The organism is Halorubrum sp. SD626R (genome assembly GCF_001261915.1).
In the GTDB taxonomy this organism is placed as follows: Archaea; Halobacteriota; Halobacteria; order Halobacteriales; family Haloferacaceae; genus Halorubrum.
In genome coordinates, this window is record NZ_CVRT01000157.1 from 1 (window position 1) to 57,671 (window position 57,671).

The window sequence follows — 57,671 nt, forward strand, 5'->3', positions numbered from 1 at the left end:
CGAGGGACGCGGCGACCGGAGGGAGCCGCGAGGCTGGGGAGGTGTGAGGTGCGGTTGCCGTGCGGTCGGGTGGGACTCAAATGGGCAGCCGCGAGGACGAAGACGCGCGACGAAAGGACCGCAAGGAGCGAGTGAAACGAGCGACTGAGGACCGCGGCGAGCGCATCGAGTCCTCGCGGCTGGGGCTTTGGGAGTGTTCACCCCCAATCATCATTCAAATACGCATAGCCGAGCGGCTGGGGCTTTGGGAGTGTTCACCCCCCGATCCGCAGTCGGCCCCGAAATCGCTCGCCGCTCACACGTCGAACAGCCGATCAGCGTCCTCTGCCTGTCGGCGGTAGATACCTCGTCCCTTCAGCCGCGGCACCTCGTGTCGGTGGAGCGTCTCCGCCTCGGCGTCGTACACGATGGGGAAGACGTTGGTCCGGCGGCGGGCGACCGTATAGGAGCGCGCCGCGTCGACGAGCGCCGGGTCGGGGTCGCTGACGGCGAAGACGACGTAGCCGAGCGGCGTCGTGGACTCGTGGCGGTCGTCGACGCGGTCGACGAGCACGTCGCGGAACGAGTCGGCGGTCGCGACGAGGTCCTCCGGAGTGGGGTCCGACTCGTCGTCGACGAGCGTCGCGAGGACGGCGACCGCCCCGATCGAGTCGTCGTCGTCGCGGCGCTCCCATATCGGGTCGAACCCGTTCGTGTGCTCGTCGACCGGCTCGAAGCCGTGTTTCCGGCGGTTCTCGACGACGGCGTCGCGGTACTGCGTGCGGTCCATACGCTACTGCAGGAACCGGGTGATAAAAAATGACACACATGTCGGCGACCGGCGCGGGTCTCGAACCACCTCCCTCGGCCGACCCGGTCAGCGCGGTCAGTCGACGCTTTCGCCGCGGCTTGTGACTTTGCCGAACTACCCGTTCGAAAGTAGTCCCGGGCGGATTCGAACCGCCGTCAATGGCTAGCTTCGGGCGTCCGACAAGCGTCTCCGAGGAGACGGCCCGAGATTGCGGCTCGGTCGCAGACGCGGACGAACTCCCTCCAAAGGCCATTATGATTGGCCACTACACCACGGGACTCCAAACAATGGTTATCCACCCGCACTCAAGTAGGTTACTTTCCCTGACCGACCGCCGGACCCGCCCGCGCCGTTCGCGGAGCCCTCCGGCACGGAGACGACTCCGAGTGCGGCTACCACGGAACGGCGGCGCCCATCTGGAGCCCGGAGACAAGGACGCCCGCGTTGTGGATCGAAACGATCGCGAAACACACCGAGGGGACACCGTAGCCGACGAGCCGAACGACGGGGGCCAGGTGACCGTCTCGCCGCCGCACAGAGACGAGCACCGAACTGATCTCCACGACGAGGGTGACGCCCGCGATGATCGCGGCCGAGGCCACCGCGAGCCCGATAGTGACTCCCACCTCGCGGAAGAGTGACGCGACGACCGGGTTCGCCTCGTAGACGCCCGGGAGGTGTACCAGACCGATCCCGGTCGTCAGCGCGTCCGACAGTTTCGTGACCGTCAGGAGCGCCAATCCGGACACGGAAAGGGTACTCCGACCGTATCGGGCGGACGACGCGGCCGACCCGGACGACGCCGTCGGCGTCGATTGACGCCGTCGCTCGGACTGTCGCCCCGCCGCGGATCCGGTTTCGCCGAGGACGTATCGGTCTCGGCGTCGACAGTCGACCGGCTCCGCGTCGCCGTCCGAGTCGGCCCGCTGCGTCGACATCCTTTGTCGTGAGGAATAGTTTCAACCTACATAAATTTGTGTGCCAGTATCTGACAGTCAAGCGCTCAGAGCCGACAGCGATAAAGGACTTCGAAGGACCGGTGGTCTCACTCGGGAGGCGAAAACTCGGAGTCCGTCGGCGGGACGGGATCCGCCGACCGAGATCGGGTACGAAGGGTCGGATCGGAGAACGGATTCCAGGAACTGCCCGCCGCCACGCCGGTGAAGGTCTCTTCGCAGGAGGGACAGGCGGGTTCGGTGAGCATCGACAGGTCGACGCGAACGTCGCAGCTCTCGCACCGTCCGCTGTCGACGTTCGACCGCTGGGCCTCCCGGCGGAGGTCGGCGAGGTCGGCGCGCGTCCGCTCGGCCTGTGCGACGGTCTCGACCGTCTCTTCGACCTCGCCGAGCTGCGCGTCGAGCCGTTGCGTCGTCTCGATGAGCCGGTCGAAGAGCCCCTCGATCTCGTCGAATTCGTCGTCGATCCACGCCTCGAACTCGTCGTGCGTCGACTCGATTTCGGCGACGCTCCGCCGGAGGTCGGTGACGGTGTCGCGGAGTTCGCCGTCGGCCTCGTCCGTCCCGGCGTCGATGTTCTCGATCCGCCGGTGAAGCCGAGTGATGTCGTCGGAGAGCCGGTCGGTAAACTCCTCCTGACGGGAGCGCTGCTGCTCGACGTCGAGCGACAGGTCCGCGACCTGTCGACGGAGCTCCGTCACCGTCCGAAGGGGGTCCATTTCGGTCCGTAGCGACTGTCGCAGCTCGTCGATCTCCTCCCCGATGTCCGTCTCACTGGCGGAGTCAGCGTCGGAGAACGGTTCGGCCGCGGCGGCCTTGGGGTCCGACCGGTCGTCGGGGTTCGGGTCGGCGTCGGAGTTCGGGTTGGTATTGAGATTCCGGTCCGAGCGGGCGTCAGACGGCGTCTGGTCTCCCCGATCGGCGGTGCGTGACCGGTCGGCCCACGCGTCGTCGATGTTCGGAGACACGCCCTCGTCGGCGTTCGCGGCGACGTCGCTCATCTCGTCGAGGACCCAGAAGGCGGATACCAGCTGGTTCAACAGCTCGTGTTCGTCGACGCCGCGGGAGTTGGCGGTGTGCGAGACCCACTGCTGGAAGGTCTCGGCGTCGACGGACAGGTCGCTGTCTGGGTCAAACGGGTCCGACACGGGTAGAATGTTAGTGGGTAGCTCAGTTAACTTTTGTGTGCACGTCCGTCTGACACTCCGTGCGACAGTTTTATACTCTGAAATGACGAGATGTGAGGAAAGTACAGCCGCGAAAACGCTTCAAGAGTGGATTATCGTAACACCAACCTCGGCGCGTCCGAAATAAACGGCGGTCGACGAGTCGCGCCCGTACGAACCGGCGTGGACGACCGAGATCGACGAGCGAAGCCGGCGATACCGCGCGACCGATCGGGCGTCGCCGCGCCCCGAGCAACGCATGAGTGACAGAGAGGTAGACGAGACGAACGCGGACGAGCGATCGGACGCTCGACGACCGTCGAGGTTCCGAGAGCTGGCGTCCCGGCTCGACGACGAAGCGAGAAAACGAGAGAGCGCCGCCGAGAGCGGCGCTGAAACGGGCGTCGACGACCGCATCGGCGCAGCGGGGGACGCGAGCGACGAACGAGTCGGCGCAACGGGAGATGCGAGCGACGGCCGCGATCCGACGCTAGCGGACGTCGAGCCCGAACTCTCGCGACGGACCGATGGGGACAGGGCCGACGCCGAGGACGAGACGCAGCCGAGCGACTCGTGGGAGTGGGTCGACACCGGAGACGGCGAGGCGGCGGGAGAGACGAAGGGAAGCACGGAACCGGACGCGACGGAGTCCGAGCCGACCGCGACCAATGGAACAGGGACGACGAGAGACGAGGCGAGAAGGGAGTCTCCGGAGGCGTCCGCGGTCGGCTCGACGGCTGCCGCCGAAACGGACGACACGGAGTCCGCGTCCGACCGGTCCGAACAGGAGGCGAGCGGCCGACGCGAACGGAAGGAACGGATCTGGGACTCGGGGGCGTCCCCGACCGAAACGCCGGCCGACTCGTCGTCCGACGGCGGACCGGCAGGCGGTGTCGACGCCGCTTCGTCGACCGGGCGAGGGATCGCCGACGCGTCGACGGAGCCCGTCGCGGACGAACCGGATCACGGCGTCGATCCGTCGCCCGGAACGGCGATACTCGTCGAGTCGGGGTCGCGCGACGACCGGACGAGAACGACCTGTCAGCGCCTCCTGTGCGACGACCTCGACCGCTCGGAGCCGTCCGTGCTCCTCGTGCGATACCAGCGGATGGACCCGGAGGAGCTCCGTCGGATCGCGACAGAGGCCGCGCGGACGAAGCTGGTCACCGTCGGGTACGCACAGGACGTGCCGGCGTCGCTGGACGGGGTCGAGACCGTCAAAATCAACAATCCGAACGACATCACGCGACTCGGTATCGTCGTGTCCGGGACGATCAACGAGTGGTCCGACGCCGACGGGGCGATCAGCTTCTGTTACGACTCGATCAACGTGCTGTTGAATTACAGAGACGTGAAGCGCACGTTCCGGTTCCTGCACGTGCTGCTCAGAACGCTTCGTCGCGGCGACGCGGTGGCGCACTTCCACGTCGACCCGCTGGCCGGCGACCAGCAGGAGATCAACACGCTCAAACCCCTCTTCGACGAGGTCGTCTCGATCGACTCCACGGGGATGACCGTCGAGTGATTCCGGAGCGCGAACCGTGAGCGAACTCGACCGATCGATCCGGATTCGCGCGCTGCTCGACGAGTGGTTCGCGGTGTTCGTGCTCGCCGTCGTTATCCTGGCGGCGGTCGGCGGGTGGTGGAGCTACCAAGTGCACGCCTCCCCGGACGTCGAGCGGAACGAGGTCGTCGTCGAGCAGTGGTCCGAGTCGACGGCGTACGACCACAGCGCGCTGATCACGAACGAGTCGCTCGTGTTCGACGAGGGCGAGCGGGTCCGGAACCGACCGGTGTACTACGTGAGCCTCTCGCGGGAGTTGGACGTCTCGTACAGGTACGAGCACACCGCAGAGGAGGGGCGCGTGAACGTGACGACGGACATGCGGCTCCAGTACCGCGGGACCGAGGGCGACACGGTGCTGTGGGAGTACTCCGAGCCGCTCGCCAGCGAGAGCGAGCGCGGAGTCACCGCCGAGGATCCGCACACGGTCAACGCGACGATCGAGATCGACTCGGTGTTCGAGACGATCAACACCGTCGAACAGGAGCTGGGGACCGCGGGCAGCATCGAGATCCGAATTATCTCGACCTCGAACGTCGAGGGAACGTTAGGCGGGCAACCCGTGGAGAACACCTACGAGAGCACGATGCCGATCACGGTGAACCCGCAGACGTTCCGCGTGCTCGAGATACAGACCGTCGACGAACCGGGCGAGCGGACGGAGACGGTCGAGCGGACGGCGGAGCCGAGCGCGGTCGAGGCGGTCGGCTCCCTCGCGGTCCTGCTGCTCGGCGTCGGCGGGGTGGGGGGACTCCTCGCCGCTCGGCGGACCGGATACATCCGGCTGTCACGGCGGGACCGCGAGCTCCTAGAGACCTACCAACAGGAACAGGAGTTCTCCGAGTGGATCACGCGCGGGACGTTCCCCTCCGAGCGCGACTACGAGGCGACGATCCTCGTCGACGACCTGGAGGGGCTCGTCGACGTCGCCATCGACACGAACAAGCGCGTGATCAAAGACGAGCAGCTCGGCGTGAGCACGGTCCTCGACGGCGACTACGTCTACGTGTACGTGCGGCCGGACTCGCCCGCCGAGGACTGGCTCATCAGTTCCGCGGACATGACGATGGACGAGTTCGGTCAGTTCGACGCCTGACCGGTTTCGGGCCGAAAGTCACGGGAGGCCAGGCCAGCGAGCCGCGACGAGCGGCCTGAGTGCGACAGCACGTATTCGCTAATCAGTCGTCATCGCCATCATCGCCGTCATCATCGTCGTCGCCGCCATCGCCATCATCACCGTCATCGCCGTTTTGAGCCCCTGAGCCGTTCCCGATGTCGTCGTCATCGTGGCCGGGAACCTCGACGGTACCCTCGATCGCATTCCCTTCGAGTTCGATATCGATGTCAGCGCCCCCCTCCCCGCGGACATCGACGATGAGGTCACCGCGAATGGTGGTATTCTCGATATCGATTTCGATCTCTGAGTTCCCGGCACCGCGGACCTCGACCCGTACGCTGCCCGTGACGGTTACGTTCGACAGATCGATCGACACATTCGTCTTGCGGCCCCGAACGCCGATATCGATACAGGGGATCGTTTCGTCTTCTCGCTCGATGTCGGTCCCGGTGAGGCATGCCCCACCGCTCGTCTCACAGGTGGCGGTCGTCGACCGGGTTAGCTCGATGGATTCACTTGGACTCGACGCGCTGATTTCGACCGTGACCCCGTCGGTGACCGCCGACCCACAGGACAGCGTCGCCTCGATATCGGCCTGTTCGCCCGGGTCGAGGGTCTGTTCACCCGAGTCGAAGGCCTGGCTCGACACGGTGATGTCGCCGCGGCCGATCCCCAGTCCCCCTGACGAGACGACCGACACGCGATCGAGCGTGAGCGGTCCGTCGAAGCGATTCGTCAGAGTGAACAGGGACACCGACTCGCCGTCGTCACCCGTGGCCTCGCGCGGCTGTACGCCGAGCAGCGCGTCGGCGTCCTCGGCCGTCTGGACGCTGAACTGTCGGTCTCCGGTCACCGACGAGAAGGCGCCGGTCTCTTGAATTCCGGCGGCGCCAGCGCCGCCGGCAAGGAGGATGCCGAGGAGGGCGCGGCGGCTCACGCCGCCGCTTGACCGACCGCGGTCTCGGCTTCGTTTCCGTCCCATGAGCAGTGTGTTGCGGTTCGTCCGCGTCTGTCAGAAGTTGACGCTCCGGCGGTTTAGTATTTCTCCGCCTGACCGCGGGATGGGGATGCTTGAACGTCCGTTTGAATGGAGGAAGCGCTCCCTGCGGCCACGTTTCGCCTGCGCGTTCGACGTTCGGTCTATGTCGATGTTCGGTCGTCTCACGGCGGCTCGTCGATGTCGCCGAGCCGGTACCGGCGGTTCTGGATCACCTGCGCGACCGAGGAGACGAGGAACGCCGCGAGGACGATCGCCGCCCAGCCGAGTTCCGGGATCGGTTCCGTGGGAACGAACCCGATCCAGACGCCGCCGAGGACGACGACGGACAACAGCGAGAGCCCCAGGTAGTAGACCCCCCACGGGATCGACCCCTCCGGGACGACGTCGAGGTAAACGTCGAGCGTCGCGGCCTCCTCGGTGAGCTCGACCTCGTCGCCGTCGTACTCGATCATCCCGGCGTCGGCCAGCCGGTCGAGGTGGGTCTGCTGGAGCGAGGTGTACACGCGCTTGCGCTCGGCGGAGGTGAGTTCGGGGACGGACTTGTCCTGCTCGCGGGCGGCCACCCGCTCGGCGAGGTCGGAGAGCGTGAGCGGTTCGTCGGCCTGCTTGCAGAAGTGGATCACGTACCGCCGACGGTGGTTGCTCAACAGGTCGTAGAGTTCGTCTTTCTCCGGAGACGTGTACTCGCGCTGGTCGGTGAGCGACATCGTCACGCCACCCCCGAAAATCGTCGCCGTCGCCCCGAGTCGAGCGTCGCGGTCGCGCCGGTCGTCAGTCGAGAGATCCCCGTCGGCGTCGTCCGAACCGTCGCTGCCCGAGCCGCCGCCATCACCCCCCTCATGGCGCATCGAGCGGCAGAGAGCCGCCCGGAGACGCGTCGTCTCCGCGTCCCGGGGGTCGCTGTCTGCTCCCACACATACGACAACATGAATTAATTTGCGTCAGTATAATTATTCGGGTCTCCGGTCGGACTCAGTCGAGTCCGAGCGCGCTCGCGACCGCGTCGGCGTCCGCGACGGTAATTGCTTCGGCGTCCTCGCGAAACGACCGAAACGTCTCGATGTGCCCGTTGATCGTTTCGGCGTCGGCGTCGTTCCTGGCGGCCCGCGCGGCCGAGAGCGCGGCGCTCGTCGCGTCGGCCTGGATCGCGGTCTCGTCGACGGCGGTCTCGCAGATGTCGGCCGCCGATTCCTCGTCGATTTCGGCCGCGAGGCCGGCGGCCTCCGCAAATCCGTCTTCGGCGTCTTCGTAACCGGAGAGGGCAGTTTCGAGGGGATCGATCGCCTCGGTGTAGTTCCGGTCGTTGAACGCGGTGACCCCTTCGTCTCGGGTCGTCGTCGCGTCGTTGCGAGCCACGAGTGCTTCGTCATACGTCGTGACGACTTCTCGTCGCCGGGCCGTCTCACTCGATCCGCTCTTGCCGGAGCCTACCGGAATATCGGAGAGACAGCCAGCGAGGGTTATCGGGACAACAGATCCGGTGGACACGACGATCGATCGCCGATTCGGCAGCGGTCCCGGATCCGTCATTGGCGAGCAGAGTTATTCGTTGCCGGACGAACTGCCCGCGTCATCGGTCAGCGTCCCGACCGTGATCCCGTCTAAGAGATCGACAGTGTCGCGCGTCGTTCCGAATCCGTCGAACTCGATGTCCGCCTGCTCTCGAATGGCGTCTCGGACAGCGGTGTCGTAGTCGAGATCAACGTTAAGATCGATCGTCACGCTCGCTCCCGGAGAGAGGGTGATCGCGTCGGCCGGTCGGTCCTGCGGTGCCGAGATAGTAGTGTCATCACCGACGAAGATTGCGTTGCTATTACTGGATTCGCTACCAGGGCTACCATCAGCCGGGAGAGTGCCATTTTCCGCTGGTGAGATAACGTTGCTGAGTTGGTTATCAGCATAGAAGTCTTCGTCGTCTATCCCGCTGTTGTCTTCGAAGCTGTTCACGCTGAACTGATACGAACCGCGGGGGATGGCCGGGGTGAGGCCGGAGTTCTCGTTCACGCCGATATCGTCCCCGTACTGTCCCGCCGCGGCGCTGTCCGTGTCGAAGTTGCTGTCCCCGCGGTCGTACGCGATGCCGACGTTAACGGTCTCCGTCGAGTTGTTTTCGAGGATAAACAGCTCTTCGAAGGTTGCGACATCACCGAGCCCGGCGACGGCGGACAGTTCGAGGTCCTCGTTCGCCTCGCCGTTCGTCGCGGCGAGCGGCGGGTCGTTGTCGGCGAACGCCCCCTCCTCGCTGTCGTCGAGGTCGTTTCCGTCGAAGAACCCACCGTCGTCACCCAAGTCGTCGGGTCCGAGTACGTTATCGTTGTTTTCCGCTGCGTCTGGATTCGGTCGGAAGTTGAGCGATTCTTCGACGACCACCCGCAGGTCCGCACTCGATGCCGCGGAGTTCGCGAATGCCGCCGAAGAGAACATCGCACCGCTCCCCGTTGCCAACGCCCCGAGACCAATTACCATACTGCGTCGTTTGACCATCTGAATTCCTCCTATTCGCTCCTTGTAGAGATATCCACTTAGTATTGTGTTACCTGAAACGTTCGAAGGGGCAGCCTGAACCGTAGGGGCACTCCGAAATTCGTTTCAGGCTGAGCTTGACCGTGCGAGAGGAAGTCTCGAAATTAGCAGACCGAGGCCAGAAACTCTCTTGAGCCGATCGGTTACGGTACGTGTTCTCACAGTTCAGTCGACAGGTTCGTCGGCAACTCTTCGGCCGCCGATCACTCCTCGTGGGTTTCGGCGGCGATGTCCAACCTGACGCTCGGCGGGTCGGAGAGTTCTTCGAGGTCGTCAGACGAATCGTCGGCGATCAGGTCGATCACGATGCCGAACGTGACCGCGTCGCCGGCGTCGAACGTCTCGTCGTCTGCGAGGAGCGTCGTCCGTCCCTGATCCGTCTCCGTCGACACGTCGTCGCCGGAGACCACGCGGAGCGTCTCCGCGACCGCGGCGCTTGCGGGGTCAGGGTCGTCGCCGGTCGCCGAGAACGAGAATTCGAGCCTGTCGTACGGCACGTCGCCGTTGTTCGTCACCCTGACAAGTTCATCGAATCGCGAGATCGACCGCTGGTTCAGTTCTTTTATTACGATCTCGAGTTTACCGTTGTCGCCGGTCTGCACGTACTTCTCGCCCGCGGGACCGGGCGTGAGCGTCAGTTCCGAGGTGACCACGATCCGAAGATCCGCGGCCGCGGCCGTGTCGGAGAGGAACGAGGCCGAGCTAACGACGGCGCTGCCGAGCGCCATCGAACCGAGAGCGAACGCGGTCTGTCGTCGTGTGGGCATCGTCGTTCGAGGCGCGGATCGCGCTTCGTACCACCCCTTCGTCGCTCGACGGCTTTGTATTGACGGGCTTTCGCGGTACGACGGGCGTCCCTGGCCGGCCGCCAGTCCGAGTGAAGGGTTTCAAGCTCGCCGATACTCTCGTTCAGGCGGTGCGTGTAGCCGTTCAAGCGACTCAATACAAAGTGGGTGGGAACGTATGTGGGGTATATGGCAAACAGACGCAACGTCCTGATCGGACTGGGCAGCTTGGTTGCAGGCGGCGGCGCGCTCCTCGGTACGGGCGCGTTCACTTCGGTGGAGGCAAATCGGACAGTGTCCGTCCAGACCGCTGGCGACGCAGATGCGTTGTTAGCGTTCGAAGCGGCTAACGACAACCCGTACGTTAGCATTCCCACCGACGGTCAAATCGAGATTAATCTCGACAATACAAGCGGCAATAGTAATGCGACCGGGCTCAATCAGAATGCGATTACGACCTTCGACGAGCTAGTGCAGATAACCAATAACGGGACACAGCCTGTGGGAACGTTGGAGTTCGAGATTGTGGATAACAACGGTGATGATCAAGACGTGCTCAGTGTTGTGTATAAGGGGAATGTCCAAACGGATACTACTAGTGGTAATAGCGAATACAGCAGCGGCGACGTGCTGAGCTCCAATATCGGCATCGGAGACACTGCGACGTTCGGTTTACAAGTCGATCTTCTCAATAGTGGTACAACCGAACTCGATTCAGGGGACGATTTCACGCTAACGATCAGAGCTGAAGCGGCAAGCAGCTAGACTGACAAGCCGCAAATAAATCTGCTACCGACCGTTACCAAACTGCTTCAATGCCAACCAGGCGCGCAACCGTCATTACGCTCGGCACGCTTCTCGCCGGCAGCGGCGCGGTTCTTGGAACGGGCGCGTTCGACACGGTCGAGGCCGAGCGGTCGATCTCGTTGAAGACCGCTCCGGACTCCGACGCCCTCCTCGGATTCGAAATTCTTGACGAAGACCACGTCAGACAGACCGACGGAACGATCGATTTCGACCTCGTTGCTAGGTCCAAGACGACGTTTGCGGAGCTTGTCAACGTCCGGAACAACGGGACGCAGACCGTCACCAGGCTTCGCTTCGAATTTGATGTCACGGTCGACGACCAATCGAGCGAAGATATCGAAGACGCCCTGCATATCGTCTCCGGTGATGCGACGATTGATGCGAACCGCGATACGAACCTCCTTGGGGAGAGCAGCGCGGGCGGGGCAGACAACAATGAGCTCTCCCCCGGCGAGGCGATCCCGTTCGGGATCAAAGTCGACCTGACCGACAACATACACGAAATTACCGGTGACCCGGAGATTACGCTGACGATCATCGCCGATACGGGCGGGGTCGGCGACGGTGACGGTGGTGACGGCGGCGACGGTGGTGACGGCGGAGCCGGATCGCCGCCTTTCGACTATGCTGAGGGGCCGAACCGAAAACCACCGAGCACGCCACCCAAGAGCTTGACCTTCACGATTGAAAACACGGGCAGTAAGAAGACAGTCAGTGGCTTCAACATTGACATTGATACCCTCGACTCGGTGACGTTCGAGGGGTTCGAGATCAATCCGTCCGGCGAACCGACCGTGAGTGGAAACGACACTGGTAATCTAAAAGTCCGTTCGGATGTCACGCACGAGAACTATGAGCTCACGTCCGGCTCGACCGCAGCGTACACGATCGAGACATTCAAAAACGATCCGTCGCAGGACGGTGAACTCGATCTCACGATCCTCACGACGGACGGAGAGTTTTCCCTCCCACAGACCGGCTTCGAGTCGCCAGGAAACGGAAACGGGTAGCGGCGTCGGCTGTCAGTGGGCCAACCGCTCGTTGACCGGTTCCCTCGTCCTTTTCACCTCGACGACAGAAGAGCGGGACACGGCTTTCGATGCCCCGCGACACCGACGCGACGATTCTGATAGTCGAAGACGACGGCGAGCAGGCCGCGGAGTACGCCGACTGGCTGGAGGGGTACGCGGTTCGAACCGCTGCCGACGGCGAGCGCGCGCTCGACGCGCTCGACGGTGAGGTCGACGTGGTGCTCCTCGATGGCGACCTCGCCGACCCGTCGGCCGAGGAGCTGCTCGGGCGAATCCGCGCCCGTCGACCGGACTGTCAGATCGGGCTTCTCTCTGGCGTGAGCGTCAGCGACGGTGTCCATCGGCTCGATATCGACGAGTACGTCCCGCGGCCGCTCACCCGCGACGAGCTCCGCGAGAGCGTCACGCGGCTCGTCGACCACGGCGCGGTGGAGCGCACTGTCGAGACGTACCTCTCTCTGGTGGCTCGACGCCGACGGATCGAGGAGCGACGGGACGAGGCCGACTTGGCGGACGACGAGCGCTACCGGGAACTGACCGGCGAGATCGCCGCCCGACGCCGACAGATCGACACGCTGCTCGCGGAGATCGACGACCCGGTCGCGGGGGCCGAAGGCGACGCGGTCGACGCGGACGCGGCGTCCGGCGTCGACGACGCCTCGACAGCGGGCGTCCCCGCGGGGCCGCCGCTGTACCGGACCCGCTCGACGGAGTTCTACGCGCTCTGGCTCGCGGCCGCGCTGACGTACGGCGTCGGCGACGTGCTCTCGACGCTGTACGCCACGGTTGCGGTCCCCGGACTCATCGAGGCGAACCCGGTCGTCGGGACGCTGCTCTCGTCCGCGGGTCTCCCGGGCTTCCTGCTGTTGAAGCTGATCGTGTTACTCGTGTTGGTCTCGGTCAGCGTGCAGGGGGCCCGGCAGCGAGAGCCGTTCTCGTACTACTGGCCGCCGGTCGTCGCGACCGGAATCGGACTGCTGCTCACCGGGTGGAACGTCCGACTCATCGTGGGGGCGTGAACGACCGGATACCCTCTAAGTCCCGACTCACCACCATTTGCGGATCGTCCGCCGGACCCGCTGGGACAGCGACAGCTCCCGACCGCGGTCGCGGAACCGGAACGGTTCGAGCCCGACCGCGAGCACGTACACCGCCGTGACGAAGACGATTATCACGGCGTTTATCGCCGCGACGGCGACGAACGGGTGAATCGCGTGCAGCGAGAGGATGACCGGCGCCGGGAGGAACTGCACGTACTGCCACTCCGAGACGGACCTGACGTACGCGCCGGTCTCCTCGGGAGCGTGAAGCGTGACGGTCGTCGACGCCGTCTCGCCGCGGGGCGCGGCGAGCGAGCTCTGAGCGACGTCGACGCCCGTGCTGGCCGCGTCGACGGTCGCGATCCGGGGGATGAACCCGTCGTTGGTGAAGTTGTACGTGTACTCCACCGACCCGCCGCGCTCGATGACGGTCGGGTTCGAGCTCGCCGTCTGCGAACTCACGATCGTGATGTCGTTCGTCCCCGAGGGGATCACCATGCTCGCCGTCGCCGGGACGGTGATGAGAAGCAGGATTGCGAGGAGCACGAGGACCGCGCTCGTCTTGCCGCCGCGGTCCCTGGAGCGGTCGTCTCGCCCCGAGCGGCGGTTCGACCCGCCGACGGCCTCGGCGACGAGGCTGTAGCCCAAGAGCAACAGCCCGACGAGGACCATCGACGAGCCGACGTTGCCCTCGGCGATCCCCCCGAGTCCCGGGATCGCGGAGAGGAACGTCGCCGCGAACCCGAACGCGTCCTGCATCGCGAGGACGGCGAGACCGATGTTGGGGATGACGACCGTGTCACCGCCGAGCTGGAGCGCCACGGCTTTGATCTGCGACTCTTGAACCGGGGGCTCGGGCCCGTCTTGGTCGGTGAAGGGGTTGGCGTCGCCGCGCGTGACGTACCCTTGATCGGTCTCCTCGACGACCCGATGCGTCGTCAGCCCGCCGCCCTGGAGCTCCTGGGCGTCGAACGTCACGACGTCGCCTTCCTCGACGTCGCCGGCGATCGCCGGCGGGACGGCGACGAACCCGTCGCCGGGCGCCATGTTCGCCGGCTCGGCGTTCATGCTCCCCGTCAGGACGAACCCGAGAACGATCGGCTGGCCGAGCTGCTGGCCGACCAGCATGGCGACCACGAGGACGACGAGAATCGCCGTGACGCCGGATCCGGCCAGCGATCGCAGGTCCATCGTTGAATTCCCTCTTCCGGCCTCGTGCCGGTCACGGCTCGCTACGTGCGTCGAACGTATAGCTCGTTCGCCGGGAGACCGGCCGCTCACGGTGACCGGGGACGACGGCGCGGCCATCGAGGGGGACAGACGGGCCGTCTCAGTCGACGAACAGCGAGATGTAGACGACGAGGAACCCGAGCGCGTAGCCCAGGAAGTGGATGTAGACGTTCACCCGGATCCCGGTCGGGCTCACGGCCGGGAAGCCGACGAGCGGGTAGCCGACGAGCACGACCGTCGCGACCGCGACGAGCTCGCCGTACCTGGGCGTGGCCAGGATCCGAGCGACGACGCGACGCGCCTCGCGGAGCGACCCGCGGCGGACGTGGCGACCGTACGGAAGCGCGACGGCGACGCTCGCCGCGGCGAAGCCGAGCGACGCGGCGCCCGCCGGCAGCGCGATGAGCGCGATGTATCCCGCGGAGAGGAAGAACACGGGCGGGAGGTATCGGTCGCGCGCGAGGCCGACCCGCTCGCCCACCGCGATCGGGAGCGCGACCGCGACGTAGCCGAGAAACGCCATGTTGATCCCCGAGAAGCCGTAGCCGATCGCGTCGCGGGGGATCGCGAGGTTCAGTCCCGAGAGGGCGACCGGGAAGGCGAACAGGAACGTGAGCGTCGAGACGACGAACAGGCGGCGTCGACCGCTCGCGACGCTGAGCCCGTAGGCGGTCCCCGCGAGGAGCGCGAACCCGAGGACGTTCCCGACGAGGTGCGGGACCGTCAGGTGGACGTAGTGCGCCGTGACCGCCGTCGCGAGCGTCGGGTCCGCGTAGGAGAAGGCCGCAGCCCGTTTGGTCGCCTCGGGGAGCAGGAACACCGCGACGAGGAGCGCCGGCACGGCGAGGAGCGCGAGCGCCTCGACGAGGACGCGCGACCGACCCACACTCGTGTTCCGCGTCGCGTCGCGCTCGCTCTTCGACGCGTCGGGTGCCATCCCGTCGACGTTCGTTCCCACCACGAACGGATGTAGTCGAAGCCCGGGTATAGGCGTTCGCCGCAAATTATCAACAGGAGAAACTCAGAGGGCAAAACGGAGAGAATCACCGGATCGCGAAACCGACAGTGGGAGCGAGCGATATCGATCGCGGATCGACCGGTCCGTTACCGGAGCGGGTCGGTATCGTCGGAACCGCGGCGACGAACCGCGACCGCGGCCGCGACGACGACCACCAGAGCTACCAATCCGCCGATCGCGGGGAGACCGAGCCCGGCCGGCTCCTCGTCCGTGTCGTCCGCGCCGTCGGCCGTCCCGTCACCGCCGTCCGCACCGTCGCCGGTGGCGGTCGAATCGACGGTGAGGGTCGCGGTCGCGGTGTCGGTCTCGCCCGCGTCGTTCGTCACCGTCAGCTCGACCACGTGCTCACCTGCCTCGTCGAGCGTCGCGCTCGCCGTCTCACCGGTGAGCGTCTGATCGGCGACCGACCATTCGTAGGAGACGATATCGCCGTGCTCGGTCGTCGATTCGGACCCGTCGAGCGTCACCGATTCGCCGGCCGGCACCGTCGTCGGTTCCACCGCCGCCGTCGCCTCGGGTTCGCTCACCGCGTTGACCGCGAAGTACGAGAACCCGGGCGTCCGTGCTTCGAGGACGACGCCGTCGCCCGACTCGTCGACGACGCTCGTGTCGAGGGACTGCCACTCGCCGTCGGCGAAGCGCGTAACCTGAAGTTGCTCGGCCGTCGCGTCGACCGCGCTGAGCCGGTCGGCAGAGACCGTCATGCGGATCGTCGCGGACGCGTCGGCGGCCGAGTCCGGAACGGTGATATCGGCGACCTGCACGGCGGTTCCGGGTGACGGGTCGGCGTCCGCCGGCGTCGACTCCTGGGTCGTCACGTCGACGGAGCCGTCGACGTCTGCGCTCTCGAAGGCGATCGACTCGACCGGCGCTCCCGACTCGAACGTCGCGGTCGCGCCCTCACCCTCGGCAGCGGGTTCGATCGCCGCCTCGGCGCTCTGGACGATCGCATCGTCGGCCGCTCCGTCGTCGGTGTCGCCGACGGGAGCCGCACCGCCGCCGCCTCCGCCGCCCCCACCGCCCCCGCCGGCACCACCGTCACTGCCATCGCTTCCGTCACCACCGTCACTGCCATCGCTTCCGTCACTCCCGTCACTCCCGTCACTGCCATCGCTTCCGCCGCCTTCGGCGGGATTCTCGACACCGCTGAACGAGAGGCTCAGTTCGCGCACGTCACCGGCTTCCCACGTCGCGGTCGTGTCGGCGGTGACGTCGCCGACGCGGAAGGTGACGGTGTCTCCCGACGAGGGCTCCTCGACGACGAGCTTCTCCTCGAAGGGCCCGGAGCCGCCGAACGAGCCCGCCTCCTCGACGGTGATCGTGTCGTACACCGTGCCGTCGACGACGGCCTCGATCTCGGTGCCTTCCGGTGCGTCGTCGCCGTTCACCGTGACGCTCCCGTAGTAGGAGGCTGGGACCGCCTCCTGACCGACGGCGACGCCAGGGATCGCCGCCGTCGTCACGAGCAGCGCGACGAGGACGGTCGCGACGGCGAGGAGTCGTCGGTCCGTTATCCGAATCCGATCCCGGAGCGTACGGGCGATCCCGGCGACTCGCCCGTCTCTGTCGGTCGATTTCGTCGGTTCGTTTGAGGGCGTGGAACCCGTCATCGGTAGCTGAGTGGACATATTCGTTCTCTTAGATTAAATCGTACGGTTGTTATCGCTTCCCGCGCGGGCGAACAGAGGTGTCCGGCCGGGCCGAACGATGGGCGGCCGAGAGGGGTTACTCCTCTCGGCGGGCTAAGACCACGGCCGCGGCCGCGAGTATCGCGACCGCGACGAGCAGGACGACCACGGTGACTCCGAGACCGGCCGGCTCCTCGTCGGGGGCGTCGTCGGCCCCGTCGGCACCGTCCGCACCGTCCGCGGTCGCGTCGTCCGCGGCTTCGACGGTGAGCGTCGCGGTCGCGGTGTCGGTCTCGCCCGCGTCGTTCGTCACCGTCAACTCGACCGCGTACTCGCCGGCCTCGTCGAGCGTCGCGCTCGCCGTCTCGCCGGTGAGCGTCTGATCGGCGACAGACCACTCGTAAGAAGCGATCTCGCCGTACTCCGTGGTCGACCCGCTGCCGTCCAGCGTCACCGACTCGCCGGCGGTCGCGGTGCCGGGATCGACCGCGGCGGTCGCGTCGGGCTGGCCCACGGCGTTCACCGCGAACACCGAGAAGCCCGGCGTCTGCGCTTCGAGCGTGACCGCCTCGTCGGTCTCCTCGGCGACGCTCGTCTCCAGCGTCTCCCAGCCGTCGTCGGTCAGGCGGACGGCCGAGAGATCCTCGGCCGGCGCACCGACCGCGTCGAGGCGCTCGGCCGAGACGCGGAAGCGGATCGTCGCCGACTGATCGGTCGCGTCGTCGGGCACGGCGATCTCTTGGAGCGTGACCGTTCCTCCCGGCGGATCGACATCGGTGGTCTCCGGATCGACGTCGGTAACGGTGACCTCGCCGATCTGGTCCGTCGTGTCGAAGGCGATCGACTCGACGTTCTCGACCGACTCCGTCGTGGCGACGCGCTGATCCGTTTCGAGGTCGAGCGACGGCGTCACCGTCTCGGTCGCCGTCGCGTCGAGTTCGAGCGACCCCGGCTGTTGGTCGTCGACGAAGCCGCCGCCCCCGCCGCCACCACCGCCGGGGTCGACGGGGTCGTCATCCACAGGATCATCGTCTTCCGGGTCCTCCGGGCCTTCCTCTGGAGGCTCGGGCTCTTCGACGGCTTCGACGGTCACAGTTGCGGTGTCAGTGACGGCCGTGCCGTCACGCTCGTATGTGGCCGTGATTTCGGCCGTTCCCGGCGACGAACCCGTAATCGTTCCGTCGGAAGCGACGGTGGCGACCCCCGGGTCGTTCGATTCGAAGTCTGTCTGTTCGGTGACATCGACCGCCGTTCCGTCGCTGAACGTCTCGTCGACTGAGATCTGCGTGGTAGCCGATTCATCGATCGTCAGGGCGGTATCCGACACCTCGATCCCCTCGAAGGAGATCACGTCGACGGTCTCGGTTCCGCTACTGTCATCGAGCGACGATGCAGTCAGATCGATCGAGTCGTCGAACTGCCGATTCACGTCAAGTGTGAATTCGAGCGACTGACTGCTCCCGCCGGCAACGTTAGCGTCCTGCGTTGACGGAGCCGGTCCGCCCGTAACGTCGAGGTCGATCTCCTGCGTGTCGCCCTTAACGTCAGTGTTGTCGATCGTCACCGGCACGTCGTACGACTCGCCGCGAACGAGGCTGTCGTTTGTGAGGTCGCTCGGCGTTCCGATCGAGACCTCGAACTGCGAGTCGGTCCGACTGTTGAGCGGATCGCCCCTCTGAACGGTACTCCGGGCGAGCGTGTCGCCGGGCTCGGCGCCGCCCGCCTGTCCCCACCAGTTGTCCGTCGCGTCGACGGCCGAGTTGTCGGCGAGGACTGATAGCTCGTTGGACTCGAGGTTGCTGTTGTTGACCGTGACCGTCAGGTCGTCTTCCGGCACGTTGAGTGCGCGGAACCCGAGCGTGCTTTCGCGGATCGTCGTGCGGCGGACTTCGAGCGGCTCGCTAGTGACGCCGACGACATCGACGCCGGTCTGTGCACCGGCGATCGTGGAGTCGCGTAATAAAGCGTCCGGTGCCTGAGCTAGTACGCCCGTATCGCTCGCGCGGACGGTCGTCAAGGCGATTTCGGACGAGTCGTCGCTGTCCAACACGATCCCGTCGTCGACGTTCTCGACGAGCGCACTGGAGACGGTCAGCGAACCGACCGTCGATTCGACGCCCGTCGTCCAGCCGTCAACTTCGACCGACTCGACTGTGGTCGTCCCGCCGGCGACGACGGCGGTCTCGTTGCCGTTACCGGAGAGGACGAGCCGTTCGAGCGCGGCCTCGTCGGCCGACACTCGGACCGCCGTCTCGTCGCTCTGGGGCGCGATAGTCGGCCGCGTGTCGCCGACGCCGCGGAGCGTAACGTTTTGGGTATCGACGACGACGGTGTCCGACTCTTCGTACGTCTCCGGAGCAATGCGGACGACATCGCCGGAGTCGGCCTCCGCAACGCCGCTTCGAACGCTCCCGTAATCGACCGTTTCGGTGAACGTCTGCGTAGCGTCGGTGCCGCCGGGCGCGACCGAGACCTCGAACCGCCGATCGAACGCACCGGCGCGGGGTTCGTCCGGAACCGTGACGCCGACCTCGACCCCCTTCGTCTCGCTAGCGTTCACGTCGACTTCGGACTCGGTCGAAGCCGATGTCTCGACCATGTCGAGCGCGACCGTTCCGTTTTCGAGGTCGCGGTCGCCGACGTTCTCGACGGTGACGTTGGCCGTCAGCGTATCGCCGGCACTGACGGGCTCCGCGTCAGCGACGTCGACGATCGCGAGTTCAGCCGGAGCGGCCTCGGTTACGGTGACGGCGTCGGTCACCGTTCGGTTCTCGCTTCGCAGTTCCACGTCGAGGTCACCGACCGGCGTCTCGTCGTCGACCGTGAGGTTGAGTGAGACATCTCGGGTCTCGCCGCCGTCGAGTTCGATGTCGTCGGTGTTGTTCTCGACGTTGTCGTCGACCACCAGTTCGATCGATTGAGTGTCGCTCTGATCGCCGACGTTCTCGACGGTCGTATTGACCGTCACGGTCGTGTTCTCGCCCGTCGGCGGTTCGAGGACCTCGCCGTCAGCCGGATCGGTCTCGATGGCCGAGAGGGCGAACGTCGCCTCCTCGGGCGGTTCGATGATCGAGACGGTTTGCGTGGCCGTCGCGTCGTCCGCGCTCTGCGCTCGCACGTCGACGGTCGTCCCGGCGTCGGGCACGGTGGCGTCTGAGAGTTCGACGCGGCGGGTCTCGCCGCCGGGCACCGTCACCTCGGCGGAGGCGTCGAGCCCGCTGGCGTCGAGCGCGATCGTCTGCGTCGTCTCGCCGTCGCCGACGTTCTCGACGAGGACCGTCGCGTCGAACGATTCCTCGCTCGTGATCTCGTTCGAGACAGAAGCGAACGACACGGCGAGTTCCCCTGGAGCCCCGACGGACACCGTGGCCGTGTCGAGCGCGTCCGTCGTCGCGGCGGCGACATCGCGCTCGCCGACCTGATCCGTCGTCGGCTCGAACGTCACGGATTCGACCGTGCTGTTCTCGGCGTCGAGCTCGACGGAGCGGGACGTCTGGTTCCCGTTCAGGAAGACCGAGAGGTCCGCCGTCCCGTTCGCCTCACCCGTGTTGGTGACGCGAACGTCGACGCCGAGCTCCTCGCCGGCGATGACCCGATCGTCGACGGCGACGATCTCGGCGTCGAACGCAGCGGGTTCGAGGACGTCGAGTTCGGCCGTGTTGTCGTCGTTGTCCGTGTTCGCGGTCACGTCGATCCCGTCACCGATGTCGCTGGAACGGGTGTCGTACGTCGCCTCGACAATCTCGGTGTCGCCGCCGCCGTTCAACGTGATCGTCTCGGCCGCGATCGTCTGCCCGCCGAAGGCGAGGACGACGGTTTGGTTCCCGGTTTCCCCGCCGATGTTTTGGATTTCCGCGTCGATCTCGACCGATTCACCGGCAACGACCTCATCCCCCTTAACGTCGCCAGCGAGGCCGAGCGAGTTCACGACGAAGTTCGCCGGCTCGTTCTCGGAGACGAACACGCGCGCCGTGCTGAAGTCGTCGACTTCGTCGGTCTCGGCGTTCGTCACGTTCGCCTCCACCTGCGTCGCGTTCCCGTCTTCGACGCCGACGTCGCTGGCGTTGAGCGTGACGACGTTGTCAAGGGTCACGCTCTCACCGGGCGACACGGAGTCGTCGGTTCCGACGGTGCCGATCGAGGTCGCGTTGAAGAACACCCCGACGGACGCGTTCGCGGGCTGTCCGCCGACGTTCTCGATCGTCACGTTCGGTTCGAACTCGTCGGTGTCGTTGACGCGGCCGGGGGCGTTGACATCAGTGACCGCGAACCGCGGGAGCGCGTCCACTTCGACGCTCTCGGTGGCCGTCCCGTTCTCGCTCGCGACCGTCACGTCGACGGACGGAGCGTCGCCACGTCTGATCGGTACCTCTACGTTGAGATCGGTGTCGCTGCTCCGATCGAGAGAGACTCCATTTTCGGTCGCTCGGGTCTCGCCGTCGACGCGGAAGTCGATGTCCTGCGTTCCGTTCTGTTGACCGACGTTCTCCACGTTGACATCAACGGTGATGTTCACGTTGTCGACGGGCTCGTCGACGCTACCGGGAGCGTCGGTGATGTCGACCTCGAACGTCGGAGCGGTCCCTTCTTTTAAATCGACGACGAACTGATCGCTGGTATCACCGGTATCGACGCCGATCGTCAGGGGGCCGGTTCCGAACGTCGAGGTGTCGAGTTCTCGCTCGATGAACCGGGTCTCGCCGGCGTCAACGTCCACCGCATCGATGGTCTGCTCGTCGGTTCCGTTCGCCGAGATAGTGACCGACTGCGTTCCGTCCTCCTCGCCGGTGTTAGTGATCTCGGCAGCGACCGTGATGTTCTGTCCGGGCACGGCCTCCGTCTCGGAGTCGAACTCGATCACGTCGACCGCGAAGAAAGCGGGCGAGTCGAGGTCGACGGACGCGACCGCGCGGTCGTCGTCGGTCTCTGCGACGACGGTACGCGTACCGGCCTCGCCGGGTTCGGTGTCGACTTCGACGTTGATCGTCTCGCTATCGCCACCCGCGAGCGTCTCCGCTCGATCGTAGACGACCTCACCGTCGTAGGTGACGGTGACGTTCTGCGTGTCCTCGCGGTCACCGTCGTTCTCGACATCGACGGTCACGTTGAAGGACTCGCCCGCGCTCCGGACGTTACTCGTCTGTAGGTCGGTAATATTGAACGACGCGGGCGCGTCGACCGTGACGGTCTCCGACGCGCTGTCGTCGATCGACTCGACGCCGGCGCTGACCTCGCCGAGGTTGTCCGCGTCGGTGCTCAAGACGTCGGTGAACGTCGTCGACTCGTTCGGACCGATCTCCAGCTCGCGCTGGTCGACGGTCTCGCCGTCGAGCGTGACGTTGACCGTCTGCGTGTCGGTGGCCTCGGCGACGTTCGTGACGTTCGCTTCGAGGCTGATCGTTCCGCCGGCGACGACAGTGTTGTCGACATCGACGATCTCCGTCTCGAACAGGCCGTCGGCGTTGAGCGCGAGGTCGACGCGCCGGACATCTTCGGGTTGCCACTCAACCGTGGCGGGCTCAGTCCGGGTGACGGCCGTCCCGTTCACGCGGAACTCGATCGGTGTCCCGCTCGTCGCGTTGTCGGCGGTAACGACGAGGTTCTCGTCCGAAAGGCCGGGTGAACCGTATTCCCCGGCATCGGTAACCGTGAGGGTGTCGACGACCGTCCCGTTGACGACGGCCGAGACGGTCGTTCCAGCGGGTGCCGGGTCACCGTCGACGGTGACGTTGCCGTAGTAGGCCGCAGGCACCGGCTCCGGATCCGAGTCCGACTGGGCAGCCACAGACCCCGGAACGGCCACCATAGAGGTGACCATCAGGACCGCGGCGAGCACCGCTGCGATACGGTTCCGGTCCATCGGTCTACTCGAGTTTCTCCTCTTCGTCGGTGATCTGGAACTCTTGGTGAGGGTCGCCCGAGTTCTCAACTGCCAGAACTTCTTCAACGTACTCACTGGCAGTCTGCCCCGTTTCGTATCCGGTCAGGAGCCCGACATCGGCACCGTTGAAGTCGCGCTCGACGAAAACCCACGTGGCCTCGTATGCACCGTATTCGGCGCGAGGTACACCGGGTTGGGTGGGCTGCGCCTGGAGCTGGTCAGCCTCAAGGATCGCACCTTCTCTAACGGTCAGGCTATCGATATCGTTTGTCGCGCCGGTCGGGACGAGGTTCCAACCACCGTTGAGGTCGACTTCGGTCTCCGAATCGGTATCCGTTTCCGCGACATCGACCGGAACAACGATTTCCTCGTCGATGACGCTGTCAGTCGCGATGACGACGACTTGGCCCGCATCAGGGGTGAAATCGCCATCGACCGGTTCGAAGCCGGAGTCGATGTCGTAGCGGTACGCCTGAGCGCCGTTGTCGAACTCGACATCACTCAGGAGTCCGCTGATCGATTCGTTCGAGGGTGCGGTGAATCCGATTGCAAGCGAAGTGGATCCGTCGCTCTGGAGATCGAGGACAGAGCCGTACTGGCGGATTCCTTCAGGCGATTCGGCCTCAATATTCTCGAAGGATGTCGTCAAGACTGGATCATAGATGATGCTGCCACCATTCTGTGAGGGACTAACGAACCCATCTGTTAGGAATTCGACACCACCGATATCTTCCCAGTAATTCTGTCGTAAATCGAGGGTTCCGGAACCCGACTTATGTTCGATCGAATCTACGTTAACGAAATCATTATACCGAACTGTTTGACTGTCAGCGGGAGCTCCTTCAACTCCGAATCCAACACCGTTGTAAGCTTCCGCCTTGCCAGTCGCGCTCAGTTCATTGAATCCGACATCAGCTGCGGTCCCATCATCACGTGCAACAGCCGCGAAGCTATACCCATCGCTGACGGCAGAGATGTCATTCTCAACGACTCCGGCAGAACCACCCTCGCTAACGCTTACACCGACAGCGCCAGCCTGCTCGTTACTGTCGATAACGCTGACATTGATCGTGCTACCGGACACAGTGACGTTATCGGCACTAGCGATCTCGACACCAATCGGTTCTGGGAATACGCCGGCAGCAACATCAGTCAGGTTCGCTTCGACGTTGACAGTGACATCCTCGACCGACGCACCGTCTGCACTCTCACCGATATTGATCGCGTTATTCGCACTTGCTGGGTTGGGGAAGACATCGCTCTCAACGGTAGTGTTGAGCTGAAGGTCCACAAGTGAGGTCCCCGGTGCACTCAGCGCGATAGATCCGTTGATAATCGTATCGTCACCAGTTCCTTGAACCGTGACATTTGGCGTGTCAATGGTGAGGTCCGCGTTGTACTCGCCAGCCGTCACATCGATAGTTTCATTCTGCTCAGCCGCCTCAGCCGCAGACTCAAGATTGGAGAATTCCTCGTCGCCAACGGTAGCCGCGACAGCTATTCCACTACTTTCCTCATCAGCGGGTCCGTCTAACCACGGATCTACTGTGACATCACCTGTGATATCGCCCTCAGCAGGACCAGAAGTAGTTCCCCACCAGTTTTCGGCAGCATCAACATCAGCGGCCTCGGAGCTGATCAAAAGCGCTTGTCCGTTGTCAACGATGTTATTCTGGGAGACGCTAATATTTCCACCACTCAGAACAAGAATTCCAAGATTGTTCGATCGAATATCGTTACTGGTAACATTGAAACTTGGATTTTCAGACCCATCGTGATTGAATGCGATGGCAAAGTCAGTCTGTCCGACAAAGTCGTTATCAGTTATTTTCAAGCTCTGAGCAGACTGTGCAGCGCCGATATTAACACCAATTGAGTTATTAATAAAGTCGTTATTGACGATCTCGTGGTCGGCGGGACCAGAGACGACGACACCGTTACCGTACTCATCTTGTGTACTGGTATTGACACCGACAAAATCATTATTTCGGACTTCATTTCCGCTCGTCAGACCCTCAAGCCGGATAGCGTAACCATTGCTTTCGGTTCCTTCTGCAAGCGTGAAGTAATTATTAATGTAACTATTATTATTACCACGATCATATATCGCCTGTCCCTTGAACACGAAAGAGAGTCCATGAATCGTAACGTTAGAGCTGTCAATGTTGATCCGCTGATCAGTCAGTTGAATCGTCGTATTATTCGTGTCACCAGTAGCAGTTACGGTGAGGTTTGAGACATCCACATCGAACTGGCCATAGGTTCCTTCTTCAATAGTAATCGTGTCACCGTTGCTGGAGGCATTCTCAGCATCTTGGATCGTTGAGTATGCCGTATCTCCGATAGTAATTGAGCCGTCATATATCCCGCTTTCACCAACAAATTGAACCGACGACGCACCAGTACTTTCAAGAATTGTGTTAGCAACGGAGACCTCCTCGCCGGAGTCATCATTGTTGATCGTCGGGATGCCGTCGTTGTAGATCCGGATATCAGTGATCCCTTCCCCCGTTTGATACGTATTTGCTTCGAAGACATGATTTGTCCCGAGAACGCCAACACCTTCTGCTGAGAACCCACCTGCATCAGCGAGATCCTCAATGGTGTTCCCCGAAATGGTCGCTCCATCTGCCTGAAGACTAATACCAACGACAGCTCCAGAGATGTCGTTACCCTGAATAGTAGCACTAGTAGTAGTGCTCGTTTGAATTCCGGTCAAAACATCTCGAATTTCGACATCAGAAACAGTAATATTGTTTGACCCATCTGTGATTCCGAGATGAATGCCGGTACCGGTGCCGCGTCCCGGACCTTCGATATCGATATCCGAGAATTCAACGTTAGATCCACCAATATCGAGAATTCTTCCATTGTCCGGGATGTCGTCTTCCTGAACAGTAATCGTCGGATCCGTGTTTGGAGCAGCAGTTATCGTCAATCCGTCAATTTGAGTTCTGCTAAACCGGTCATACTCACCATCTTGAACTACAATTAGATCGTTTGATGATGCGTTGGATACCGCAGATTGTATGGTTCTTTTTTGTGTTTCATTTACTTCTTGGCTACTGAAATCATCGTCAACTATAAAATCAGCAGTATCACTTTGACCCGCCGCGCTCCCCGCAAACCCGCCAACACCAGCAGCGACCATCGACACCACCATGATCGCCGCGAACAGCATCGCCTGTACTCGCTTTCGCGTCGATTCCCCGCTCATTGGTAATCACTCCCGTTCCGTCCGGGACGCCGTACCCCTGCCTCGTACCGCGTGTCGTTCGCGTTCATTGTCGGACGTGGTTTCCGCTGGCGACGACGACCGATCCGGACGGGCAGTCCCCTCACCGCCGGCCAGTAATCGGTAACCCCGTCGCCGTTAAGTGACAATTAGTATGTTACTGTTTTATGAAACTACCGGTGCCAACAACTGGGAATCCCGGGAAGGCGGCCGGTTTCGTGCAGTGGTATCACGGGTTGATCCCCCACGTCAGACACTCTCAGGCCGTTTTACATTATTGGATTAGTGAAATTAATGTGTCAGTTGGACACAATTATGGCCGCCCGAGTTCGCGCGTCACGAGGGCGGTTCGACATCGGCAGTCCGAGGCATCCGGACCGTCACGGAGTACTCTCGGCTCTCGTTCCCGGGACGGCCTCACACCCATCGGTACTCGGTTGCCGGGCTGGATACCGCGTGAGCTGACCTCGCGCGCAGACGCCGCGCTCCAATATCAGACCACTTCGATCTCCCGCCACTCGCTCCGCTCCGGTCGCTGCACCCGAAACTCTCGCGTGTCGTCGTCGCGGCGCCGCGTCTCGACCACGCCGTCGAACAGCGGGACGAACTGCTCGACCGTCGTCTCGTTGTGCGCGCCGGGGTCGATCGTCGCCGCCACGGGCCAGTCCTCCCCGGTCGCCCGCTGGGCGAGGACGTACAGGAACTGGAACACCTCCGAGGCGGACGCGTACATCAGCAGCGGCGAGACGGTCGTCACGCCGACCGCGAGCCCGTCCTCGTCGCGATCCTCGGCCAGGTCGACGAACGTCGTCCCGATGGACGTGAGGTTCCCCGGATCCTGCGCGTATCCCGTCGCCTCGCCCCCGTCGCCCGCTCGGCCGACGGCGTTCGCCACGCAGTCGACCACGACCGGCTCCGCCGGGTCGCCGTCGACGGTCCGCCGGTGAGCGTCTCGCACGCGGGAGGCGGGCTGCCGGGTCGACACCAGGACCGGCCTGCCCGGTCGCGCCGCCAACAGCCGGTGGAACAGCCGTCGGCGACCGGAGAACGCCGGACCGACGATCAGTACGTCGTCAAGGTCGCGACCGGGGAGGGACATCAACGGAAACGAATTAAGTATCAGACAATTAAGCCTTCCGGCGGCCGTCGCGCCGGTCAGACGCGCTTTTATATCTCGGGTCGCCACGGATGGGTATGGACGACCACTCTCACGACCCCGACCCGGACGAGCGCGTGACCGCTCCCATGCAGTCGTTCGGCAGCCGCGAGGTCGGTATCGGCGCCGCCGTCACCCTCGTCGGCCTGCTGATCGCGTACGTCATTCCCTTCCTGTTCAGCTTCTGAGCGGCGACACGGGTCGCTCCCGAGTTTAAAATACACACGACGAACCGCCGCCAGCGACGCGCCTAGCGCGGGTACCAGGCCAGCGGGTGGTCGGCGGTGAGCTCCAGCGTGACCGGCTCGTCGAGGTCGAACTCCTCGACGTGGTTGTGGAGGCAGTGGACGGCGCCGCCCGACTCCAGTTCGACCCGGTAGACGAACGACGGGCCGACGTACTGCCGGGAGACGATGACGCCGTCCGCCAGCTCGGGGCTCGCGGGCGTCGCCCGGAGGTCGTCCGGACGCACGAGCACGTCGACGGGCGCCCCGTCGTAGACCGTGTCGTACCCCTCCAGCGTGACGGCGTCGAACCGGCCGATCCCGGTCTCGACTTTCCCGTCGCGGAGCTCGCCTTCGAGGAACGACGCCCGTCCGAGGAAGGAGGCGACGAACTTCGACTCGGGGCGCTCGAAGACCTGCTCCGGGCGCCCCACCTGCTCGATTTTCCCGTCGTTCATCACGGCGACACGGTCCGAGATGGAGAGCGCCTCCTCCTGGTCGTGAGTGACGGAGACGGCGGTGACGCCGGCCTCCTTCAGAATCTGACGCACCTCCTCGCGCATCTCGACGCGGAGCCGGACGTCGAGGTTCGAGAACGGCTCGTCCAGCAGCAGCACCGCCGGTTCGGGGGCGAGCGAGCGGGCGAGCGCGACGCGCTGCTTCTGCCCGCCGGAGAGCTGGTCGGGCGTCTTCCCGCCGTGCTCGGGCATGTCGACCAGGTCGAGCAGCTCGTCGACGCGCGCCGCGGTCGCGGCCTCGCCGGCGTCGGAGAGCCCGAAGGCGATGTTCTCCCGGACGGTGAGGTGCGGGAACAGCGCGAAGTTCTGGAAGACGATGCCGACGTCGCGCCCCTCCGGCGGGACGAGCGCGCCGTCGCCGCCGGCGACGACCTCGTCGCCGAGGCGAATCTCCCCCTCGGTCGGCTCCTCCAGCCCGGCGATGGTGCGGAGCGTCGTCGTCTTCCCGCAGCCGGAGGGGCCGAGGAAGGTGAGGAGCTCGCCCGGCTCGACGTCGAGCGAGACGCCGTCGACGGCCGTCTCGGGCCCGAACTCCTTGGTCACGTTCGACAGCGACAACACCGGGTCGGGCGACGGGTCCGCAGGCGACCCGCTCTCCGTGTCGCTCGACCGCCTCGTTCCGGCAGATTGTGTCTGAGCCATCGTGAATCGGGCGCCGGAGCGACCGGCGTTCCGTGATTGCTCCCACGTATTTTAGGAATGCCTAAAAGCGTGTCGCTCGGTTCGGCGCGGCGGGACCGAGGGGAACGCGGTTCGCGGTGCCGCGTCAGGCCAGTTCGCGCTCGATCACGCCGCGGAGCTCCCGGATCGCGTCGGCGTCGAGCGCGGTCGACTCGTCGCCGACGGACAGCGAGAGCGTGCCATCGGTCGTCACGTCGCCGAGCCTGAGCACCGGGAGGTCGCCGGCGGCCTCGGCGACCGCCTCGGGGTCCGTCGTCTGGACGACGAGGCGGCCGGGCGTCTCGTCGAACGCCGCGACGCGGTCGGGGAGCGTGACGTCGGCGCCGGCCGCGTCGGTCACCAGCTCGGCGAGCGCGACCGCGAGCCCGCCGTCGCTCACGTCGTGGGTCGCGAGCGTTGACTCGTGACGCGCGACCGCCGCGAGCGACGCGGCGATGTCGGAGAGGCCGATGTCATCGGCGTCCGGGAGCTCGGGGAACCGATCGCTTCCGCCCGCCTGCGCGAGGTACTCGGAGCCGCCGAGCGCGTCGCCGCTGGCGCCGATCAAGAGGAGTTCGGAGTCGCCGGCGCGGTCGGCGTCGAGCGCGGCCGGCGGCGCGTCGTACCCGCGCTTCGTCCCGATCAGCGCCAGCGTCGGCGTCGGGGGGATCGGCCCCTCGACGCTGTCGTTGTACAGCGAGACGTTGCCGCCGACGACGGGCGCTCCGAGCGCGGCGCACGCGTCGGCGAGCCCGTCGACGATCCCCTTGAAGCCGCCGTACACGTCCGGCTTCTCAGGGTTGCCGCCGTTGAGGCAGTCGACCGCGGCGAGCGGGACCGCGCCCTTCGCGGCGAGGTTGGTCGCGTTCTCTACGGCGACGGCGCGGGCCCCCTCGTACGGGGCGGTCTCGGTCCAGTTCGGGTTCGCGCCCGAGGAGAGCGCGAGGCCGACTCCCGCTCCGTCCGAGTCGGCGACATCGGCCGCGGCGTCGTCCCCCTCGGCGGGCGCCTCGCCGCCGCCGGCCGCCTCCCGAATGGCCATGATCGCCGCGTCGTCGCCGGGCTTCAGGGCGGTCCGAGCGCCGACCTCGTGGTCGTACTGGCGGTATACCCAGCGCTTGCTCGCGGTCGACGGCGCCGAGACGACCGCCTCGACTGCGTCGCCGAGCGCGGGTTCTGGATCGGGAAGGTCGCGTTCCGGCGGGCTCGGCGCCTCGCTCGGGAGGTCGTTCATCGGCGCGCCGTCGGCGAGGTACTCGGCGTCGACGTCGACGACGGTCTCGGGTTCGGCGTCGGCGTCGCCCGCGAACTCGCAGACGTAGTTCCCGTCGGTCACCTCGCCAATGACGGAGCAGCCGAGGTCGAACCGGTCTGCGAGCGCCGCGACGCGCTCGACGTCCTCGGGCGCGACCTCGTAACACATCCGCTCCTGGCTCTCGGCGAGCAGGATCTCGGTCGCGTTCATGTTCGGCTCGCGCTGGTGGACCGCGTCGAGGTCGATGCGGGCGCCGAGCCCGCCCTTCGCGACGAGCTCGGAGGAGGCGCCGCCGAGCCCCGCCGCGCCGAGGTCGCGGGCCGACAGCACGAGGTTCTCGTCGACCAGGGCCTCGTTACACTCGATCAGCCGCTTCTCGGCGTAGGGGTCGCCGACCTGCACCGCGGGCCGGTCCTCCGTCTCGGCGTCCTCCGCGAGGTCCTCCGAGGCGAACGACGCGCCGCCGAGCCCGTCCCGGCCGGTGCCGTTGCCGACGAGGACGAGCTTGTTTCCGGGTGCCTTCGCCGTCGCTGTCACGAGCCGGTCCGCGTCCGTGAGGCCGACGCAGGCGACGTTGACCAGGGGATTCCCCTCGTAGCCGCCGTGGAAGGCGACGCTGCCGCCGACCGTGGGGACGCCGATGCAGTTGCCGTAGTGGGAGATCCCCTCGACGACGCCCTCGAAGAGGTACCGCGAGCGCTCGCGGTCGAAGCCACCGAAGTATAAGGAGTCGAGGAGGGCGATCGGGTACGCCCCCATCGACATGGTGTCGCGGACGATGCCGCCGACCCCCGTCGCCGCCCCGTCGAACGGGTCGACGAAGGAGGGGTGGTTGTGGCTTTCGACGCCGAAGGTGACGTACTGGTCCCCGTAGTCGTCGGTGTCGCGCTCCGACGCGGGGACATCGGCGGCGTCCGGCTCGGGCAGCGCGAGGACCGCCGCGTCGTCGCCCGGCCCGACGACGACCTGATCGCCCTCGCTCTCGAAGGCCGACAGCAGCGGCCGCGAGGAGCGGTACGCGCAGTGCTCGCTCCAGAGGTTCTCGAACAGCGCGGCCTCGGCCGTCGTCGGCTCCCGACCGAGCTCGGCGACCACGAGCTCGCGGTCCGGTTCGGACAGACTCATTCACTTACGTGGTTACCGAGCCCGTTCTAATGCTTTTCTATGTGCACGTTCGTGCGGTCTAGTTGGGCTTCGAGGACGGCACGGCTCGCGGTGCTTTGTGCGGTGGCGCGTGCCTCCGAGGCCGCCTCGCGGCCGAGGGGCACGCGCGAGGGAGTCGCGAGCGCAGCGGGTGACCGAAGGGAACCCCGAGCGAGCGACGAGGCTGGGGAGGCGTGAGGTGCCGTGCGGGGCGGTGCGGGGTGGGACTCAAAGGGGCAGGCGCGAGGACGGCGCAGGCGACGCAAGCAGCGTGGCGCTACGCGCCACGGGCAGCCGGCGGCAAAGCCGCCGGCGACACCGCAACGAAGGAGCGAACGAAGTGAGCGACCGAGTGAGGAGCGCAGCGAGCCTCCGCCCTCCTCGCGGCTGGGGCTTTGGGGTTGTTCTCTACATCACCGACAGCAACGATGTATAACCGAGCGCCTGGGGCTTTGGAGGCGTTTTCCGTCGATCCATCAACGGACAGTTATAAGCGAGTGATTAGGACTTTGGAGGCGTTCACCACGCCAGCGACTATTTATAGCCCGACGACCGCGACGCCGTAAATCACAACCGCCCCGACGACGCCGACGGCCACCGACTTCGCGTTCAGCCGGACCGCGCGCTTCCGGTCGGCCGCCAGCGCCGCCTCGTCGAGGACTTGGTTCGTCCCGTCGCCGACGTCGAAGACGCCGATACCGGCGAAGCCGACGCAGAACCGCTCGCGGTACTGGAGGTAGCCCATCACGGCGCCGTACAGCGGGAAGACAGAGAGCAGCAGCGCCCAGCGCGGCCAGCCGACCGCGACGACGGCGGCGACGAGGCCGACCGCGAGGAGGAGCGAGGCGATCCCGAGGAGGAGCCGCCGCCGCTGTTGGGCCGGTCCGATGTTGCAGACGCCCGGTTGGTACTCCATGCCCTCTCGTGGGGGTGGGGCGACGAAAACGCACCGGATTCGCTCCGGAGCCGACCCTGTCCGGCGGGCCGGCCGGGACGAGGCCGAACGGGGGGAGCGTCGAGAGCACGGACGGCTCCGACGACCTATTTATCACGGAACGGCCGGAACACACGGACGAGAAGAGCCATGACGGACGAGTCACCCCGGGACAGGGAGATACGGCGGTACGAGACGGTCCTCGACTCGCTCGACGACGCGGTCTACGCCGTGCGTCCCGACGGGACCATCGCGTACGTCAACGACCGGTACGCGGAGATGAAGGGCGCGAGCCGCGAGGAGCTGATCGGCACGGACGTCTACGACTGGGTGACCGAGGAGGCCGTCGAGAAGGCGAAGCGCGCGCGCCGCGAGGCGGAGGCCGACGGGCGCGAGGCGGGCGCGGTCGAGTACGAGTTCCTCACGGCGGGCGGCGAGCGGTTCCCGGTGGAGATGCGGTTCAACCGACTCGCCGGCGAGGGCGGCGGCGGAGCGGCCGAGGGAGACGGGGACGAAACGGTCGAGGACGGCGCGGACGCGCTCGACCGCGTCGGCGTCATCCGAGACGTCAGCGAGCGGAAGCGCCGTGAGGAGACGCTCCGCCGCAAGAACGAGCGGCTGGAGGAGTTCGCCAGCATCGTCTCGCACGACCTCCGGAACCCGCTCAGCGCGGCGCGGGGGCGGCTCGACCTCGCCCGCGAGGAGTGCGACTCCGAGCACCTCGACGCCGTCGCCGACGCCCACGACCGGATGGGGACGCTCATCGACGACCTCCTCGCGCTCGCTCGCGACGGCGACGGGGTCGAGGAGACGGAGCGCGTCCCGCTCCGCGAGCTCGTCGAGAGCTGCTGGGAGGGCGTCGAAACCGCGGGCGCGACGCTGCGGGTCGAGACCGACCGCGCCGTCCGCGCCGACCGGAGCCGGCTCAGACAGGTGTTCGAGAACCTCGTGCGGAACGCCGTAGAGCACGCGGGCGAGGGCGTCACGGTGACGGTCGGCGACCTCGACGGCGGCTTCTACGTCGCCGACGACGGCCCGGGGATCACCGAGGCGGACCGCGAGGCGGTGTTCGAGTCCGGGTACACCACGAACGACGAGGGGACCGGCTTCGGCCTGGAGATCGTCGAGGCCGTCGCGACGGCTCACGGCTGGGACGTGCGGATTGCCGAGAGCGAGTCCGGCGGGGCGCGGTTCGAGTTCGCCGGCGTCGACGTGCTCGACTGAGCGGGCGCTCGCTCCGCGGCGGCGCCCGCCGACGTGCTCGACCGAGCGCGAGTGCCGCGGAGGCAACCCTCAAATGCGAGCCCGACGACGTGAGGGTGTGAAGCGGATCCAGCTCGGCAACACCGTGTTCGAGGGCGCGAACGACGTCTACCTGCTCGACGGCGAGACGACCGCGCTGGTCGACACCGGCGTCGCGCTCCCGGACGTCCGTGCCGACCTCGCGGCGGGCCTCGCCGAGCACGGCGTCGAGTTCGCCGACGTCGACGCGGTCGCCCTGACGCACTGGCACCCCGACCACGCGGGGTTGGCCGGCGAGATCCAGGCCGAGAGCGGCGCCGACGTGTTCGTCCACGAGGCGGACGCCCCCCTCGTCGACGGGACGGAGACGCCGCTCTTCCTCGACGGCGACCTCCAGCGTGAGACGTTCGAGCGGTGGGGGCTCCCCGACGAGGACCGGGAGCGCCTCCGCGAGTTCTTCGACGCGGTGAGCGCCGACCTCAGCGGTCGTCCCGCCGAGGTGACGACGATCGCCGACGGCGACGTCGTCGAGGCCGGCGGCGTCGCGCTGGAGGCCGTCCACCTGCCGGGCCACACCGCCGGGCTCACCGGCTTCGCGTTCGACCCGCGCGAGGTCCCGGACCACGAGCCGGTGGGGCGGGCGGGTCGAGACGCCGAGAGAGGGGCGACCCCTCCCGCGGAGCTGTTCGCCGGCGACGCCCTCCTCCCGCGGTACACCCCGAACGTCGGGGGCGCCGACGTCCGCGTCGACGCGCCGCTCGCGGCGTACGCCCGGAGCCTCGCCCGGATCGTCGAGCGCGACTTCGACGCCGCGCACCCGGGTCACCGCGAGCGGATCGACGACCCGGGTCGGCGGGCCGCGACGATCCTCGACCACCACCGCCACCGGACGCGGCGCGTGCTCGCCGTCCTCGCCGACCGCGGCCCCGCGACGGCGTGGGAGGTGTCGGCCGAACTGTTCGGCGACTTAGTCGACATCCACGTGCTCCACGGGCCGGGCGAGGCGTTCGCGCACCTCGACCACCTCGCCGACGCGGGGGTCGTCGAGCGCGACGGGACCGACTATCGGCTCGTCGACCCGGACCCCGACGTCGACGCGCTGTTCCCGACGACGCCCCTCGACGACGCCGTCGACGGGAGTGAGACGGCGGAGTGACCTCTCCCGTCGTCGGGAGCGAAACAGCGGAGCGACCGCCACCGTCGAAAGCTATTCGTTCGACACGGCGTATCCACGGACGTGAAGCGGGACACCCTCGCTGCGGTCCTCCTCGCCCTCCTCGCGGTCGTCGCGCTCGGCGTCGCCGCGGCAACCCTCGACTCCGCCGTGAGCCTCGGCGGCGGCGGGCTCGGCGGAGGTGGTGACGCCGGCGGACCAGACGGACAGAGCGCCGACCTCGGCGCGTCGCCGTCTCCGAGCGGCGGCGGTCTCTCGATCCCGCCCGCGTGCTACGAGTTCCTCCGGGAGCCGCCGGCGCTGCTGGCGTTCGCCGCGGTCCTCCTCGGGCTCGCCGCGTTCGTCTACCGGGACACCGGATCGGGGCTCGCCGCGAGCGCCGCCGTCGGGTCGCTGGGGGTTCCGGCCGCCGCGCTGGGGTGGCTGCTCTCGGCCTGTCGTCCGGTCGACGGGGAGGTCGAATTCGCGCTCGGCGCCGCGGCCGGCGAGGGGGGATTCCTCCCCGAAGGCGGCGGGCTCGGCGGGAGCGGACTCGGCGGCGGCGGCGGGGGGACCGCCTCGGCGCCGGAGTTCCTCTTCGCGCTCGTCGTGGTCGCCGCCCTCGTCGCGAGCGTCGCCGTCCTCCTCGGCGCCGCCGGCGACGACGAGCCGGCCGACGGCGGGGGCGCGGCCGAGGGCGACAAGGACGATGGGCCCGGCGACCCGGACCTCCGCGAGGTCGGGCGGGCCGCGGGGGCGGCGGCCGACCGGATCGACCGGTCCGACGCCGACAACGGGGTGTACCGCGCGTGGCGCGACATGACCGAGGCCCTCGACGTGGACCGCCCCGCGTCCGCGACGCCCGCCGAGTTCGCGGCCGCGGCCGTCGACGCCGGCGTCGACGAGGAGCCGGTCGCGGAGCTCACCGCCGTCTTCGAGCGGGTGCGGTACGGGGGCGAGAACGCGACCGCGGAGCGCGAGCGCCGGGCAGCCGAGGCCCTCCGCCGGATCGAGGAGCGCCACGGGGGTGCGGCGTAGCCGTGCGGCCCCTCGTCGCCGTCGGCGTGGCGGCCGTCGCCGTCGGCTTCGTCGCCGCCGTCGACCGCGGGGTCGCGAGCGCGCTGGACCCCTCGACGACCGTCGTCACCCTGATCGGCGCGCTCGGCGTGGTCCAGGGCGTCAGGTACGCGAACGCCCGCCGCGACCGAGAGCGCAGGGCGGCCGACCCCGGAGACCCGGAGCGCCGGGCGCCGGCGACGGTCCCCGGCGCCGCCCTCGACGAGCGCGTCGGGCGGGCGACCGGCTCCGCGCTCCGCGGGCACCGGGCGCGGCGAGAGCTCCGCGACCGGACCCGAGAGCTGGCGGTCGCCGCGGTCGCCCGCGACCGGAACGTCCCGGCCGAGGCGGCCGCGGACCTCGTCGAGGACGGCGAGTGGACCGACGACGCGACCGCGGCCGCGTTCCTCTCGCGGGGGTCGGCATATCCGGTCCGGGTTCGGCTTCGGGCGGTGGTCTCCGGGTCATCGCGCTACGGGTTCGGCCTCCGAGCGACCGTCGACGCAATCGGCCGGCTGGAAGGGGACGGCGAGAGAGGAGACGGCGAGGGAGGGAACGACGGGGGGTCCGGAGCGAGCGATGAGTGAGGACGACGGGGCCGCGACGACTGACGAGTCCGCGACGACCGAAGGGGTCTCGACGACCGACGAACCCGCGACGACCGAGCGCAGGGCCCTCCGCGAGGCCGAGACGGGGCGCTGGGACGGGGTCCGCGGGGCGGCGCTCGCCCTGGTCGGCGTCGGGGTCGTGACGCGGCGGCCCGGCCTCGTACTCCTCGGCGCGGTGGGGGTCGGCTACGCCCTTTACGCCGGCGTCGGCGAGGCGCCGGCCGCGACCCTCGACGTGACCCGGACGGTGAGCGACGTAACCCCCGAACCGGGCGACGAGGTGACGGTCGCGGTCCGGGCGCGCAACGCGGGGGACGCCCCGCTCGCCGACCTCCGGCTCGTCGACGGGGTCCCGCCGGGGCTGGCGGTCGTCGACGGCCCGGCGCGGGTCGCGACCGCGCTCCGCCCGGGCGCGTCGGTCGCGTTCGAGTACGTCGTGCGGGCGAGCCGGGGCGAGCACGAGTGGGAGGCGCTCACGGCGGTCACGCGGACCCCCTCGGGGTCTCGCGAGCGGACGACCGAAATCGACCCGGCCGAGCCCGCGCGGGTCGTCTGCACCCCGGAGCTGGCCGCCGGCGGCGACCTACCCCTCCGGGGGTTGACGACGCGGTACCACGGGCGGATGCCGACCGACGTCGGCGGGGCCGGCGTGGAGTTCCACGCGACCCGCGAGTACCGCCGCGGCGACCCCCTCAAGCGCGTCGACTGGAACCGCCGGGCGCGGACGGGCGAGCTGGCGACCGTGGAGCTCCGCAAGGAGCGCGCCGCGACCGTCGTCCTCCTGATCGACGCGCGGGAGTCGGCGTACGCCGCCGCCGAGCCCGAGGGGCGGACCGCGGTCGAGGCGGGCGTCGGCGCCGCCGGGCAGGCGTTCCGCGCGCTCCTCGACGGCGGCGACCGCGTCGGGATCGCGGCGCTCGGTCCCGTAGACTGCTGGCTCGCGCCGGGCGCCGGGACGGCCCACGCCGCCGAGGGGCGCGAGACGCTCGCGACCGACCCCGCGGTGGCGCCGACGCCGAGCGGGGACCGCTTCTACCGGTCGCGGTGGCTCCGCCGGTTCCGGCGGCGGCTCCCGGCCGACGCGCAGGTGCTCTTCTTCACCCCGCTCGTCGACGACTCGGCCGCGTCGCTCGCGCGCCGGATCGACGCGCACGGCCACCTCGTCACCGTCCTCTCGCCCGACGTGACCGCGAGCGGGACGACCGGCGAGCGGCTCGCCGCGTTCGAGCGCCGCGAGCGGCTCCGGGAGCTCCGGTCGGCGGGGATCCGCGCGGTCGAGTGGGACGGGGAGTCGTTCCCCGTCGCGGTCGCGCGGGCGACCGCCAGGTGGTCGCCGTGAGTTCCGAAGCGCCGCCCGCCGACGGCGACGAGGCGAGGGGAGAGGGGCCCGTCGGCGACGCGTCGACCGACCCGGTCGACCGACCCGAGCGCGACGCCCGCCCCCCGGCGCTCGCCGTCGTCCTCAGCCTCGTCGCGGCCGGGGTCGCGAGCCTCGCGGCCCTCCTCGCCGCGCCGCTCGGGGGCGTCCTCCTCGGGGGCGCGACGGTGGCCCTCGCCGCCGGGTCGCTCCGGCGGTCGCACCGCCTCCTCTCGTGGGCGGCCGGGATCGGAGTCGTCGGGCTCGCGGTCGCGGGGTATCGGGGCGGAGGCGTCGAGGCGCTGCTGGTCGGCGGGGTCGCGCTCGCGCTCGCCTGGGACGTCGCGGACCACGGGCTCTCGGTCGGCGAGCAGGTCGGCCGCGGCGCCCGGACCCGGCGGAACGTCGCCGTCCACGCGGGGGCGACCCTCCTCGCGGGCGCGCTCTCGGTCGGCGTCGTCTACGGCGTCTACCGCGCCGCGGCCGGGTCGCGGCCGGTCGCGGCGCTCGCGCTGCTGCTGTTCGGGGCGGTGGTGCTGGCGTCGGCGCTCCGGTGAGGGGGGCCGGGACCGGGCCGGGGCGAAATCGATCGCCTGCCCTTTTGTACCGTCCCGCCGACGGACCGGTATGGACATCGCAGCGACCCCGGCGACCGCGGCGACCGCGTTCCCTCCGGAGGCCGATCCCGCGAGGTGGTCGGCGTGACGGACCTCGTGACGTTCGGCGAGACGATGCTCCGGCTCTCCCCGCCGCGCGGGGAGCGCCTGGAGACGACCCGGTCCCTCGACGTGCAGGCGGGCGGCGCGGAGAGCAACGTCGCGGTCGGCGCGTCGCGGCTCGGCGCCGACGCCCTCTGGCTCTCCAAGCTCCCGGAGTCGCCGCTCGGTCGGCGGCTCGTGAGCGAGCTGCGGAGCCACGGCGTCCGGACCGGCGTCGCGTGGGCCGACCCCGAGTCGAGCCGCGTCGGGACGTACTACCTCGAACACGGCGGCGAGCCGCGCGGGACGAGCGTGATCTACGACCGCGCCGACGCCGCGATCACGACCGTCGAGCCCGGGGAGCTGCCGACGGCCGCGCTGGAGGTGGCCGAGCGCTTCCACACGACCGGGATCACGCCGGCGCTCTCCGACCGGGCGGCGGAGACGACGACCGCGCTGCTCCGGGCCGCCGGCGAGGCCGGGGCGACGCGCTCGTTCGACCTGAACTACCGGGCGAAGCTCTGGGACCCCGAGACGGCGCGGGCGGCGTACGAGGAGCTGTTCGCGCACGTCGACACGCTGTTCGTCCCGCGGCGCGACGCCCGCGAGGTGCTGGGCCGCGAGGGCGACGCCGTCGAGATCGCCCACGGCCTCGCCTCCGAATTCGGTCTCGACGCCGTCGTCGTCACGCGGGGCACGGAGGGCGCGGTGGCCCTGCGGGACGGGTCGGTGTACGAGCAGGGCGTCTTCGAGTCAGAGACGTTCGACGCGATCGGCACCGGCGACGCGTTCGTCGCAGGGTACCTCGCGCGGCGGCTCGACGGCGGGGGCGTCGCCGACGCGCTGGAGTGGGCCGCGGCGGCCGCCGCCCTGAAGCGCACCGTCGACGGCGACCTCGCCGTGATAACCCCCGAGGACGTCGCCGACGTCGTCGGCGGCGCGGCCGGTATCGACCGGTAGGGCGAGTCGACCGTTTCCGTCGGACCGGCCGTTTCCGTCGGACCGGCCGTTCGACCGCGCGCCGCCGAGGGTGAAGGCGACGGACGGCGGCGCTCGGGTCGAAAATATCGGAATCGGGAAACTCGGGGGAACGGTTATCAGCCTCGTTCCGGAACGTACCTCCATGAGTGGATCGCCCGATCGCGACCGTCGATCCGAGGCGTCGGCGACCCCCGCCCTCCGAGACGGTGAGTGCGGCGCGGTCAGAGACCGCACCCGCCGAGGAGATGAGCGCTGACCGACCGACCCTCCACGTCGGCGCCCGCGGCGACCTCCCGGACGAGCCGTGGACGAGCCTCCCGGACGGAACCGCGCTGACCGGCCCGGACGGCGCCGCCGAGAGCGACGCCGACGCGACCGGACCGGTCGTGGTCGTCCGGCTCGGAGCGAGCGGCGGCGACGCGGGCGAGCGGCTGCGCCGGGTGCGAGAGCGGTTCCCCGACGCGCCGATTCTCGCGTACACCGCGGACGACGACGCCGACGCCGCGATCGACGCGAGCCGACTCGGGGTCGAGTACGTCTCCGGCCGGCGGCTGGCGGCCGACGGCGAGACGCTCGCGGAGCGGGTCGCCGATCTGGCGGGGTCGACCGGAGGCGACGTCACGGAGGCGGCGAGCGGGGACGGCGAGGACCCGTTCCTCGAACGCTTCGTCCGGATCGCCTCCGACCGGACCGCGGAGCTGGAGGAGAAGCTGGACGCGCTGCTCGACCTCGGCCGCGAGCGACTCGGCCTGTCGATCGGCTACGCGTCGCGCACGACCGACGACCGGTTCACCGTCCGCCGGCAGCGGGGCGGGGACGAGCTGCTCGAATCGCTGATCGAGCGCGGCGTGATCGACGAGGACGGCTCCATGCCCCTAGAGAACACGTACTGCCGGCGGACGGTCGGCGGCGGGGGGACCGGCAGAGGCGAGGTCGACGGGGCCCCCGAGAGCGAGGCGGCCGGCGGCGACGGCGGCGTCGTGGCGTTCACCGACCCCGCCGAGGCGGGGTGGGAGGGCGACCCGGCCCACGAGCTGTTCGGGCTCGGGAGCTACATCGGCGGGCGGATCGTCGCCGACGGGGAGGTCGTCGGCACCCTCTGTTTCATCGACGAGTCGAGCCGGAGCCGCCCGTTCTCCCCCCGAGAGCGGCTGTTCGTCGAGCTGCTCGCCGACTGGCTCGGCCGCGCGTTCGAGCGGCGCGCGGCCCGCGAGGAGCGCGAGGCGGCCGTCGACCGGTTGGAGGACACCCTCGAACGGATCGACGACGCGTTCTTCGCGCTGGACGACGAGTGGCGGTTCACCTACGTCAACGGGAAGGCGGCGGCGCTGCTCGACAGGCCGGCCGAGGAACTCGTCGGCGCGAACGTCTGGGAGGAGTTCCCGGACGCGATCGGCGAGACGTACGAGACGAGCTACCGGCGGGCGATGGAGACCCAGGAGTCGATGTCGTTCGTGGAGCGCTACGAGCCCCTCGACCTGTGGACCGAGGTGACGGCGTACCCCTCGTCGGACGGGCTGTCGGTGTTCTTCTCCGACGTCACCGACCGGAAGCGCCGAGAGCGGATCCTCGAACGCCTCCTCGGCACCGTCGAGGGGATCCAGCGGGCCGACGACAGGGAGGCGGTCGCTCACCGGTTAGTCGAGGCCGCCGACGAGATCCTCGGACACGAGATCAGCGGCGTGCGGCTGTACGACCCCGACGTCGACCGGCTCCGACTGGTCGCCACGAGCGACGGGCTCGGCGAGGCGTTCGCCGACCGCGGGCCGCGGCCGCCCGGCGAGGGGGTCACCGGCGAGGTGTACGCGAGCGGCGAGCCGTGGGTGTGCGACGACGTCGCCGCGCTTGGCGACGATCGGGAGTACCACGGGATGCGCTCGTTCGCGGCCGTCCCCCTCGGCGAGCACGGCGTGTTCGTGGTCGGCGCCGCCGAGACGAGCTCGTTCGACGACGACGACGTGTCGGTGCTGGAGCTGCTGGCGACGAACGCCGTCGCCGCGATGGACGCCCACGACCGCCGCCGCCGGCTCCGCACCTACGAGGACGCGCTCAAGAACGTCGACGACATGGTCTGCGTGCTCGACGCCGACGGCGACGTGACCTACGCCACCGAGCCGTTCGCCGAGTGGCTGGGCTCGTCGCCGGCGGCGCTCGTCGGGCGGCGGCTCCGCGACGCGCTTCCGGAGGCGGACGGCGACCGTGTCGCCGACGCGGTGAACGCGGTCGGCGGGGCCGACACGGGACCGGACGGGAGCGGCGGGGGGAGAGAGCGGGTGCGTCGCGCGGAGATCACCGTCGAGGGCGACGGGGGGCGGCGACACGGCGAGCTCCGCCTCTCGCCGCTGTCCGCGGGGTCGAGCGGGGCCGTCGCGTCGCTGACGGACACCACCGACCTCCGGCGGACGCGGACGGAGCTCTCGCACGAGCGGGACCGCTTCGACCGGCTGTTCGAGCGCCTCCCGGACCCCGTGATGGAGGTCGCGCTCGAACCGGACGAGACGGTCATCGTCGGGGTCAACCCGGCGTTCGAGTCGCAGTTCGGCTACGACGCGGCCGCGCTCCGCGGGCGGCCCATCGACGCGCTCGACATCCGCGACGACCGGCTCGCGGGCCTGGGCAACGAGGCGGGATCCGAGGGCGACGGTACCGACCCGGCGGACGGGAGCGACGGGGCGGGCGACCGCTCCATCGACGAGCGGGTCCGCGACGAGGGGTTCGTCACGACGGAGGTCCGCCGGCGGACCGTCGACGGCCCGCGCGAGTTCCTCTTCCGGGGGTTCGCCTACGAGACCACGGACGGGCGCCGCGCGTTCGGCATCTACACCGACATCACCGACCGCCGGCGCCGCGAGCGGTACTTCCGGGTCGTCAACCGCATCCTCCGGCACAACCTCCGGAACGAGCTGAACGTCGTGTTCGGCTTCGCGAGCGAGATCGCGAACGACGCCGCGGACGAGCAGACCGCCGACTACGCCCGCCGGATCGAGACGACGGGGAAGCGCCTCGCCGACCTCGCGGAGGGGGCGGCCGAGATGAGGCGCGTCGTCGAGGAGGGGATCGTGAGCGACCCCGATCCCGTGTCGGTGGGACGGGTCGCCGAAGCGGTCCGCGAGGAGTACGCGGAGCGGTACCCCGACGCCCGGATCGACGTCGCAGTACCGGAAGACGCCGCCGTCCGCGGCGACGAGCGGCTGGCGGAGGCGATCGGCCACCTCGTCGAGAACGCCGTGGTCCACTCGCGGAGCGACGCGCCCAGGGTCGAGATCGGCGCCGAGCGCCACCCGGAGACCGGGACCGTCAGCGTGCGCGTCGCCGACGACGGGCCGGGAGTCCCCGAGGGGGTCCGGGGGGTCGTCACGGGGGAGACGGAGGTGACCCAGCTCAACCACAACACCGGCATCGGGCTGTGGATCGTCGCCTGGATCGTCGAGGCGTACGGCGGCGAGGTCGCCTTCGGGCCGGGGATCGACGGCGAGGGGACGACCGTCACGCTGCGGCTCCCGGCGCCGGAGTGAGCGCGACGAGGGGGCTGATCGAGAGGGAGGGCCCCGCCCGCGTTCCGACCCGTTTATTATCGCCGCCCCGCCCCGTGAGGGTATGACCGACGACGAGCGACGACGCGAGCTGATCGCCGCGCTCCGCGCGGCCGACGCCGTCAAATTCGGCGAGTTCGAGCTCTCGCACGGCGGCACCAGCGACTACTACGTCGACAAGTACCTGTTCGAGACCGACCCGGAGGCGCTGCGGCTCGTGAGCGAGGCGTTCGCGGCCCGGCTCGCCGACACCGACGCGAAGCTCGCGGGCGTCGCGCTCGGCGCCGTCCCGCTCGTGGCCGTGACGGCCGCCGAGACGGGTCGCCCGTACGTCATCGCGCGCAAGCAGGCGAAGGAGTACGGCACCGGCAACCGCATCGAGGGGCGGCTCGACGAGGGCGAAGCGGTCGTCGTCTTGGAGGACATCGCCACGACCGGGCAGTCGGCCGTCGACGCCGTCGAGGCGCTGCGGGAGGCCGGCGCGACGGTGGACCGCGTGCTCGTCGTCGTCGACCGCGAGGAGGGGGCCGCGGAGCTGCTCGCCGAGCACGGCGTCGAGCTGGAGTCGCTGCTGACGGCGACGGAGCTGTTGGCGGAGCGGGACGAGGGGTAGCGAGGCCGCCGACCGGACTTACGGCTCTGGCGCCCCGACCGTCGGCACCGCGACGCGGTCGAGGACGTCGGCGGTCACGTCGCGCTCGTCGGCGTCGTTGACGGCGGCGTCAGGAGTCAAGACGAGCCGGTGGGCGAGCGTCGGCTCCGCGACGCGCTTCACGTCGTCCGGGGTGACGAACTCGCGGCCGGCGAGGACCGCGGCGGCGCGGGCCGTCTCGAAGAGGCGCTGGGTGCCGCGGGGCGAGACGCCGGCGTCGACGCGGCGGTCCTCGCGGGTTTCGCGGGCGAGCGCGGCCACGTACTCCAGGAGGTCGTCGTCGACGCGGACCGTCTCGGGCACCTCGCGGAGCGCCGCGACGGCGTCGGGGTCCAGCACGCGCTCGACCGTCGGGGCCTGTTCGGCCCGGCCGGCGCGCCGCCGGAGCAGCTCGACCTCGCCCTCGCCGTCGGGGTAGCCGATCGAGGTCTTAATCGCGAACCGGTCGAGCTGCGCCTCGGGCAGCGGGAAGGCGCCCTCGCTCTCGACCGGGTTCTGGGTCGCGATGACGTAGAAGGGGTCCGGGAGCTCGTGGGTCTCGCCGTCGACGGTCACCTGCCCCTCCTCCATCGCCTCCAGCAGCGCCGCCTGCGTCTTCGGCGGCGCGCGGTTGATCTCGTCGGCGAGCACGACGTTCGCGAAGACCGGGCCCGGCGAGAACGCGAAAGAGCCGTCGCGCTCGTCGAAGACGTTCGTGCCGGTGACGTCGCTCGGGAGGAGGTCGGGCGTGAACTGTATCCGAGAGAATTCCAAGCCGAGCGCGGTCGCGAACGAGCGCGCCGAGAGGGTCTTGCCGGTGCCGGGCACGTCCTCCAAGAGGACGTGGCCGCGGGCGAGGACGCCGAGGGTGACGCGGTCGAGGAACTCGCGGTCGGCGACGACCGCGCCGCCGACCTCGTCGACGACGCGCGAGCAGGCCGCCGCGGCTTCGGGGACGTCCATACCCGTTGCACGGGAGCCGCCCCGAAAAGCGTTGTCGGCGGGGGTCCCAGGGCGGTCGCGCCGCGGCGACGAGGGGGCGCCGACAAGCGGGCGCCGCCGGCGATCGAAACGCATAACAGCGGAACCGGCCAACCCCGAAGTGAGCCGAGGTAGCCTAGCCTGGCCAAGGCGGTAGATTCGAAATCTACTGTCCATTCGGACACCGGAGTTCAAATCTCCGCCTCGGCGCTTCTCCGGAGTTCCGCGCGTCAAGCCGCAGCGCCGGCGTTTTATAAACGACTCCACGCGCGATCGGCCGGCGACGCGCCGGGGAAAGAGACATACGTCGCGCCCGTGACCGAATCGTATGTCCGACGCGACGCTGTACGACCGCCTCGGCGGCGAGCCGGCCGTCGGCGCGGTCGTCAACGAGTTCTACGACCGGGTGCTGGCCGACGAGCGGGTGGCACACCACTTCGACGACGTCGACATGGCCGACCAGCGGTCCCACCAGACGAAGTTCCTGAGCGCGGTCACCGGCGGGCCGATGACGTACGAGGGCGACGACATGGAGACGGCCCACGAGGGCCTGGGGGTCACCGACGACGAGTTCGACGCGATCGCGGCGCACCTCGACGCGGCGCTCCGCGAGTTCGACGTCGACGACGCGGACCGGGAGGCGGTGATGGAGACGGTGGAGGGGTACCGCGACGACATCGTCGAGGCGTGACCGGGAGGCGCGAGATCGCGTGAGAGCGACCGGGAGCGAGAGCGATCCCTACGGCTCCCCGCCCAGTGACTCCTGTTCGGGTCCGGCGTCGCCCCGCAGCCGGCGCCGGCGCTTGTCGTACGCCGCCTCCAGCTTCGCGTTCGTGGCCCGCGAGACGAGGTAGCAGTCGACGTCGTCGCCGTCGCGGGGATGCGCGCTCGCGACCCAGACGTGGCCGTCGCCCGTCGAGAGGTCGGCCGCCCACCGCTCGGCGGCCGCGCGGCTCTCGAACGCGTGGCGGGGGCCGTCCTCGAAGACGAGCCGCCCCACCTTCGCGTTGCGCTTGCGCGCCGAGGGCTTCACCGCGACGACGACGCTCACGGGCTTAGTTCGGGCGGGCTCGCTTAAAAACCTCGTCAGACGCGGTCGCCCCCGACGGGGGCGGTCGTTCAGTCGTCGGCGAGCGAGGCGGCCCCCGAGACCGACCCGTCCTCGGCGGCGGCCGAGAGCAGGCGGTCGAGCCCGTCGACCATCGCGACGACGCTGGCGCGGGTGATGTCGGCGTCCGTCGAGGAGACCGAGACGGAGCGGTCGCCGCGCGAGAGGTCGACCTCGACGGTGACCACCGCGTCGGTGCCGCCAGTGATCGCGTCGACGTGGTAGGAGTCGAGGTCGAAGGAGACCCCGCCGGGACCGTCGGTCTCGTCGGCGTCGGCGGCGCCGTCGTCCGCCAGCGCGGCCCGCACGGCTTCGAGGCCCGCGTCGACGGGGCCGGCGCCCGTGCCGGAGGCGACGCGCTCCTCGTCGCCGACGCGGAGCCGGACCGAGGCCGTCGGGAGGTTGCCGCCGGAGGTGGCCGACAGGTCGACGAGCTCGACGCGGCGGTCGCGCTCGCGGCCCTGCACGTCCTCGGTGATCGCGAGCAGGTCGGCGTCCGTGACGCGTTTCCCGCGGTCGCCGAGCTCCTTCACGCGGCTCACGACCGCGCTCAGCTCGTCGGCGTCGACCGCGACGTCGTGCTCGGCGAGCGCCGCCTTGACGCCCGCGCGGCCGGCGTGTTTGCCGAGGACGAGCCGGCGCTCTCGGCCCACCGTCTCCGGCGGGTACGGCTCGTACATCGTCCCGTCCTTGAGCGTCCCGTCGGTGTGGATCCCGGACTCGTGGGCGAAGGCGTTGGCGCCGCAGACCGCCTTGTTCGGCGGGAGCGCGACGCCGGTCGCCTCCGAGACGGTCCGGCAGAGCCGGTAGAGCCGCTCCAGCTCGACCGTGTCGACGTCGTACGACCGATCGAGCGCGACCGCGACCTCTTCGAGGGCGACGTTGCCCGCGCGCTCGCCGACGCCCATCACGGTGCCGTGGACGGTGTCGGCGCCCGCCTTCAGCCCGGCGTGGACGTTCGCCACGCCGAACCCGAGGTCGTCGTGGGTGTGCAGGCTCGTCGGACCGAGCTCGGCGAGCCGGGAGACGACCGCCGCGGTGCGCTCCGGGTCGGCCGCGCCGACGGTGTCGCAGTAGCAGATCCGGTCGGCGCCCGCGTCGAGGCCCGCGCCGAGCAGGCGTTCGAGGTAGTCGAGGTCGGCCCGCGAGCCGTCCTCGCCGAGCACCTCGACCCAGAGGCCGTGGTCTTTCGCGTACTCGACGAGCTCGACCGTCGTCTCGACCACCTCGTCGCGGGTCGATCCGACCTTCGTCTCGACGTGTTTGTCCGAGGCGGGGACGACGAGGTTGATCCCGTCGACGCCGCAGTCGAGCGCGTGGTCGACGTCGCTCTTCACGCCGCGGGCGAAGCTCGTCACGGTCGCGTCCAGTCCCTCGCCGGCGACCCGACGGATGGCCTCGCGCTCGCCCGCCGAGGTGCACGCCGAGCCGGCCTCGACCAGGTGCATCCCCGCCGCGTCGAGCTCGCGGGCGACGTCGACCTTCTCGGCCGGCGCCAGCGAGACGCCGGGCATCTGCTCGCCGTCGCGCAGGGTGGTGTCTAACAGCTGTACCTCGTCGAGGTCGGTGAGTGGTGTTCGGGTCAAAAGGTGGTCCGTCGGCTCTGCGGTGGGTTCGGGGTCGGTGCCGCCGCGGGGCGGTCGTGCCCCGGGGTCGTTATCGTCGGAGAATTTCGCGGCCAGCCGCCGCGAGGCGACTTCCTCTATCCTCCGAACGACCGCGATTATCGCGTGTCATTCGTATCCGTGCCGACGCGTCACACGTATATAAACGGACGGGTCGGGACAGGTATGGCCGACGGATCGTCGGCGATCGCGTGGGTTTGGCGAGGATTCGTCAACAAAGGCTCGGTAGCGTGGAGGACGGCGCGTCGCGCTCCCCCGCCAGGCCGCTAGCCGAGGAGCGACCGGAACGACCGGCGCCCGACGCCGCACTCCTCGCGGTAGTCGCAGGCGGTACACCGGTCGTCGTCGACCCGGGACGGCGGACCGTCGATCGCGCGGGCGGCCCGCAGCGCCCGGCGGTAGGCGGCCTTCCGGCGGGTCGTGAGTCGGACATCGCGCACGGCGCCGACGCTCGGGTACTCGACCAGCGCGCGCGGCACCTCGCGCTCGCGCTCCCACGCGACCGCCTTCGCGGCGGCGACGGCCCTGACCGACTGCGGCTCCCAGACGCCGTTTTCGGGCGGTTCGCCCGGCGAGACGATCGTGGGGACAGGGGGGCCGTCGTCGGTGGGTGCGGTCGGGGAGAGCACCTTGTGAACCGTTCCGTGACAGTCCTTTCCGGAGACGAACGCGCGCTTGCGAGTGGGGTCGGCGAGCCGGTCGTAGTCGTCGCGCTCGCGGAGGCGGTCGAGGTTCCGGCGGTAGGCCGCGGGGGAACGGCGGATCGGAAGCCGCCGGAGCGTCGCGTCCGGCGCGTCGGCGAGCGCGGGGTAGCGATAGGCGAGGTCGATCCGGGCGCGGGCGTCCGCCGGAACCGCCCGGTCGTCCTCGCGGCGGGCGTAGTAGAGCTGTCGGGGGCAGTACGCCGCGCGGGCCACGTCGCTGAAGGGAGTCACGGATCGGTTGGGCGCGGTTTCGTATATGAACGATTGCTAACGGATCGAAAATAACCACCTCCAAAGCCCCAGCCGCGACGGCTCGCGCGGCTTGCTGCGGTCCTCGGTCGCTCACTGCGCTCGCTCCCTGTGGTCCTTGCTGCGCCGTGCTTCGCCCTTCGGGAAGACTTCGTCTCCCGTCTTTCCGCTCGCTTCGCTCGCGGAAATCGCGACTGCCCCTTTGAGCCCCACCCGGCACCGGAACTGCGGCCTCACCCCTCCACAGCCTCGGCGGACGGCCCGGCGCGGGCAGGACCGCGCCGGACCGCCGCCTCCCTCGCGGGCGGGTCGCGCCCGGCGGGCGCGACCCGGCGCGCCGCTTCGTTGTCGGGGCTCGTGAGCGTGCAGTGGTAGTCGGACGAGAGCGGGGAGGCGGCGGGCCGCGATACCGCCCCGATCGGGGGGCGATCTACAAGGAGACGTCCGTCTCGATGTCCTCGGTCGCCTCTTTCAGCCCGTCGTCGCGGGCGGTCTCGGCGTGGTTGCCCTCGATATCGGCGTCGGTGAGGAGGTCGCGGAACTCGTCGCGGAACCGGTCGTTCGCCCGCGTGGAGGTCAGGTCGACGCGAGCGACGCGGGCGTACTTCGCGACGGCGTCGGGCTCCGCGCCGAGCGCCTCGGCGCAGTCGACGATGGAGCGCCCCTCGGCGGTGAGCGACTTCAGGTCGGCGTAGTCGAACTCGGCGTCGTCGACCTCGCGGTCGGCGTCGCGCACGAGATGGAGGTCGAAGCGGGCGTCTCGGACGGTTTCGGGGTCAATATCGACCGATTCGGGGCCGTCGCCCTCGTCGGGCGCGCGGACCGCGTCGTCGCCCGCGGCGAGCACGGCGGCGAGGGACGCGTCGTCGTCCAGCTCGAAGCGCCCGCGGGCGATCCGGGCGTAGGTCGCGTCGTCGAGGTCGGTCGAGAAGTCGTAGCGCTCGCGCATCGCGGCGACCAGCTCGCGGACGCGCTCGGCGACGGCGGCCTCGTCCCGGTCGGTGAGGGTGCCGGGGGACTCCGCCTGCCGCTCGGTGACCGTGTCGGACCCGGTGGTCTCGACGAAGATGTCGCGGAGCTCGGCGGTCTTCTCGTCCATGGGATCGTGCCTACGCGCTCCCGATTCAAAAGCCTCGCGTCCGATTTCGGCCGGCTCGGAGGCGATCGCTCCGGATCGCCGGCAAGAAGCGCGGCGGCCGAGCGACGCCGTCGGACCGTGGCATCGTCGTCAACCAGTATCTTCAAGTTGGTTTACGAGCCTGTCGTGGACATGGCAACCAACACGGAGTCGGTGGATCTCGTCGGCGACGAGGCCGCGACGAACCTCGCCCGCGCGGCGCTGTTCGCCGCGCTCGTCGGCGCGTTCGCGTACGTTTCCTTCCCGTTCCCGGTGTCGCCCGCGCCGGTCACGCTACAGGTCCTCGGCGTCTTCCTCGCCGGGATCTTCCTCGGTCCCGTCTGGGGCGGCGCGGCGCTCGTCCTGTACCTGACGGCCGGCGCGCTCGGCGCGCCGGTGTTCGCGGGCGGCACCGCGGGCTTCGGAGAGCTCGTGGGCGGGACCGCCGGCTACCTCTGGTCGTACCCGATCGCGGCCGCGCTCGTCGGTGCGATCGTTCACCGCGGCGGCGACCTCCGCGGCCTCGACGCCGTCTCCGTCCCGGTCCTCGTGGGCGCGATGGCCGTCGGTACGGTCGTCGTCTACGCGATGGGCGTCGCCGGCCTCTACCTGGTGTTGGAGCTCACTCCCGCCGAGGCGTTCGTCCAAGGCGCGGCCGTGTTCCTCCCCGCGGAGGCCGCGAAGATCGCCGCCGCGGTCGGGATCGTGCGCTCGGATGCGATCGCGGCCGCGTGAGGTGACCGCGTGAGCCTTCCCGAGGTGACAGCGTGAGCCTTCCCGAGGTGACAGCGTGAGCCTTCCCGAGGTGACAGCGTGAGCCTTCCCGAGGTGACGCCGTGACCGACCCGGAGGCGACGCCGTGAGCCTTCCCGAGGTGACAGCGTGAGCCTTCCCGAGGTGACAGCGTGAGCCTGCGTGAGGTGACCGCGTGAGCCTTCCCGAGGTGACAGCGTGAGCCTTCCCGAGGTGACAGCGTGAGCCTTCCCGAGGTGACAGCGTGAGCCTTCCCGAGGTGACGCCGTGACCGACCCGGAGGCGACGCCGTGATCGACGTCGACGGCGTCACCTGTCGGTACGGCGGGACGCGAGCCGGCGAACGCGACGGCGACGGGGTGGTCGCCGTCGACGACGTCTCCCTCTCGATCCCCGACGGCGAGTCCCTGGTCGTCGCGGGTGCGAACGGCTCCGGGAAGACGACGCTGGTCCGGACGTTCAACGGGCTCGTGACGCCGGACTCGGGAACCGTCGCGGTCAACGGGACGCCCGTCGAGGACGACCTCGTCGCCGCCCGGACCGCCGTCGGCATGGTGTTCCAGGACCCCCGCGACCAGATCGTCGCGGCAACCGTCGGCGCCGACGTCGCGTTCGGCCCGGAGAACCTCGGGCTCTCGCACGCCGAGATCGACCGTCGGGTCGCGGCCGCGCTCGACGCCGTGAACATGACCGGGCGCGAGGAGGAGCGGATCGCGTCGCTGTCGGGCGGCGAGCGCGAGCGCGTCGCGATCGCCGGCGCGCTGGCGATGGAGCCGGACCACCTCGTCCTCGACGAGCCGTTCACCGGGCTCGACGAGCCCGCCCGCCGCTCGGTCGTGGACAGCCTGCGAGAGCGCCACCGCGCGGGGACGAGCGTCGTCGTCGTCACCCACGACCTCCGCGACGTGCTCGGGCTCGCCGACCGGGTCCTGGGGCTGTCCGACGGTCGAATCGCGGTCGACGCCGCTCCGGAGGCGGCGGTCGCCGACCTCCCGGGACTCGACGTGCGGGTCCCCGAGGGCGCGCTCGTCGACCGCCGCGGCGACCGCGCCTCGTCCTCCGACCCGTGACGCTCTCGTACGCCCCCGGCGACTCGCTCGCCCACCGCCTCGACCCGCGGTCGAAGCTCCTCGTGCAGGTGGGGTTCGCGGCCGCGGCCTTCGCGCACACGACGCCCCGCGGGCTCGCGGCGCTGACGGTCCTCGCCGCGGGCTGCCTGCGGCTGTCGGGCGGCGGCCCCCGCGACCTGTGGGCGTACCGGGTCGCGCTCCCGTTCCTCCTCGTCGCCCCGGTCGTGGCGGGCGCGACGCTCGGCGACCCCTGGTTCCGCGTCGACCGCGCGGCCGACACGGCGCTGGCGAGCTACCGGGTCCTCCTGGTGCTCGTCGTCGCCGCCGCCTACGTGCGGTCGACGCCGGTCCGCGATTCCCGGGCGGCGATCCAGCACGCGGTGCCCGGCAGGCCCGGGCAGCTGCTCGCGGCCGGCGTCGCGCTCGTGTTCCGCTTCCTCCCGCTGCTGAAGCGCGACCTGCTGACCGCGCGCGACGCCATGCGGGCGCGCCTGGGCGACGAGCTACCGGTGCGGGACCGGATGCGGATCGTCGCCGTCGCGGGGATCGACCGCGCGTTCGGCCGCGCCGACCGGCTCGGGACCGCCCTCTCGGCCCGGTGTTTCGCGTGGAACCCGACGCTCCCGCGGCTGGCGTTCGGCCGGGCGGACGCCGTCGCGCTGGCGGTCGGGGTCGGCCTGCTCGCGGCCGCGGTCGCCGGCGCGCTCTGAGGGCGGACCGGCCCGAGAGACCGGACCCCGAGACCGGCCCGAGAGACCGGACCCCGAGACCGGACCGGCCCCGCGTCGTGGCAAGTTTTAACCGGACCGTATCCGGCGGATCTACCATGACTCCCCTGCAGGCGGCCACCCGGGAGACGTTCTGGACGATCGGTCCGGTCGGGAAGGCCGCGTTCTACTGGCTCGCCGCGGTCGCGATCCTCGTGTTCCTGTACGGCGTGTACGCCCGGTTCGCGGCGTACGCCCGCGGGAGCGCGGACCCCCGCGACCGGCTGTCGGACCTCCCCGCCCGAACGGTCGCGGCGACGAAGACGGTGCTCTCGAACGAGAACCAGTTCGACGGCGACGCCTACACGGGCGTAATGCACGCGTTCGTCCTCTGGGGGTTCCTCACGCTACTCGTCGCGACGACGATCCTCGGCTTCGACATCGACGTCTACCGCCCGATCGCGGGCGAGTCGTTCTGGGTGGGCGACTTCTACCTGGCCTACCAGTTCACGGTCGACGCGTTCGGCCTGCTGTTCGTCGTCGGCGTCGGGATGGCCATGGCCCGCCGCTACCGCGAGCGCGACGGGCGGCTGTGGGGGAAACACACCTCGTTCGAGGACGACGCGTTCGTCTGGACCCTCTTCCTGCTCGGCGTCGGCGGCTTCGTCGTGCAGGCGCTCGGCATCGTCGGCCAGCCCGCGCGCGCCGACGAGACGGTGAGCTTCGTCGGGATGGCGATGGCCGCGGGGTTCGAGGCCGCGGGCCTGACCCCCGCGGGCGCCGAGGCGATCTACGGCGTCGTCTGGTGGAGCCACTCGCTGCTGGCGTTCGCGTTCATCGCGTGGATCCCATACGCGAAGCCGTTCCACATGATCTCCTCGTTCGCGAACGTCGTCGCCCGCGACGAGAAGGCCGGCGCGCGGCTCCCGAACGTTCCCGCCGACCTCGACCACACCAACGCCGAGTCGATCGAGGACTTCACGTGGAAGGAGCTGATGGACGGCGACGCCTGCACGAAGTGCGGGCGGTGCACCGACGCCTGCCCGGCCGACGCGGTCGGCCGGAACCTCGACCCGCGGAACGTGATCCTCGACCTGAAGGCGTACCGCGAGTCCGTGACCGACGATCCGGTGGCGGGGGCGGGCGGCGGCGCGGTCGCCACCGACGGCGGCGTGGCCGGCTCCGCCGCCGTCAACGACGGAGGAACCGTCCCCATCGTCGCCGACGAGGGCGGCGTGATCGACGCCGAGTCCATGGAATCGTGTATGTCCTGTATGGCGTGTATGGACGCCTGTCCGGTCGACATCGAACACCTCACCTCCTTCACCAAGATGAACCGCCAGCTCGTCGACGAGGGCGCCGTGGACTCGAACCTCCAAGGCGTGTTCCAAGACGTGATGCAGAAGGGGAACACCTTCGGCGAGTCGCAAGCGAACCGCGGCGACTGGACCGACGAGCTGGACGAGGTCGAGGTCCCGGACGCCCGCGAGCGGGAGGTGGAGTACCTCTGGTACGTCGGCGACTACCCGAGCTTCGACGACCGAAACAAGAAGGTCGCGCGGGCGCTCGCCCGCCTGTTCGACGAGGCCGACGTGTCGTTCGGCATCCTCTTCGACGACGAGAAGACGGACGGGAACGACATTCGCCGGATCGGCGAGGAGTTCCTCTACCTCGAACTCGCCGGCCACCACGTCGAGACGTTCGCCGACTGCGAGTTCGAGAACATCGTCTGTACCGACCCGCACTCCTACAACACCATCGAGAACGAGTACCCCGAGGTCGGCTTCGCGGAGTTCGCCGACGACCCGATGATGCCGTTCGACCGCGGCGAGCCGTGGAACCCGGACGGAGCGGTCGACGTGTTCCACTGGACGCAGGTGATCGAGGAGCTAGTGGCCGACGGCCGACTCGACCTGTCGGGCGACGAGCTCGACTACACCGTCACCTACCACGACCCGTGTCACCTCGGGCGGTACAACGACGAGTACGAGGCGCCCCGCGAGCTTATCCGCGCGACCGGCGCCGATCTCCACGAGATGCCGCGCTCGCGGGACGACTCCTTCTGCTGCGGCGGCGGCGGCGGCGGGCTCTGGACCGAGCACGACGAGGACGTCAAGCCGAGCGAGGAGCGCCTCCGCGAGGCGGTGGAGGACACCGACGCTGGCGGCGCGATCGAGAAGTTCGTCGTCGCCTGCCCGATGTGCACGACGATGTTCGAGGACGGCCGGAAGACGGGCGACTTCGAGGACGACGTGGAGATCGTCGACGTCGCGGAGCTCCTGATCGAGGCGGTGGAGGCCGGAGGCGAGTGACCTGAGGCGCGTCAAGCGTCTCGGTCCGCGCTCGGCTCCCGACGGGCACTCACGGGGAGTTCGCCGAGCGATCTATATAGCGTATATAGTGCACCCGAACGGTACCCCTCGGACTGTACCCATCATAGCATACTACTTAACGGGAACTCGCCGATCGACTGGTAATGGCATCCAGCCACGACACGGACGCGACGGGGATCACGCGGCGGCAATCGCTCGCGGCGCTCGGCGGGGCGGGCGCGCTGGCGCTCGCCGGGTGTACGCAGAGCGGCGGCGACGGGGGCTCCGGAGACGGCTCCGACGGGGGCTCCGGAGACGGCTCCGACGGCGAGCTCTCCGGCCCGATCAACATCGCGGGGTCGAGCACGGTGTTCCCGCTGATGAGCGCGGTCATGGAGGACTTCGCCGAGATGCACCCGGGCGTCGACCCCGACATCAGCTCGACGGGGTCAGGCGGCGGCTTCTCGAACTTCTTCTGTACGGGCGACACCGACTTCAACAACGCGAGCCGCCCGATCCAGCCGGAGGAGGAGGAGCTGTGCGCGGAGAACGGGGTCGAGTACGTGGAGCTGATCGCGGCGACGGACGCGGTCACCGTCGTCGTCAACCCCGAGGCCGACTTCGTCGACTCGCTCACGACCGAGGAGCTCGCGCAGATCTGGCGGTCCGACCCCGCCCAGACCTGGGACGAGGTCCGCGACGAGTTCCCGAACGAGGAGATCGAGCGGTTCGGCGCCGCCGACACCTCCGGCACGTACGACTACTTCATCGAGGCGATCCTCGGCGAGGAGGGCCACACCAGCGACTACCAGGCGACCGAGCAGGACAACACGATCGCGCAGGGCGTCGCCGGCAGCGAGTACGCGATCGGCTACTTCGGCTTCGCGTACTACTTCCAGAACCCCGACCAGCTGAAGGCGCTCGGGATCGACTCCGGCGACGGTCCGGTCGAGCCGAGCCTCGAAACGGCCTCCTCGGGTGAGTACACGCCGCTCTCCCGGCCGCTGTTCACCTACCCGTCGATCTCCTCGCTCGCCGAGGAGCACGTCGCGGAGTTCGCCCGGTACTTCGTCGAGCAGACGACCAACGAGGACCTCGTCGCCGGCGACGTCGGCTACGTGCCCGCCACCGAGGAGACGCAGGAGGAGCAGATGGCGACCCTCGAAGACGCGATCGAGCAGGCGCAGGGGTAGCTCCCCCGCGATGAACCGGTGTATTGATTTACGACAGCGTTCGATACCCCACCGTTCGTGACTGACAGCACAGAGAGTCCCGACCTGACCCGGCGGGGCGGGCTCACACGACTGAAGGAGGGAACCTACGGGGGGCTGTTCGCGGCGTGCGCGGCGATCACCCTGCTCACGACGGCCGCGATCTTCGTCACGCTCCTGTCGGACGCGGTGGTGTTCTTCCGGTCGATCTCGATCGTCGAGTTCCTCGCCGGCACCAACTGGAGCCCGAACCCGGCCGGCGGCGGGCAGGCGTTCGGCATCATTCCGCTGTTGATCGGGACGATCACCGTGACGATCACCGCGGCGTTCATCTCGATCCCGGTTGGGACGCTCACCGCGATCTACCTCAGCGAGTACGCGACCCCGAACGCCCGGTCGATCCTGAAACCCCTACTGGAGATCCTGGCCGGCATCCCGACCGTCGTCTACGGCTACTTCGCGCTGGTGTACGTCACCCCGGCGCTGAAGGCGACGCTGTTCCCCGAGATGAGCACGTTCAACGCGCTCGCCGCGTCGATCATGGTCGGGATCATGACGATCCCGATGGTGTCGTCGATCTCCGAGGACGCCATGAGCGCGGTGCCGGACCAGCTCCGACAGGCCGGCTACGGGCTCGGCGCGACCAAGTTCGAGGTGTCGACGGGCATCGTCGTCCCGGCGTCGATCTCCGGGATCGCCTCCTCGTACATCCTCGCCGTCTCGCGCGCCATCGGCGAGACGATGATCGTCGTCGTGGCGATGGGCGCGCAGGCCCGGATGCCCGAGGTCCGACAGGCCCTCTTCGGGATCCCGTTCGTCAACCCCGCCGACGTGCTCTTCGAGTCGGGGATGACCATCACCGTCGCGATGGTGCAGATCACCGGCGGCGACCTCACCGGCGGCACGCTCCCGTACAATTCCATGTTCGCGCTCGGCCTCGCGCTGTTCGCGGTAACGCTCGTCATGAACGTCATAAGCGACATCATCGCGCAACGCTACCGGGAGGAGTACTGATGGCGACGGACAACGCGGCCGCGGACGGCTTCGGCGAAGTCAGCCGAGTCAGGGGGATCGTCTTCGAGTACCTCTCGTTCGGTGCGAGCGTCTTCGGCCTCGTCGCGCTCGGCGTCCTCCTAGTGTACGTCGCCGTCGACGCCTTCGACCTGGCGAACGCCAGCCCCGAGTGGCTGTTGACGTACTTCCTCACGCTCGTCGTCCCCTTCCTCGGCTTCTGTCTGTACAGCGCGGACGACCCCGACGTGACCCGACGCGCGGTCGTCGCGCTCGGCGGGGGCCTCGTCGCCGTCGCCGCGCTGTTCACCGCGGTCGAGGCGCTCGTCGCGCCGATCCCGCGGCTCAACTGGCAGCTCGCGTACCTCTTCGTCGTCGCCGCCCCCGTCACGGCGTACCTCGCCTACGTCGGGAGCCGCGGTCGCGTCGGCGGGGTCGGCTTCGGGCTCCTCGGACGGCTGATCGGGGGCGTCGCGATCGGGCTCGCGGTCGGCACGCTGTTCCTGGTGCTCGACCCGCTGGTGTGGTTCCTCGCGTACACGCTCGGGATCCTGCCGGCCGTCGGGCTGTACGCGCTCGGACGGGGTCGGTCGTCGTCGCGCGCGCAGACCGCCGCGGCGCCGATCGGCCTCCTCGGGCTGGTCGCCGCGGTGTTCCTCCGCGACGTGGTCCCGGTGTTCCCGTCGGACCTCATCATCTACCTCTGGACGATCGCGGTCCCGGTCGCGGCCGCCGGAGCCGTCCTCGTCGCCGGCCGGAGCGGGCGGACCGCCGCGGCGGTCGTCGGCGGCGTCCCGCTCGCCGTCGCGACCGCCGGGGGGTTCCTGGCCGCGGGCGCCGGGCTGCCGGCCCCCACCGTCCTCCTCGTGCTCGTCCTGACCGGGGTGCCGACCGGGGTCTACGTCTCCCGCGTGGTCGACGTCGGCGAGGGCCTCGTCGGGCTCGGGCTCCCGCTGCTCCTCGCCGCGGGCGTGGTCGCCGGAGCGCTGATCGTCGAGGCGTGGGGCGTCCCGGCGCCCGACCCGTGGCTCGACCCGTCGTACCTCACGGAGGCGCCCTCTCGAACGCCGACGGAGGCGGGGCTCTACCCTGCCATCGTCGGCTCCGTCATCATCATCGCGATGGTCGCGGTGCTGTCGTTCGCGCTCGGCGTCGGCACCTCCGTCTTCTTGGAGGAGTACACGCCGGAGAGCGGGCCGCTCGGGACGCTGACGCGGATCCTCCAGGTCAACGTCGCGAACCTCGCGGCGGTGCCGTCGGTCGTCTACGGCCTCCTCGGGCTGGGGCTGTTCGCGAACCTCCTCGGGCTCGGAATCGGGACGGCGGTGACCGCGGCGCTGACGCTGTCGCTGCTCATCCTGCCGATCACGATCATCTCGGCGCAGGAGGCGATCCGGTCGGTGCCGGACGACCTCCGGCGGGGCTCGGACGCCATGGGCGCGACGCGCTGGCAGACGACGAAGAACGTCGTCCTGCCCGAGGCGATGCCGGGGATCCTTACCGGGACGATCCTCGCGCTCGGTCGGGCCATCGGCGAGACCGCGCCGCTCATCATGATCGGCGCGGCGACGACGGTGTTCAGGGCGCCGGACAGCCTGTTCAGCCGGTTCAGCGCCATGCCGATGCAGATCTACACGTGGGCCGGCTTCCCGCAGGCCGACTTCCGGTACGGCGTCGTCGCCGCGGGCGTTATCACGCTGCTGATCATCCTCGTCGGCATGAACGGGACGGCGATACTGCTGCGGAACCGCGCGGAACGGGGGAGCTAACATGAGTAACACGACATCAGACGATTCGCTCATCACGACGGAGGTACAGGCGGACTCGAACGACGACCGGGCGCCGCTCGCCGACGCCGGCACCGCGGTGGCGGCCCGGAACCTCGACGTCTACTACGGGGACG

46 protein-coding genes and 2 tRNA genes (1 of these 48 running past the window's edge) are annotated in these 57,671 nt (G+C 68.8%); 25 read left to right on the plus strand and 23 right to left on the minus strand.

The genetic code is table 11. The annotated features are described in order from the left end of the window. Nucleotides 1–295 precede the first annotated feature (295 nt). From SD626R_RS15515 to SD626R_RS15530, 4 genes are all read right to left on the minus strand, one after another. Nucleotides 296–769, minus strand: a complete 474-nt coding sequence (locus SD626R_RS15515) for a hypothetical protein (RefSeq protein WP_092567216.1) — start codon at nt 767–769, stop codon at nt 296–298. Between the two features lie 150 nt (nt 770–919). Beyond that, nucleotides 920–1,070 (minus strand) — tRNA-Gln (locus SD626R_RS15520). A 112-nt stretch (nt 1,071–1,182) separates the two neighbouring features. Then, nucleotides 1,183–1,539, minus strand: a complete 357-nt coding sequence (locus SD626R_RS15525; protein WP_137782633.1) for a hypothetical protein — start codon at nt 1,537–1,539, stop codon at nt 1,183–1,185. A gap of 296 nt (nt 1,540–1,835) precedes the next feature. Next, nucleotides 1,836–2,894, minus strand: coding sequence for a hypothetical protein (locus SD626R_RS15530; protein WP_092567218.1), 1,059 nt, complete (start codon nt 2,892–2,894; stop codon nt 1,836–1,838). 277 nt (nt 2,895–3,171) lie between these two features. Here SD626R_RS15530 and SD626R_RS15535 point away from each other — a divergent pair, with 277 nt between their 5' ends. Together SD626R_RS15535 and SD626R_RS15540 are read left to right on the plus strand one after the other, a co-directional pair. Beyond that, the gene (locus tag SD626R_RS15535; protein WP_092567219.1) at nt 3,172–4,437 is read left to right on the plus strand and encodes a DUF7504 family protein; all 1,266 of its coding nucleotides are present in this window, start codon (nt 3,172–3,174) and stop codon (nt 4,435–4,437) included. Between the two features lie 16 nt (nt 4,438–4,453). Next, entirely contained in the window at nt 4,454–5,572 is a 1,119-nt protein-coding gene (locus SD626R_RS15540) for a DUF5305 domain-containing protein (RefSeq protein WP_092567220.1), read from the plus strand. A gap of 82 nt (nt 5,573–5,654) precedes the next feature. Here SD626R_RS15540 and SD626R_RS15545 read toward each other — a convergent pair whose 3' ends face one another. The 5 genes from SD626R_RS15545 to SD626R_RS15565 form a co-directional block, all read right to left on the minus strand. Further along, nucleotides 5,655–6,293 carry a hypothetical protein gene (locus tag SD626R_RS15545; RefSeq protein WP_137782634.1) on the minus strand — a complete coding sequence of 213 codons (639 nt, stop codon included), beginning with the start codon at nt 6,291–6,293 and terminating at the stop codon, nt 5,655–5,657. A 461-nt stretch (nt 6,294–6,754) separates the two neighbouring features. Beyond that, nucleotides 6,755–7,300: a DUF7344 domain-containing protein gene (locus SD626R_RS15550; RefSeq protein WP_092567265.1), complete on the minus strand. Its 546-nt coding sequence runs from the start codon at nt 7,298–7,300 to the stop codon at nt 6,755–6,757. Between the two features lie 265 nt (nt 7,301–7,565). Continuing rightward, nucleotides 7,566–7,949: a hypothetical protein gene (locus tag SD626R_RS15555; RefSeq protein ID WP_092567222.1), complete on the minus strand. Its 384-nt coding sequence runs from the start codon at nt 7,947–7,949 to the stop codon at nt 7,566–7,568. A 186-nt stretch (nt 7,950–8,135) separates the two neighbouring features. Next, nucleotides 8,136–9,077: a hypothetical protein gene (locus tag SD626R_RS15560; RefSeq protein ID WP_141651441.1), complete on the minus strand. Its 942-nt coding sequence runs from the start codon at nt 9,075–9,077 to the stop codon at nt 8,136–8,138. Between the two features lie 242 nt (nt 9,078–9,319). Then, entirely contained in the window at nt 9,320–9,883 is a 564-nt protein-coding gene (locus tag SD626R_RS15565) for a hypothetical protein (protein ID WP_137782636.1), read from the minus strand. A 207-nt stretch (nt 9,884–10,090) separates the two neighbouring features. Between SD626R_RS15565 and SD626R_RS15570 the strand changes: the two genes are divergently transcribed. The 3 genes from SD626R_RS15570 to SD626R_RS15580 all read left to right on the plus strand — a co-directional run bounded on the left by SD626R_RS15570 (nt 10,091) and on the right by SD626R_RS15580 (nt 12,758). After that, nucleotides 10,091–10,666 carry a hypothetical protein gene (locus SD626R_RS15570; RefSeq protein WP_092567225.1) on the plus strand — a complete coding sequence of 192 codons (576 nt, stop codon included), beginning with the start codon at nt 10,091–10,093 and terminating at the stop codon, nt 10,664–10,666. Between the two features lie 50 nt (nt 10,667–10,716). Further along, on the plus strand, nt 10,717–11,718 hold the full coding sequence (locus SD626R_RS15575) for a hypothetical protein (protein WP_092567226.1): 1,002 nt from the start codon (nt 10,717–10,719) through the stop codon (nt 11,716–11,718). A gap of 89 nt (nt 11,719–11,807) precedes the next feature. Continuing rightward, a complete protein-coding gene (locus tag SD626R_RS15580) occupies nt 11,808–12,758 on the plus strand; it encodes a DUF5658 family protein (protein ID WP_092567227.1) in 951 nt (316 codons plus the stop codon). A 27-nt stretch (nt 12,759–12,785) separates the two neighbouring features. Here SD626R_RS15580 and SD626R_RS15585 read toward each other — a convergent pair whose 3' ends face one another. The 6 genes from SD626R_RS15585 to SD626R_RS15615 all read right to left on the minus strand — a co-directional run bounded on the left by SD626R_RS15585 (nt 12,786) and on the right by SD626R_RS15615 (nt 26,870). Beyond that, on the minus strand, nt 12,786–13,970 hold the full coding sequence (locus SD626R_RS15585; RefSeq protein WP_092567228.1) for a S24/S26 family peptidase: 1,185 nt from the start codon (nt 13,968–13,970) through the stop codon (nt 12,786–12,788). A gap of 139 nt (nt 13,971–14,109) precedes the next feature. Then, the gene (locus tag SD626R_RS15590) at nt 14,110–14,970 is read right to left on the minus strand and encodes a hypothetical protein (RefSeq protein WP_137782637.1); all 861 of its coding nucleotides are present in this window, start codon (nt 14,968–14,970) and stop codon (nt 14,110–14,112) included. Between the two features lie 143 nt (nt 14,971–15,113). Continuing rightward, on the minus strand, nt 15,114–16,637 hold the full coding sequence (locus SD626R_RS15595; protein ID WP_092567230.1) for a PGF-pre-PGF domain-containing protein: 1,524 nt from the start codon (nt 16,635–16,637) through the stop codon (nt 15,114–15,116). A gap of 115 nt (nt 16,638–16,752) precedes the next feature. After that, a complete protein-coding gene (locus tag SD626R_RS15600; protein ID WP_092567231.1) occupies nt 16,753–22,515 on the minus strand; it encodes a PGF-pre-PGF domain-containing protein in 5,763 nt (1,920 codons plus the stop codon). A gap of 4 nt (nt 22,516–22,519) precedes the next feature. Next, complete coding sequence (locus SD626R_RS16620) at nt 22,520–25,753, minus strand: polysaccharide lyase domain-containing protein (protein ID WP_137782638.1); 3,234 nt, start codon at nt 25,751–25,753, stop codon at nt 22,520–22,522. A gap of 511 nt (nt 25,754–26,264) precedes the next feature. Next, nucleotides 26,265–26,870, minus strand: coding sequence for a DUF7504 family protein (locus tag SD626R_RS15615; protein WP_092567234.1), 606 nt, complete (start codon nt 26,868–26,870; stop codon nt 26,265–26,267). 95 nt (nt 26,871–26,965) lie between these two features. Between SD626R_RS15615 and SD626R_RS16965 the strand changes: the two genes are divergently transcribed. After that, a complete protein-coding gene (locus SD626R_RS16965) occupies nt 26,966–27,115 on the plus strand; it encodes a DUF7550 family protein (RefSeq protein WP_176697342.1) in 150 nt (49 codons plus the stop codon). A gap of 62 nt (nt 27,116–27,177) precedes the next feature. On the opposite strand, the gene SD626R_RS15620 is transcribed toward SD626R_RS16965, so the two are convergent. The 3 genes from SD626R_RS15620 to SD626R_RS15630 form a co-directional block, all read right to left on the minus strand. Next, a complete protein-coding gene (locus tag SD626R_RS15620) occupies nt 27,178–28,311 on the minus strand; it encodes an ABC transporter ATP-binding protein (protein WP_092567235.1) in 1,134 nt (377 codons plus the stop codon). A 124-nt stretch (nt 28,312–28,435) separates the two neighbouring features. Then, nucleotides 28,436–30,709 carry a phosphoribosylformylglycinamidine synthase subunit PurL gene (gene purL / locus SD626R_RS15625; RefSeq protein ID WP_092567236.1) on the minus strand — a complete coding sequence of 758 codons (2,274 nt, stop codon included), beginning with the start codon at nt 30,707–30,709 and terminating at the stop codon, nt 28,436–28,438. Nucleotides 30,710–31,265: 556 nt separating this feature from the next. After that, nucleotides 31,266–31,643 (minus strand): hypothetical protein, encoded by a 378-nt coding sequence (locus SD626R_RS15630; RefSeq protein ID WP_092567237.1) that lies wholly within the window; start codon nt 31,641–31,643, stop codon nt 31,266–31,268. A gap of 168 nt (nt 31,644–31,811) precedes the next feature. Between SD626R_RS15630 and SD626R_RS15635 the strand changes: the two genes are divergently transcribed. The 9 genes from SD626R_RS15635 (at nt 31,812) to pyrE (ending at nt 42,902) form a co-directional block, all read left to right on the plus strand. After that, nucleotides 31,812–32,885 (plus strand): two-component system sensor histidine kinase NtrB, encoded by a 1,074-nt coding sequence (locus SD626R_RS15635; protein ID WP_092567238.1) that lies wholly within the window; start codon nt 31,812–31,814, stop codon nt 32,883–32,885. Between the two features lie 97 nt (nt 32,886–32,982). Beyond that, nucleotides 32,983–34,059, plus strand: coding sequence for an MBL fold metallo-hydrolase (locus tag SD626R_RS15640; protein WP_092567239.1), 1,077 nt, complete (start codon nt 32,983–32,985; stop codon nt 34,057–34,059). An 81-nt stretch (nt 34,060–34,140) separates the two neighbouring features. Beyond that, nucleotides 34,141–35,094 (plus strand): DUF4129 domain-containing protein, encoded by a 954-nt coding sequence (locus SD626R_RS15645; RefSeq protein ID WP_092567240.1) that lies wholly within the window; start codon nt 34,141–34,143, stop codon nt 35,092–35,094. A 2-nt stretch (nt 35,095–35,096) separates the two neighbouring features. Continuing rightward, the gene (locus SD626R_RS15650) at nt 35,097–35,699 is read left to right on the plus strand and encodes a DUF7269 family protein (protein WP_092567241.1); all 603 of its coding nucleotides are present in this window, start codon (nt 35,097–35,099) and stop codon (nt 35,697–35,699) included. After that, nucleotides 35,692–37,059, plus strand: coding sequence for a DUF58 domain-containing protein (locus SD626R_RS15655; protein ID WP_092567242.1), 1,368 nt, complete (start codon nt 35,692–35,694; stop codon nt 37,057–37,059). The genes SD626R_RS15650 and SD626R_RS15655 overlap by 8 nt, the downstream gene beginning before the upstream one ends. Beyond that, a complete protein-coding gene (locus SD626R_RS15660) occupies nt 36,999–37,634 on the plus strand; it encodes a DUF7519 family protein (protein WP_092567243.1) in 636 nt (211 codons plus the stop codon). The genes SD626R_RS15655 and SD626R_RS15660 overlap by 61 nt, the downstream gene beginning before the upstream one ends. Nucleotides 37,635–37,769: 135 nt before the next feature. After that, a complete protein-coding gene (gene kdgK1, locus SD626R_RS15665) occupies nt 37,770–38,735 on the plus strand; it encodes a bifunctional 2-dehydro-3-deoxygluconokinase/2-dehydro-3-deoxygalactonokinase (RefSeq protein WP_176697343.1) in 966 nt (321 codons plus the stop codon). A gap of 266 nt (nt 38,736–39,001) precedes the next feature. Continuing rightward, nucleotides 39,002–42,271, plus strand: a complete 3,270-nt coding sequence (locus SD626R_RS15670) for a PAS domain-containing protein (RefSeq protein WP_092567267.1) — start codon at nt 39,002–39,004, stop codon at nt 42,269–42,271. Nucleotides 42,272–42,353: 82 nt separating this feature from the next. After that, nucleotides 42,354–42,902 (plus strand): orotate phosphoribosyltransferase, encoded by a 549-nt coding sequence (pyrE, locus tag SD626R_RS15675; protein ID WP_092567244.1) that lies wholly within the window; start codon nt 42,354–42,356, stop codon nt 42,900–42,902. An 18-nt stretch (nt 42,903–42,920) separates the two neighbouring features. Here pyrE and SD626R_RS15680 read toward each other — a convergent pair whose 3' ends face one another. Continuing rightward, nucleotides 42,921–43,883: an AAA family ATPase gene (locus SD626R_RS15680; RefSeq protein ID WP_092567245.1), complete on the minus strand. Its 963-nt coding sequence runs from the start codon at nt 43,881–43,883 to the stop codon at nt 42,921–42,923. Between the two features lie 143 nt (nt 43,884–44,026). On the opposite strand from SD626R_RS15680, the gene SD626R_RS15685 reads away from it, so the two are divergent. Together SD626R_RS15685 and SD626R_RS15690 are read left to right on the plus strand one after the other, a co-directional pair. Continuing rightward, nucleotides 44,027–44,111, plus strand: a tRNA-Ser gene (locus SD626R_RS15685). 118 nt (nt 44,112–44,229) lie between these two features. Further along, on the plus strand, nt 44,230–44,592 hold the full coding sequence (locus SD626R_RS15690) for a group I truncated hemoglobin (RefSeq protein WP_092567246.1): 363 nt from the start codon (nt 44,230–44,232) through the stop codon (nt 44,590–44,592). A 48-nt stretch (nt 44,593–44,640) separates the two neighbouring features. On the opposite strand, the gene SD626R_RS15695 is transcribed toward SD626R_RS15690, so the two are convergent. The 4 genes from SD626R_RS15695 to SD626R_RS15710 all read right to left on the minus strand — a co-directional run bounded on the left by SD626R_RS15695 (nt 44,641) and on the right by SD626R_RS15710 (nt 48,686). After that, on the minus strand, nt 44,641–44,952 hold the full coding sequence (locus SD626R_RS15695) for a DUF8081 domain-containing protein (RefSeq protein WP_092567247.1): 312 nt from the start codon (nt 44,950–44,952) through the stop codon (nt 44,641–44,643). Between the two features lie 68 nt (nt 44,953–45,020). Next, nucleotides 45,021–46,595 (minus strand): alpha-isopropylmalate synthase regulatory domain-containing protein, encoded by a 1,575-nt coding sequence (locus tag SD626R_RS15700; RefSeq protein ID WP_092567248.1) that lies wholly within the window; start codon nt 46,593–46,595, stop codon nt 45,021–45,023. A 305-nt stretch (nt 46,596–46,900) separates the two neighbouring features. After that, complete coding sequence (locus SD626R_RS15705; protein ID WP_092567249.1) at nt 46,901–47,569, minus strand: hypothetical protein; 669 nt, start codon at nt 47,567–47,569, stop codon at nt 46,901–46,903. A gap of 448 nt (nt 47,570–48,017) precedes the next feature. Continuing rightward, nucleotides 48,018–48,686 (minus strand): hypothetical protein, encoded by a 669-nt coding sequence (locus SD626R_RS15710; RefSeq protein WP_092567250.1) that lies wholly within the window; start codon nt 48,684–48,686, stop codon nt 48,018–48,020. Nucleotides 48,687–48,857: 171 nt separating this feature from the next. On the opposite strand from SD626R_RS15710, the gene SD626R_RS15715 reads away from it, so the two are divergent. The 8 genes from SD626R_RS15715 to pstB all read left to right on the plus strand — a co-directional run. Next, complete coding sequence (locus tag SD626R_RS15715; protein WP_092567251.1) at nt 48,858–49,439, plus strand: biotin transporter BioY; 582 nt, start codon at nt 48,858–48,860, stop codon at nt 49,437–49,439. A gap of 308 nt (nt 49,440–49,747) precedes the next feature. Then, a complete protein-coding gene (locus SD626R_RS15720; protein WP_092567252.1) occupies nt 49,748–50,527 on the plus strand; it encodes an energy-coupling factor ABC transporter ATP-binding protein in 780 nt (259 codons plus the stop codon). Next, the gene (locus SD626R_RS15725; protein WP_092567253.1) at nt 50,524–51,237 is read left to right on the plus strand and encodes an energy-coupling factor transporter transmembrane component T family protein; all 714 of its coding nucleotides are present in this window, start codon (nt 50,524–50,526) and stop codon (nt 51,235–51,237) included. The genes SD626R_RS15720 and SD626R_RS15725 overlap by 4 nt, the downstream gene beginning before the upstream one ends. A 116-nt stretch (nt 51,238–51,353) precedes the next feature. Next, nucleotides 51,354–53,546, plus strand: a complete 2,193-nt coding sequence (locus SD626R_RS15730) for a heterodisulfide reductase-related iron-sulfur binding cluster (RefSeq protein WP_092567254.1) — start codon at nt 51,354–51,356, stop codon at nt 53,544–53,546. Nucleotides 53,547–53,710: 164 nt separating this feature from the next. After that, nucleotides 53,711–54,739, plus strand: coding sequence for a PstS family phosphate ABC transporter substrate-binding protein (locus tag SD626R_RS15735; RefSeq protein ID WP_092567255.1), 1,029 nt, complete (start codon nt 53,711–53,713; stop codon nt 54,737–54,739). Nucleotides 54,740–54,796: 57 nt separating this feature from the next. Beyond that, on the plus strand, nt 54,797–55,771 hold the full coding sequence (gene pstC / locus SD626R_RS15740; RefSeq protein WP_092567256.1) for a phosphate ABC transporter permease subunit PstC: 975 nt from the start codon (nt 54,797–54,799) through the stop codon (nt 55,769–55,771). Further along, nucleotides 55,771–57,537 (plus strand): phosphate ABC transporter permease PstA, encoded by a 1,767-nt coding sequence (pstA, locus tag SD626R_RS15745; protein WP_092567257.1) that lies wholly within the window; start codon nt 55,771–55,773, stop codon nt 57,535–57,537. Before pstC ends, pstA begins: the two co-directional genes overlap by 1 nt. A gap of 1 nt (nt 57,538) precedes the next feature. Beyond that, nucleotides 57,539–57,671, plus strand: partial view of a phosphate ABC transporter ATP-binding protein PstB gene (pstB, locus tag SD626R_RS15750; RefSeq protein ID WP_092567258.1) — the 5' portion only. It continues 704 nt past the right edge of the window; only the first 133 of its 837 coding nucleotides appear in the window; its start codon is at nt 57,539–57,541; its stop codon lies off the right edge, out of view.

What these genes read in the sequence shown, in the direction of transcription:
- SD626R_RS15515 (WP_092567216.1), bottom strand. Translation starts at nt 769, where the DNA reads ATGGACCGCACGCAGTACCGCGACGCCGTCGTCGAGAACCGCCGGAAA.
- SD626R_RS15535 (WP_092567219.1), top strand. Translation starts at nt 3,172, where the DNA reads ATGAGTGACAGAGAGGTAGACGAGACGAACGCGGACGAGCGATCGGAC.
- SD626R_RS15550 (WP_092567265.1), bottom strand. Translation starts at nt 7,300, where the DNA reads ATGTCGCTCACCGACCAGCGCGAGTACACGTCTCCGGAGAAAGACGAA.
- SD626R_RS15560 (WP_141651441.1), bottom strand. Translation starts at nt 9,077, where the DNA reads ATGGTCAAACGACGCAGTATGGTAATTGGTCTCGGGGCGTTGGCAACG.
- SD626R_RS15565 (WP_137782636.1), bottom strand. Translation starts at nt 9,883, where the DNA reads ATGCCCACACGACGACAGACCGCGTTCGCTCTCGGTTCGATGGCGCTC.
- SD626R_RS15570 (WP_092567225.1), top strand. Translation starts at nt 10,091, where the DNA reads ATGGCAAACAGACGCAACGTCCTGATCGGACTGGGCAGCTTGGTTGCA.
- SD626R_RS15575 (WP_092567226.1), top strand. Translation starts at nt 10,717, where the DNA reads ATGCCAACCAGGCGCGCAACCGTCATTACGCTCGGCACGCTTCTCGCC.
- SD626R_RS15580 (WP_092567227.1), top strand. Translation starts at nt 11,808, where the DNA reads ATGCCCCGCGACACCGACGCGACGATTCTGATAGTCGAAGACGACGGC.
- SD626R_RS15585 (WP_092567228.1), bottom strand. Translation starts at nt 13,970, where the DNA reads ATGGACCTGCGATCGCTGGCCGGATCCGGCGTCACGGCGATTCTCGTC.
- SD626R_RS15595 (WP_092567230.1), bottom strand. Translation starts at nt 16,637, where the DNA reads ATGACGGGTTCCACGCCCTCAAACGAACCGACGAAATCGACCGACAGA.
- SD626R_RS15600 (WP_092567231.1), bottom strand. Translation starts at nt 22,515, where the DNA reads ATGGACCGGAACCGTATCGCAGCGGTGCTCGCCGCGGTCCTGATGGTC.
- SD626R_RS16620 (WP_137782638.1), bottom strand. Translation starts at nt 25,753, where the DNA reads ATGAGCGGGGAATCGACGCGAAAGCGAGTACAGGCGATGCTGTTCGCG.
- SD626R_RS15615 (WP_092567234.1), bottom strand. Translation starts at nt 26,870, where the DNA reads ATGTCCCTCCCCGGTCGCGACCTTGACGACGTACTGATCGTCGGTCCG.
- SD626R_RS16965 (WP_176697342.1), top strand. Translation starts at nt 26,966, where the DNA reads ATGGACGACCACTCTCACGACCCCGACCCGGACGAGCGCGTGACCGCT.
- SD626R_RS15620 (WP_092567235.1), bottom strand. Translation starts at nt 28,311, where the DNA reads ATGGCTCAGACACAATCTGCCGGAACGAGGCGGTCGAGCGACACGGAG.
- purL (WP_092567236.1), bottom strand. Translation starts at nt 30,709, where the DNA reads ATGAGTCTGTCCGAACCGGACCGCGAGCTCGTGGTCGCCGAGCTCGGT.
- SD626R_RS15630 (WP_092567237.1), bottom strand. Translation starts at nt 31,643, where the DNA reads ATGGAGTACCAACCGGGCGTCTGCAACATCGGACCGGCCCAACAGCGG.
- SD626R_RS15635 (WP_092567238.1), top strand. Translation starts at nt 31,812, where the DNA reads ATGACGGACGAGTCACCCCGGGACAGGGAGATACGGCGGTACGAGACG.
- SD626R_RS15655 (WP_092567242.1), top strand. Translation starts at nt 35,692, where the DNA reads ATGAGTGAGGACGACGGGGCCGCGACGACTGACGAGTCCGCGACGACC.
- SD626R_RS15670 (WP_092567267.1), top strand. Translation starts at nt 39,002, where the DNA reads ATGAGCGCTGACCGACCGACCCTCCACGTCGGCGCCCGCGGCGACCTC.
- pyrE (WP_092567244.1), top strand. Translation starts at nt 42,354, where the DNA reads ATGACCGACGACGAGCGACGACGCGAGCTGATCGCCGCGCTCCGCGCG.
- SD626R_RS15680 (WP_092567245.1), bottom strand. Translation starts at nt 43,883, where the DNA reads ATGGACGTCCCCGAAGCCGCGGCGGCCTGCTCGCGCGTCGTCGACGAG.
- SD626R_RS15690 (WP_092567246.1), top strand. Translation starts at nt 44,230, where the DNA reads ATGTCCGACGCGACGCTGTACGACCGCCTCGGCGGCGAGCCGGCCGTC.
- SD626R_RS15710 (WP_092567250.1), bottom strand. Translation starts at nt 48,686, where the DNA reads ATGGACGAGAAGACCGCCGAGCTCCGCGACATCTTCGTCGAGACCACC.
- SD626R_RS15715 (WP_092567251.1), top strand. Translation starts at nt 48,858, where the DNA reads ATGGCAACCAACACGGAGTCGGTGGATCTCGTCGGCGACGAGGCCGCG.
- SD626R_RS15730 (WP_092567254.1), top strand. Translation starts at nt 51,354, where the DNA reads ATGACTCCCCTGCAGGCGGCCACCCGGGAGACGTTCTGGACGATCGGT.
- SD626R_RS15735 (WP_092567255.1), top strand. Translation starts at nt 53,711, where the DNA reads ATGGCATCCAGCCACGACACGGACGCGACGGGGATCACGCGGCGGCAA.
- pstA (WP_092567257.1), top strand. Translation starts at nt 55,771, where the DNA reads ATGGCGACGGACAACGCGGCCGCGGACGGCTTCGGCGAAGTCAGCCGA.